A 57671-nucleotide genomic window follows, 5' to 3' on the forward strand; every position below is an offset into this window, starting at 1 on the left:
ATTGTTGCCGATGATGAGATCGGCTTGTTGGCCTCTGGCCGCCATATCGGTTGCTAGAGCCTCGTTGAAAAATTCAGTCAGTGTCGGAATACCTTTGCCGATCGCCACCTTTGCGACGTTGACCGCCGGTTCAATTCCCAGCATCGGGATGTTGCTGGTCAGGAAATGTTGCAGCAGGTAACCGTCGTTGCTGGCAAGCTCGACAACGAAACTGGATTCGCCAAGCGCGAAGCGCTCGATGACCATGTCGCAGTATCGCTTTGCGTGAGCGACCCAACTGTCCGAGAACGAGGAGAAATACGCGTACTCCGTGAAAATATTCTCGGGCGCCACATATTCCTGAAGCTGGACGAGGAAGCATTCGTCGCAAACGAATGCGTGGAGCGGATAAAACGGCTCGACGTCGTTGGCTGCGTCAGCTGCGACGAAGCTTTCGCAGGGCGGAGACATTCCAAGATCGACGAAGGTATGCACCAATGGCGAGCTGCAAAGACGGCAAAGCCCGACGTGATGCGTCGAGCTCAGTCTTGCAGAAAAAACTGCCTCATTATTCATCTGACGCCCCCTGATTTCATCGCATTGTCTTCGAGTGAATTTCAGAAAATTCTTTTATTAACTGGAAAAAATACTATGGATCGGGGTGGGTGACGATACTGCATTCGGCTCGAAAACGTCATCCATAAGCCGTAGGGTTATATTGGAATCCGCTAAAATTCGCTTCCGGCGGCTGGTTTCCGCAACCGAAAGGGTGACTTATTTGCCAGCCCGCCTTCAAGGTATGGTGCTGCCTATGGGTGTATTCCGGAGCCGCTGAAATGGCGGAGAATTCTTCTTGAATACGGGATTGCATCAGGAGCGCCGAATGCTGTTTGAGAAGACGAAAATCGAGGGGCTCTGGGTCGTCAATACGGTGCCTGTGCGGGACAGTCGCGGCTCTTTTGCCAGGACGTTCTGCAAACGCGAATTTGAGAGCAACGCGCTGGTATCGGACTTCAGTCAGCACAGCCTTTCTCTATCGAAGCTGAAACACACGGTACGAGGGCTGCATTTCCAGCGACCGCCGCATCAGGAGACAAAGCTGGTTTCCTGCGTCAAAGGATCGATCTGGGATGTCGCCGTCGATCTGCGCCGCGGCTCGCCCACCTATCTGCAATGGGTTGGCACGGTGTTGTCGGCCGACAATGGCGCGCAGTTCTACATTCCCGAGGGTTTTGCACACGGCTTCCAGTCGCTCAGCGACGACGTTGCTGTGTCCTATTTGATTTCGGTGCCCTATGCCGAGGCAAGTGCGGCAGGGATCCGGTATGACGAGACCGCGATAGGTGTAGAATGGCCCGCGCCGCCCTCGGTCATATCGGAAAAGGACCTCGGTTGGCCCGCTTTGCAATGAAGGTCTAGCGCGTCAGGAAACCGAGGTTCGAGACAAGACCCGCCTCGAGCAGTCTGCCGGCAGCGCTCGCAATATCGACAAACGGCATTTTAGACCTTTCGGCGATATCCAGTAGTGAGTTGGTTCCATCGGCGAGGTTGAGTATCCATAGATAGGCCATGGTGCGGTCGTCATTCGTCTTATGGCCGCCTATCGCAGGAAAAAGCCCGTATTTTCCCAGCTGTGGCTCACCCTTGGGCCGAAGGTTCAACGGCGTCCAGTTGTCTTCGAGAGCATCGATCATGTCCATGATCATCCAAAAGGATGAGTCGAGATGTTCGGGCCGGATGAAGTCGAGATTATCGGCCGAGGTGTGATATTCGGGAAAGGTTCCGAAAGCGCTTCTTTGCAATAGTCCGACCGGCAGGTTGAAGCCCGGCGAACAGAACTGGCGCTCGTCATAGCCGTAGGGAATGAAGTCGGCGATTGCCAGATGTTTGCGATCCTCTCCGCAGCGGGTGCAGGCGGCGATCCGGTCGATCAGTGCATCTCCCCTGCGGCTGCGCTTGTAGTTCGGCCCGCCCCCGTCACCTATGCACGAAACCACAAGACCATGCGCAATGTTCGATATCCCGTCTTCGTTTTGCGCAAGCCATGACAGGGAGCCGATCGTTCCGGGTGCGAAGACGAACCTGTAGCTGTAATATGTGGACCTGCTTTTCAGGCCTGCAGCAAGACACGTCAGCAATGCCAGGCCGGAACAATTGTCGTTTGCGAGCGACGGGTGACAGATATGCGCGAAGAGAAGCACCTCTTCGGTACTTTGTCCGATATGCAGATATTCGCCGTAATACAGATTGCCTGACGCCTTTTCGGTGTCGATGACGACCTCATAGTCGCCTTCCTCTAGCTTGAGGAATTCATGATGCGACATGCAAAAGCCCCAGGCATCCGTGTAGTAGGCTGTTTTGTAAGGAATGAGATCGGGTTGTGCCGGCAAGGTGTAGATGTGCGCTTGCAGTTCGGCCAGCGGCATCACACGACGTTGAGGGATGCTGTAGCTCATGAGATGCAGGTTCAACATTTGGAAATCGATCACCTTGCGTCCCGCCGCGTTCTTCACATAGGCGTCCCGGACGTTCCATTCCTGGGGCACCGTCCAGTCGAAAACCCGCGTCCCGCTTGGGACGGCGCGCTGCTCGATATCGATATAGTCTTTAAGGATATTGATCGTATCGCGCACGCCTTTGCCGGTGATGCTGCGACAGATCGGAAAGAGGCGGGAAGCCAGATCATGGATAGTCTGGCCGATACCTGCCTCTCTCCATGCATCGCCTGTCAGCTTTGCACCGGGCTCCATCTTGCCCATCCGGGCCTCCTGTTTAAACCGATGCCGCAATATCGGCGTTCTGGCGCGGCGCGGCCATGGGGCGGCGCAGGTTGATGTCGATATCCTTGTCGCCGATCAGCTTCTGGAGCTGGCCGATCCGCTGATAGTGCGGTCCCTCGAATTCGGCCATTGTCAGGCCGGCGCTCTTGTAGGCCCGGTAGAGTTGCTCGGCACCCGCGGCCGCCGTCCATGTCGGTTTGAACGCCGGAAGCGCACGGGCGATCTTGCCAAAATCGACGCGGTAGGAACGGGTATCGGGGCTGGCATCGCTCGCATATTGCAGCCGGCATCCAGGTACCGTGAGAGCGACGATTTCGGCGATCTCCCGGATCTGATAGTTGTGCGCATCCTGTCCGACGTTGAAAGCCTGATTGTGTATTGCATCGGTCGGCGCTTCGAGCGCAGCCAGAAAGGCGCGCGAAATATCCTCGATGTGAACGATTGGGCGCCATGGCGATCCGTCGGATTTCAGGAGGATCAGTCCTTCCGTCACCGCCCAAGCGGTCAGGTTGTTGAGGACGATATCGAAACGCAGCATGGGCGAAAGGCCATACGCTGTTGCCGGACGCATATAGACCGGCGAGAAGCCGGGGCTCGCGAGGCTTGCAATCTCCCGCTCCGCCAGGACCTTCGACGTGCCGTAGGCCGATACCGGTTTCAGCTCTGCCGTCTCGTTGACCAGTCCTTCGCCAGCGGCGCCATAGTTGCTGCACGACGAGGCGAAGATGAAACGCTTGACGCCAGCCTGCTTTGCGGCTCGCGCTGCCCGAACGCTGCCGCGGTAATTGATCTCATAGGTAATTTCCGGATTGAGATTGCTCAGCGGATCGTTGGAAAGCGCTGCAAGATGAATGACAGCGTCGAAACCTTCCATATCCGAAGGCTGGATATCGCGGATGTCCTTGCATACGCCGGGGACCTGCGGCAAAGGTCCGCCTGGAACATAAGCGCAGCGATGGTAGAATTCAGTGTCATAGCCGTGTACTTCGTGACCCGCCTTGCGCAGGATGGGTACCATGACGGAGCCGATATATCCGCGATGCCCGGTGACCAGAACGTGCATGAAATTTCCCCTCAAAATCTATTTTCGATTGCAACGAGCGTATCTTTTCAGGTGAGATCGATGCACCGCGCAAAGCGGCTGTATCGATAATGCGAACGGTCTAGGTGCCTCGGCCGGTTAAGGCTTTCGGATGCTTTCCGATAATTCGGGCATGTCGGCCATGACCAAGCCATGGCTGGCGTGATGCTGCGCGTTGCCGTTGAAACGCCGGAAGACAACCTCGGATGGGCGTCCCGTCAGGAATTTGTCGACGCCGTATTCCAGCGCTTTACGGTAGACGACGAGCGCTCCATCGATGGCGTCAAGCGTTTTGGCTATATCCTCGTCCTCATGCGTGTAGCTTACAACGAGAGACGGTGCGAGAAGGCCGCGACGGATGGTTTCCTGCAGAAACAGCGAGCGAAAAGCCTGAGACGGCTTTCCGGTCTGGTCCAGCGTGAAGTAGCTGAGGCAGGCGGAGTGGCCCTGAATGCCGAAGTAGGAATCCAGTCCGTGCGCAATTGCGATCTGGCTGATGGCGGCGCGCAGCGAATTTCCCTGTCGGACCAGATGTGGGACCACGGGTTCCTGCGTGTAAACTTTCATGGTCGCGATGGCCGCCGCCATCGCATGCGTTTCCGCGCCATGCGTCGTCGAAAGCAGGAAGACGCGGGGGGCATCGGTTTGATCGATACCGCCTCGTTCCATGAACTCCCGCTTGCCGGCAAGTGCGGAAATCGAAAAGCCGTTCCCCAGCGCCTTGCCGAAACAGGATAGATCGGGGACGATATCGTATGTCTTCTGCGCGCCACCCGCATCCCAGCGGAAGCCGGTGATCATTTCGTCGAGAATAAAAAGCGCGCCGTTTTCGTGACAAAGCTTCTGGAGTTTGTGAAGAAACTGGTCCCGAGGCGGATCACCGCGTGACGGCTCCAAAATAAAGGCGGCGATACGACCTGGAAAGCGGTCAAACAGACTGCGCGCACTTGCCAGATCATTATAGCTGAAGCCAAGGACCAGATCCTGGATCGCCTGAGGAATGCCCGCATTCATCTCCGTTGTTCCGATGAACCAGTCGTCAGTGGAGAAAAAGGGGTGGTCGCTGCAGCGCGCGATCAGGTCACGGCCGGTAACAGCCCGTGCAAGTCTTATCGCGGCGGATGTTGCGTCGGAACCGTTCTTGCAGAATTTGACCATTTCGGCCGTCTGGATCGTATCGAGAAAGGTCGAGGCGCAATCCACCTCGATCTTTGACGGGCGCGTGAAATTGCAGCCGCGGTATAGTTCCGCACGCGCGGCCTCTACGACGTCTGCATAGGCATGGCCAAGGCCGACAGCCCGATTGCCCATGCCGTACTCGATGTATTCATTTCCATCGACATCCCAGACATGACAGCCATATCCCCGTTCAATAAAGCCGGGAGACAGGACAGGGTACTGGTCGTCACCCTTTGCATAGGTATGTGCACCGCCCGGTATGATGTTGCGGGAGCGCTGGCGCAGTCGATCCGAGTTTTCGAAATTTTCGACGAAAGTTTGCATGGCGCAATCCCGGGTCCATATGTCCAATGACCAGAGATTACCGTATCCGGCTCGGTGGCCGTTACCCCGTCTTTATGTTGGGAATGCTAGCCGAAAGGCTTAGAGGAGATGTACAGCCTTCCCGTCATAATCGCTCCGATGCGTCCGCATCATGCGGGGCCCGACACCCGCAGGCAATTATGGTTCCGCAATAGGTCCACTGCACGACACTTGATTTTAGTTTTTGAAGAGATCGGATATTTTGAAGATCACTTCCGTTCTGTTTTTGGCGCCTACTTTCTTCATGATATTGCGAATATGTACCTTTACGGTGCTTTCACGAAGATTGAGCTCATAGGCGATGATCTTGTTTGGCTTGCCTTGCGTCAAGGCGTTGATGACGTCGACCTCACGTTGGGTGAACATGGCCGTGCGCTGACGTTCCTTGTCTTCCGCAACTACGAGCAACTGCCTGAGATCGCTCAGATTTTCAGCCGATACGAACGCGCCGCCCGCCAATGCAAGCGAGATAGCGCCCACGCACACCGCCAGTCCTATCGACGAGGAGATGTATCCCCGAACGCCCGCGTCGAACGCCCTCATGACCTGACGCAGATCGCGGTTTTCAGCGAGAATGACGACCGGCAGATAAGGGAAGTCGGCAATGAATTCCCGTAACTCATGGAGGGATACGTCATCACAAAAATCGCTGCGACCGACGTTGACCAGGATGCCGCTATGCTGGCCGTTTGGAGCATGTCTCCAGTCGTCGAGTGATGAAAACAACTCGACTTCCATATCAAGGCCGTATGCGATCAGGCTCTGAGCCAGACACTCACGGTCGAGCGCGCGGTCATCGATGATCGCCAGCTTTCTGACTGAAGTTTCCATAGGTTTCGAGTGCGCAACCACATGGAAATTTGATGAGAATTGGCTATGTCCGTTGTTGGGAACTGATGTCAGCATGGTATGTCCTATCCGCGCTAAAGAGTGCTTTGCGGATCTGTCTGGCTTGGCAGAGACGCAACCGAAGATTTTCTTTCTAAGATTCGGCACCACGGAAGTTTGAAGTAATTCAACCCGGAACGCCGTCATCAATCAGAACTTCGGAAGCTACTCTGTTGCGGTCTGGATTTTTCGGAATTTAAAAATCGGCCAGAAATCAACAGACGTGGCACTACCCGAATTTCGACTCCGGCATCCTACAATGGAGTATCGCAACTGGAAAAGGTTCGGAAATTACTCACTTTTGATTGAGATTTCGAGCGGGCGTTCAATCTGGCATGATGTGGGTAGACAACCAGACACGCCATAACTGTTGAAATATAATTCTTTCAGGCCATCATCATGTTTTGCGCGACACCACTAACTATAATGGATGAATTATAATCGCGGCCGGATTGATTTATCATCCTCCATTCGTGCGTTTGTTCGCGATGTCAGCAACTTATACGTGTTAATCGCATTTTGAAATTGCACCTCACGACAATCGGACGCGCTGCGCCCCGCATGTGACGGGGCATGGTGACTATGTATCCCTGACGAATGATCTCAAGGCCTTGATGGCTGCTTTCAAGACTTGCTGACCCACAACGCCTGACGCTTCGCAAGGGTCGATCTCTATTTGGAATGCGCGTCAATTTTAACGAGAGTGAATATGGCGGAACGCGGCGAGGATAGTAACAAGGTTCCTTCTACTTTCGAGGTAGACACCGGTCCGATGTCCGGATCACAGGAAGCACGTCCTGTTAGGATGTTCCCGATTGTCGGCGTCGGTGCTTCATCGGGTGGACTGAATGCGTTCAGAGCCCTGCTCAAAGCGTTGCCTGAAAAAACCGGCTGTGCGTTTCTTCTCGTTCAGCATCTTGACCGGTCGCATGAAAGCATGCTCGCAGAACTTCTGGCGAGCGAAACGACTATGGTCGTAACGGAGGCTGTCAACCTTGCCTTGATAGAGCCCGAGCACGTCTATGTCATTCCACCAAAATTCCTGATGTCGGTTGACGGAGGAAGGATATATCTGTCGCCCCGGCGGGAACTGCATGAGGCACCTCTGCCGTTTGATTTTCTCCTGGGTTCTATGGCCAAGGAATTCGGGCCGTGGGCGATAGCAGCTGTCCTGTCCGGCACGGGGTCAGATGGCTCATCCGGCGTCCAGCAGATCAGGGATTTCAAGGGACTTGTTCTGGTCCAGGAGCCTCAAGAGGCACAGTTTGGCGGCATGCCCGAAAGTGTTATTTCGCTGGGCATTGGCGCTACGGTTTTACCGGTCGAAGAGATGCCTGCGGCCATCGCCACACATATTGCGCTGTTGTCGCGGCTTCGAGCCGATCACTCGATGGAGCGCCGAATGCCCCAACTGGACCGGATCATCGAGATATTGTGGGTTTCCACAGCGAATGATTTTTCGGCTTATAAACATGGAACGATGCAGCGCCGGGTCGAAAAACGCATGGCGGTTCTCGGTATCGAGATTGAGAAGATAGACCGGTATCTTGAGATTCTCGAAAGCAGCGAAGACGAGCGGCAAAATCTCGTCAGAGATCTCCTGATCAACGTCACCAGCTTCTTCCGCGACGGGAAGGTGTTCGACTTTCTACGAGATACCATTATTCCGGATATTCTCCACGCAAAAGCGGCTCACGGAGCAGTGCGGGTCTGGGTCGCTGGATGCAGCACGGGGGAAGAAGCATATTCTCTGGCTATTCTCTTCCTCGAGCTCATTCAGTCCATGGGCCTTCGTCTCCAGTTTCAGATGTTTGCCTCGGACGCTGATAGCGAGGCGGTGGCAATTGCCAGAGATGGACATTATTCACATGAGGCGACCAAGTCGCTGCCGACGGACTTTCTGGAAAAATATTTCGTAAGGGATGACAACGGATATACCGTGACGGCGCAACTGCGTGGGGCGGTGGTATTCACCGTGCAGAATGTCCTCAGCGACCCACCGTTCTCACGGATCGATCTAATTTCATGCCGCAACTTGTTGATTTACCTCGAAGCGGAAGCCCAAGCCAAGGTCTTGTCGCTTTTCAGGTTCGCCCTGCGGGAGAACGGCATTTTACTGGTCGGAAAATCCGAAACCGTTTGCGGAATGGATGACCGTTTCAAGCTGATTTCGGAATCCGAAAGGGTATATCGGCGTATCGGGCCGCCGGTTTTCGGTGATCTTAATTTCGGTGCGGTTGCGGGCGGAAATGTCAGAATTCCCTCTTCGCTAGGAAAGGTGACTTCAGCGTCGAGGCACAGTGTGCTCGCCGAGGCGGTTTCCCAGGTTCTGCTGGGTAGCTACGTGCCCGCCGCAATCCTCGTCAATCGGAAGTATGAGTATCTCTACTCCATCGGCCCGACAGCAAGGTTCCTGCGGATCGCTTCAGGCCCGGCATCGCATGACCTGTTCGCCATCACACCGACGGCGCTCCATAATAAGATCAGGTCTGCGATCCACCACGCGAGCCGGGATCAAAAGCCGTTCGTAGCCAAGAATGCAAAACTCGACAGCAACGGCGCACACATCGAGTTCAACATTCATGTCGAGCCGCTCTTCAGTCAGGGTGAAGAGCTGTTCCTCATATGTTTTGTGGAGGATGCTGCGCAGGCCAACGGTGTTGTCCGATCGCAGAAATCATCAACGACAGATGCGTCGCCCATTACCGAGCTTGAATTCGAACTGGAGGAGACACGGGCGGAATTGCAGGGCGCCATACGCAATCTGGAAATTGCCAGCGAAGAACAGAAGCAGATCACCGCCGAAGCGCTGTCTCTGAATGAGGAGTATCAGTCGACGAATGAGGAACTCTTTACTTCGAAAGAGGAACTGCAATCCCTTAATGAAGAGCTGACAGCCCTCAACAATCAATTGCAACAAGCGTTGGAGCGTCAGCGGGCAGTTTCCAACGATCTGCAAAATGTCCTGTACAGCACGGATGTCCCAACGCTTTTTCTGGATTCCAGCCTTCGTATACGGTTCTTCACACCCGCCACCCGTTCAGTATTCAACATCATATCCTCCGATGTCGATCGACCCCTGTCGGACCTCAGCGGCTTTGACGGCGACATTACGCTTCAAGTCGATGCAACGGCGACGCTGCTCCAAGGCAACACAATCGACCGAGAGATAGGAGGACCCGATGGCCGCTGGTATGTCCGCCGCGTCAAACCCTATCGCGGCGCGAGCGAGGCAATTGACGGAGTGGTCATCACCTTCATCGATGTAAGTGCCCAGAAACAGGTTGCCGAAAGCAGGGAAGCTGCCAAGAAATTCGCCGAGCGGGCGACCGAGGCCAAGTCGCAATTCCTGTCTGCGGCAAGCCACGATCTTCGTCAGCCGCTGCAAACCTTGAAGCTGTTGCACGGGCTTTTGGAAAGGAACGTGGCTGAAGGGCAAGCACGCACTTTCGTCCAGAGGATGGGGGAGACGCTGTCCTCGATGCTGGGTATACTCAACTCTGTTCTTGACATCAACCAGATCGAAGCGGGGATGGTGGAACCGCAGATCGTGAGCTTTGCGATTGGCGATCTTCTGGGAAGGCTCTTCAAGGAATTTTATTATCCCGCTCGGGCGGCGGGGCTGCAACTCCGTGTCGTACCGTCCAGCCTTGCCGTTCGCACCGATCCCCGCCTGTTCGAGCAGATCGTTCGCAACCTTTTATCCAATGCACTGAAATACACGCCGAGCGGCAAAATTCTGGTCGGTTGTCGCCGGGTCGATGCAAAGGTTCGGTTCGAAGTGTGGGACACCGGTATAGGCATTCCCGAAAACCATATCGAGGAAGTCTTCCAGGAATACCATCAACTCGACGCATCTGCTGGCGCGGAAGACCGGGGTTTGGGGCTGGGATTGTCAATCGTCAAGCGGCTGAGCGAACTTCTGGGACTGAAGATAGCGGTGCGGTCGCGATTGCATGAAGGTTCTGCATTCATGATCGAGATCGATCGGGCGCCGGCAGGGGAGCCGCTTGCGCCATTGCGTGCGCCAGTCGATGACAATTCGCGTCAAGCGATCGCCCTGTCGTCCGCGTCGATTTTGATCATCGAAGACGAAAATGGGATGCGCGATCTGCTCAAGATCGGTCTCGAGCAGACTGGATACGTGGTCGCTGCGACCTCAACTGCTGCCGAAGCGATCGCGATTGTTCGAGGGCTGAAGTTCATGCCCGACGTTGTTCTCGCAGACTACAATCTTCCTACAGGCGGGAATGGCATAGCTGCGATTGAAGATATTCGGCAAGCACTCCGCCAAAATGTTCCGGCACTCATTCTCACTGGCGATATTTCAAGCAAGGCGCTGAGGGATTTTGCTCAGCACGAAATTCCTTATCTGCACAAGCCGGCGAAACTCAAGGACGTCATGCAGATGGTGGAGACACTGGTCGTTCGCCAAAACGGCGAGAGAGCAGGTCACATAAGCGAACCTGAATATATGGAGCCGATGACGGGCAGGCTCATCGAAGTCATCGACGACCAGCAGGACATAAGGGACAATTTGCGCGCTCTGTTCGAAGGAGAAGGCTGGGCGGTCGCAACCTATGTTTCGGCAGAAGAGTATCTTGCAAACTACAAGCCCGACAGATCAGGTTGTCTGCTTGTCGATGCGTATCTCCCCGGCATGGTCGGCATGGAGTTGTTACGTTTGCTGAAAGAAAGGCATCATCGGTTTCCGGTGATTGTGATCACGGGTCGCAGCGATGTCCGTATGGCAATCAATTCGATGCGATATGGAGCGGCCGATTTCATCGAGAAGCCTTTTTCTTACCAGGAAATATATCGGAGCGTGCAGTCGGCCCTCGAGCGATCGCGTGATGCGAACGAGCGCGAAGAGCGGCGTGAAACAGCTCGAGCCACGCTGGCGACGCTTACTCGCAAGCAACGTCAGATCCTTGATAGAATTGTTCAGGGGCAGGCCAACAAGGTCATTGCAGCCGATTTGAAGCTTAGTCAGCGCACTGTCGAGAATCATCGCGCCTCAATCATGCGCCGAACGAAATCCACTTCGTTGCCGGCGCTCTTGCGGCTTGTACTGAATGCAGAAGAATAGGCCTTCATCATCGAAAATTTGGCCGGTCGATCACTATCGGCGGGCGATCGCTGCGCGAATTCGATGCAACGCATCAGGTCGGCGCACAAGATAACTTACCGGCGGCAGAAACGCTGAAGCGGGTCTCAGGCGGAAAGCCTGTGCGAGAAGGGCACCTGCGCCGGGCCGGCGCCGGACCAGATTGGAAAGCGCACACCAATAGGCGCGGTCGCTCAGGCTCGCGCGACCGCGCCGGAGCAGGGTTTGGGCATCGGCAAGCAAAGCCCCTTCATTGCCAAAGAAGCTTTCGAGCGCGGCTTCGATTTCGGTATTCCAGGCAAGGACGTTATCAAGGATAGCCGACTGGTTGGCACCGTGGATACGGGTGAAATTCTGCACGGCGTCAAGTTCGACGATATCGCCCAGAACTGCTAGCCGCATCCACATCTCGACATCGTCAGTATGGCTCAGTGCTGGCCGATAGTGACCGGCATGTTGTTGAATGTGTGTTCTGGTGACAGCGAGTGGGCCTGGCACCGGGCTGCGTCCCGTCGCGCAAATTTTGGCGATGAAGTCCATGCCCCGATGAAGCTGCATGCCATTGGCGTCGCTGCGAAGGCCCGATTCTATTTCGGCGTCGTCACGGAAGAAGGCGGTGCGCCCGAACGCCATGTGCGCGCCGGGGTGATTGTCGAGCGCCTCCATCGCGCGCGCGAGTGCTCCACGCGACAGGACATCGTCGGCGCAGATGATGGCGAAATAGTCCGCCCGGGCCCAATCAATGCCTTCGTTGAAAGACGCGTGACCGCCAAGATTCTTTGGCCGCAGGCACGTTTCGATACGGGGATTTGTTGTTGCGAGAGACCGGGCGATCGCGACACTGTCGTCTGTGGAGGCGTTGTCGATGATGAGGATACGCATGTCCGGGATGTTCTGGCCAAGGACGCTTGCTACGCATCCCTCCAGAAAGCGACCGTAATTGTAGTTGGGGATGACGATATCGATGCTGCTCATGGTTCCACCGCTGCGGGAACGACGGTGTCGGGAATGGAAGCCGGTGCAGGAGGTTTTCCGATCCTGCGCGGACGCCCGGCAAAAGCATCGAGCGTCGAACGTATTTCGCTGACGAGTGGGTGACGCAGAAGAAAGAGGCAAGCGGCCCAGCCTGTCACCGAAAGGAGGACGGCGCCGCCAGCCTGGGCGAAGGAGTAATCGAAGCGGAATCCCATCCAGGCGGATATGGCGAGCGGCCCCGCAATCGCGGCAAGGGTCACAGCGGAACTCGGCCCGATGGCAGCGAACAGTTCGGGTAGTTTAAAGTGCGCATGGCGTCTTACCAGATAGAAGGCGACGAGCATCTGGAAGGGCAGCGTGACGAACTGGCTCAACGCTACCGCAGTGAGACCGAAGAAGCTGGCAGAGCAAAGCACAATTGCCGAGACGCTGCGGCAGACGAAATTGCCCAGGAAAGCCTCCCGGTTGGCGTTGAGAGCGATCAGCAGCGGCGTTGTCAAAACCATGGGAAACCAGAAGATCGACGCAAGCGCGAGAATCCGGGTGATCGGTACGGCGGCAAGCCACTGGTCTCCAAGTGCAAGGCGCACGATGGGGTCGGCGAGAATGGCGACCATGATAAGCGACGGCCAATACAGCACAGTGATGTAACTGAGGGCACGCAGGTAGGATCTGCGGACATCTCCACCCTCGCGAACCTCGGCGGCGAGCGCCGGGAAGGCGAAGGAAAAGATCGCCGAGAGGAAAATGCGATCGGGAATGGAGCAAACGGTATTGGCGCGATTGTAGATCGCGACCGCTGTCGGTGTCATGGCAAAGCCGAGCACCAGTTGCGGCAGGGACTCGTATAATTTGTCGACGATGGTTGCAGCGCCCCTGTAACGGCCGAATTCGGCCATACGGCGCCACGACTTTAGAGAAAGGCGTGCGGTACGCTGGGCCGGATCGGCATAGGCGGCAAGGGCGCTGGCAACGCTGTTGCCGACGAGCAGGCCGAGCGCGAAACTGACAAAGCCCCATCCATTGCTGGCAGCGAAGATCGTCACGCCAGCCATAACGACGAGGCCGGTGGTTCGGACGCGTGCGATGGTGCCGAAGGCTAGCCGGCGACGCAGCATGGAAAACGCTGGCATACCCAGGCTTTCGGCCATGACCGCGGCAATCGCCAGGATAAGATAGTGCTGGAGACTGGGCTGGTGGTAGAAAATCGCCAGAAAGGGTCCGCATAGATAGAGAACGATCCCGAGAATGCCGCTGACCAGGAGCAAGAGCGTAAGCGACGTGTTGATGTCATCGCGTTCAACAACATCGAGCTGAATAAGGAAATCGGAAGAAACGAATTCGCGAAAGGCGAAGATCACCGCTGTCACTCCGTAGCCGATAACGGCAAAACCAACTTCCGCAGGCGAGAGCAGTCTCGATACGATCGCGATCAGAGCGAAATTGATCGCAATTCCGAGGTGCTGTTCCAGCATGGCCATGAAAAAGGCGCGGCGGACTTTGTGCATCGAGGGCTCCGACAGCGTCGCCGATAATCGACGGTAGCGTCAAATCTAGAGTGGGGACTTGGACCTTGGAAATCTGACCGTTGGGATGGCAGCCGGATCCGTAGGTGTAGGCCGTTTGGAGAATGTTTGTTGAGGGGCATGCAACAGCGTGCGGTCTACTCCCGTCGAGTATTGAAGAGCCTCGGTATTACGCCGAAAGCATTAGGTTGCAGGACTGCGTGTCTAAGGCGTCACGCTCTGCGGCGTTGCGACGACATCAATTGAGAGAAATTCACGGCCGAGCAGCGCTTCCTGCTCGGACAGCTGGCGCTTGAAGCGATCATTGGCGTGGGCAATCCTCTCCCTCACCGCACCGGCTCCAGCGAGTATCTCCTTGACCAGCTCAATGACTTCCTCGACTTCGAACGTGTCGATATGCCGGGCGAATTTCTCCTGGTCGAAATCGTTCATCAAATCACCGAACTTTCTGGCGTAACCAATTGATATCGTTGGAATTCCAAGTTTTAGAGAGCAGACAACTCCATGATATCTCGACACCACGGCAAGATCGATTGCTGCCATCTGCTGCATGATATCGCGCAGCGTTGCGGCAGAGCTGATGTCGATCCGCGACAGCTTGTCCTCGGATAGCATTTCCGTCAGCAGGAACATCAAATCCGCGCAGGCGACCCTGTCGGTAACGTCCCCCATCAAAAGGGTGATGCGATGGCCTTCACCGATCAACCAGCTCACGAGACGTGAGAGCTTGTGGATGTAGGTCTTGTAAATCCTGGCGGCCTCCGGATCGTTGTGACGCCAGCCGCGATAGTCCATGACGCCGACGCCTATTCTCATTGAGCCGCCGGCGGCGCTCTGCCGGTGGGGCACAGGAACAGGAAGATCAAAGGCGATATCGGGGTAACGGTGGTCGCGCGACACGTCGACACCGATCATTTTCATGTAGTTGAGCGAGAAATCGTCCCGGTAGGATCGATAGGAGGCCATCTGTGCGGCCGAGCGCAGGAACCACCGGCTGAGCCGGCTTTTCATCGGACCGGCACCGATGCTGACGAAAGCGATCCGCGTGTTGCGAAGGCGTGCGACGAGGCACCAGCAAAACACGACAAAGGGCCAGCCGAACCACTTTTCCTGAAAATCATCAAGGATGCCGGTCCCCGGTATGATCATCAGGTCAGCCTTGTCGAAACTAAACAGGGAACTGACCAATAGCATGAGCCGTGAAGGCACCTTGCCGAGTAGCTTGTCCAGTTGCCTCATCCAAACATTTGTCAGGGGAGGCCCCCCAACACCCATCGCACGAACATTGAACTTCGCACTTACGACTGTCGGACTTGCACAGATACACAACAGATCGGCATCGGGCCTCATCCTGCGCAGATAAAGGAGCATGGCTTCCAGCGATCCGTCATTGCCCGAATTGCCAGAGCCAAATTGTCCAAGGAGAGTGATCCTCATTTATTTTCCAATCGCAGCCCGGCGCCGACACGCTCGATATGGTATTGATATCCGCTGGATCAGCACGACCCCACACCGACCTTCGGGTTGCGTCTTACGCCAAACGAATAGTCTGGCCGACGCAAACCTCTCAAAGGAAGATACAGCTAAGCCTAAGATGCAACTGACTGTCATCCCGTGGCTTTTTAGTATGTCGCCTTAGCAGCCACTCGAACCGTCCGCCGTCGATCCGTTGCGGCATGGTTGTGGATGCAGGAGCGAGAGTGTCCCATGAAGCTTGCCTATTTTGTCCTTCCTCATATTGGCGGCACCTATTCCGTCTTCAAACATCTTCGCAAAGGCCTCGCAGCCTATGGCATAGACGTGCGATGGCTCGGCGTGTGCAAGGAAACATACGGACTGCCTCTCGATCTGCAGGGTGAAAAGGCATTCGGGCAACTGCTGCGCATGCCCATCAATCTCAGCGAACGTGAATGTGCATCGCGAATGGCGGCCGCCATCGAAGAAGGCGGGTTTGACGGGGTGATCGTCAATGTTCTTGGCGATCAGTTGCAGACGAATATCGCGCGCTATCTCCCCGAAGGTATCCTGCGTATTCTCGTCGTTCATAATATCTCACCCGGAACATACGCGGCCGCACGCTCGGTCCGGGACTATGCCCATGTCACGATTGGCGTATCGGAGCGGTGCCGCGCCGATCTGGTCGCGCGCAACGGCTTTTCGAAGGATCGCACCTACGCAATCCCGAATGCGGTGGACAGCGATGCGTTCCGGAGCCAGGCGGTTCGGCGCGTCAACCGCGGGCCGGAACTCAAAGCTCTCTTCGTCGGCCGCATTGAAGATGCTTCGAAAGGCGTGATGTGGCTGCGGGAAATACTGGATGCCTCGCCTGAGGCAGTGCGCCTGACGATCGTCGGAGATGGGCCGGATATGGGCAAGCTCAGGCGAAGGCTAGACGGCCATGGCGATCGCGTCAGTTACGCAGGATCCGTGCAGCTTTCAGACATACCGGTCATCATGTCCAGTCACGATGTTCTCATCATGCCGTCCCGCTTCGAGGGGCTTGGCATGACGATGATAGAGGCAATGGCCGGCGGCTGCGTCCCGGTCGTGTCTCATATCCGGGGTGTGACGGACACGATTGTCGAGCCGGGCCGAAACGGCTTCCTGTTCCCGATCGGCAATTATACGGCAGCTGCGAATGCGATCGCGCGCTTGCATGCCGATCGCGACCTTCTCGAGCGGATGTCGATCGCGGGAAAGGAAATGGTCCTGAACCGCTTCAGCATCGAACGGATGGCCGCACGCTATAACGAAGTCATTACTATGACACTGAACGACCGTCCCGGCCTGTCAACAGTGCTCAGGATGGAGGACTGGTCTATTCCCGCCGGTTTGAGGCCGGGCCTTCGAACCTATCTGCCGTTGCCCTTGAAAAATTGGCTTCGCGTCGTTCGTGAACGGCTCTGAAGCGATGTTCGGCGATCAGCGGCGACTTGGACATCTGTGCGGCGTCTTCTTTTTTTGGCTATGCATGTTTTCGACCTGCAACGCACAGGATCCCGTTTTTCCGCTGCAGACGTCGCAGGACGGGCGCTATCTTGAAGACAGCAAGGGTCTGCCGTTCTTGATTGTCGGCGACAGTGCGTGGTCGCTCATTGGCGATACCTCCATTCCCGATGCGGAATTTTATCTGGAAACCCGAAAGCGGCAGGGCTTCAACACCGTGCTTGTATCGTTGATCGAGCATCAGTTCTCCCGCAAGGCGCCGGCGAACTTCTACGACGAGAAACCTTTCGCAGGCGATGCCTTTGAGCAACCGAACCAGACCTATTTCGACAGGGCAGAAGCAGTCATAAAGGCAGCCGCCAGTCGCAATTTGCTGGTGCTTCTCTGTCCGGCCTATAGCGGCGCACGCGGTGGCCCCGAGGGATGGTATCAGGAAATGGTCGCGGCCGGGCCAGAAAAGCTGCGGGCTTATGGACGCTATGTCGGGCAGCGTTTTGCGAAGTACCCCAACATCATCTGGGTGCAGGGCGGAGATTACGATCCGCCAGATCGCAATCTGGTCATGGCTGTTGCAATGGGGATCGCTGAAACTGATCCTTCGGCATTGCAGACCGTGCATGGCAATCCCGATACCGTGACGAGCGATTTTTGGCGGGACGCTTCCTGGCTCGATATCGATTCAGTTTATACTTACAGCAATGTTGCGGTGGCGGTGCTGGATCGTTACCGATCTGGACCAAGACGCCCTTTCTTCCTCATCGAAGGCGCATATGAAGGCGAGAATGATGTGAAGGAGCGTCAGGTTCGTCTTATTGCCTATGGTGCGCTGCTTTCAGGAGCGAGCGGTCAGCTCTTCGGCAACAATCCGGTCTGGCATTTTTCCGCCGCCGGGCTTTATGAAGCGAAGGACAGCTGGCAGGGTTCGCTGAACAGCCGTGGTGCTCAAAGCATTACCCATCTGGCCTCGCTTTTCAGACAATTGGCATGGTGGAAGCTCGTACCCGATCAGGGCAGCTTGCTGAAAAGCGATGCGGGTGCATTCGCGGCGCGCGACAGGGATGGGTCTTTCGCCGTGATCTATCTCGACACTCCTTCCGTTGCGATTGATCTCGACAGTTTGGCGGCAGGCGAGAAAACCCTTCGCTGGTACGATCCCTCGAATGGAATTTACATCGAACCGATTGAGCGTCTTGGCCGCAGCGGCCTTCGCAACGTGACGGTGCCGGCATTGGCGAATGCTTTCGGCTTTCAGGACTGGATTGCCGTTCTCTCCACACAGGAATGATCACTCATAAGATGCCGCTGTCTGCCGAGTCGTTCATTTGTGGTCGCTTGCCGTCAAGGTCCCAAACCTAGCTCTTTCGATGGTCGATCCGGTTCGGGGGTAGGCAGGGTAGACGTTAATTTCGACACCCTCTCCCTTTGGTGGATTTCACACGCCTTTTGCCCGCATACCCCTCAGGGCCGGTGTTTTTTAGGATCGTCAGGAGGCGAGTTTCGTCGCAAATGCGCCGCCAAGGTTCAGCGTGGGGATCAGACATGTCGGGGATACTCTTCAATACCATCGCTACTTTCATTCTGTGCGTATCCCTCATCGTCGTTCTCAGGCGCCTGACCATTGTGTTTCAGCTGGTGGATCGCCCCGATTCAATCCGCAAACGCCACACGGGAGCCGTTCCGCTTTGCGGTGGCATCGCAATCTTTGCCGCTTTCGCCGTTTCCGCCTTCGTTGGTGGGTGGAGCGAGGCTCTCGGCATGAACTTCTGGCTCGGACTGGCGGTCATCCTGCTAATGGGCGTCGTCGATGATCGCCGGCCGCTGCCCGCAGCAGGACGACTTCTCATGCAACTGGCAATGGCGATCGCTCTCGTAGGCGGCGCCGATATCGGCTCTCTCTCCATCGGCGTGCTGTTCACGCAGCATTCGAATCTGTTCCTGCCGCTGTTTTTCGTCATCGGAGTTCTCTTCGTGACCGGGCTGGTGAATTCGTGGAACATGCTCGATGGTGTCGACGGGCTTGCTGGCGGCACTGCGGGTGTCGCTTTGATCTGGCTGATGATCGTAGCGATCTTCGCAGGTATCGGCGAAGTCATCCCGCCGCTTCAGGCACTCTGCGTATGCCTCTGCGCTTTTCTGGTCTTCAACATGCGCGGTCCATGGCGCGCACGGGCGAGCATATTCCTCGGCGATGCGGGCAGTACCGCACTGGGTGCGACGATTGCCTACGTTATCGTCCTGCTGGCGACCACAAGCGCTGCCGTATCCTTTCCGGCATTGCTCTGGATCGTGATCCTGCCGATCACAGATACGCTCAGCCTGATTGTCCGTCGTATCATGAACGGTCGCAGTCCAATGTCGGCCGATCGCTGGCATTTTCATCATCTGCTGCTGGACTATGGTTTCACGCCGGCGGCGGCAACGAACACGTTGGTCGTCATTTCCTTCATTTGCGGCGGCGTCGGTTTTGCCGGGATAAAAGCCGGTATCCTGCCGGAAATGATGGCGGCCGGACTTCTCGTACCGATTGCCCTCCACACGGCCTTCGTTCTAACCGCGACGGGCTATCTCTCGAAAACCTGGCTTCACAGGGGTAATTTTGATCTCTACCGCGAGGTGGCACGTCTGCCTGTCTCCGCCAACGCAGCACCGGAGCCAAGAGCCATGCAATCGGCGAGTGATGAGTAATCGCATCATGAAAGCGCCGTGGCCCGGAACGCGAATTCCCTCGACACCGGTTTCGAAAGGACGGCTTTCGCGTTTGCGCATTTCCCAGAACATCAGAAATGCTCCGCCATTGAAACGGTACGCGTTTTTACTGGGCTTGATGATGCTGAGTGCAGTCGGGCTCTACGGACTTGCCCTCGTTTCAGCGGGGTCGCTCCTTGTCGTGGAGGACCCACCTGCGCAAGCCGACGTCATCGTTGTTCTGGGCGGTGACGGTCCACCTCGAGCTGCCCAGGCCGCAAAACTATGGCACGAGGGAAGGGCGCCGCTCGTTCTGGTGACTGGTTATGGGGATTGCGACTTCATCCGCGACATGCTGGTGCAATTGGGGGTGGATTCCGCAGCCGTCTCAACGGAATGTCTTTCGCTCAGCACCTGGGAAAACGCGACATTCTCGCAGCCGATACTGACTGGAATGGGAGCAAAAAGCGCCATTCTGGTCACGAGCTGGTTTCATTCACGGCGCGCAGTAAAGCGCTTCCGGTTTGTGATGCCTCAAATTCAGTGGATTTCCCTTCCTGCGCAACGAACCGTTTCGCTGTGGCGGCTTGCCATCAACGGTGACGGTGTGCAGGTGTTCAAGGAATACGCCAAAGCGCTCCTCTACGACGTCAGAAGCAGTTTCGTGCGGGATTTTCCTCCGGTTCAGGCGAGGCTCGCCTCATGAACACGCTTCTGGTTTTTTGCCTCTTTGGTGGTGTTATCCTGCTCATCTGTTGGGGAATGATGCGTCGGGAGCGAATTTACGAGTTCCCGTTTCTGACGGGCGTCATCACGTTCAGTTTCATCTTGCCCCAGGTTCCCGGACTGGCGTCTGAACGATTCTTGCCGGAAGGCGCGTTTGCAAGAACCGCAATCTTTATGATGCTGTGCCTGTTCATGTGCTGGTGGGGGTGGAGCAGAACGGCAAAACCCTTTGCATTCTTTCGTATCGATTTCGATGAAACACGTCTGCTGATCGTCGCAGCCGTTCTCTCGGTCGCCGGCGCCTACTTCTATTTCAAGCTTAGCCGTTTGCCGGGAGAGTTGACCATTGCGGTGCAGATGACCGGAGTTCCGGTCATGTACATCTTCTTTTCGCGGTTGTTGAGCTATGGTCTGGCCATTGCGGTGCTTTGCCTTGCACGGCGATTTTCCTGGCTGGCGCTGGCCGTCCTTGCGTTCGATCTCGTCTTTTACCTGGATCGCATCGTGATAACGGGAAAGCGCGCCGAAGCGGTGGAACTCATCATGATGTTCGCGCTGGCATGGTGGTTTTACAAGGGATGGGCGATCCCGCGCATCTTCGTGATCGTGGCACTTTTCCTCGGCACACTGTCGATGAACAGCATGGGCGACTACCGCGCCATTACCAAGGCCAACGACGCTCCCGTGTGGGATGACATCAAGAAGATAGATTTCATCGGCAATCTTGAGAGAGTGTTCCGGGACGGCGGCGACGAGATGCGCAACGCGATCATGCGGATCGACAACACCGCAAACACCTTGCAATTCGACTACGGCAAGTTCCACTGGAACAGGCTGGTGTTCAACTTCGTACCCGCGCAACTCGTGGGCGTGGAAGTCAAGCAATCCTTCATGCTGCCGGTGCCGGTCCAATCGCGCGACTACAATCCTGTTCTCGGCACGACCGAGACCGGAATGGCGGATGCGTTCGGATCCTTCTGGTATCTGGGAGCGTTCAAATTTTTCCTGCTCGCCTATCTGGTGCGCCGGATCTGGGTGACCGCAAACACGGGCGAGTTCGCTGCGCAATTCACCTATCTGCTGTCGATCATACCGTCCATGCACGCCATCTCGCATCAAACCGACTGGGTTCTCATGGTCTGGGTGCATATGCTGATGTTTGCTGCTCCGGCGCTGGCATTTGCCGTCATACCCGCGCGCGTGCAGCAGCGTCGATACGCGATACGATCCTTGACGTCTCAAGCCGGAGGATAGGCCATGCGCTCACGATACGACGATCCTGCCTTCCAGCATGCAACGACGCCCCTGCCGCGCTTCGGAGGTCCGACCTTTGCGCTGCATTTGCGGTTGAAACGGCTGGTCTGGATGATCGTCTGGCGGCTTCTTGCCTCCTGGACGCCGCCGCCGATGCGGCGCTGGCGCAATTTTCTCCTGCGTAGTTTCGGCGCGCGCCTGCATGCCACGGCGATGGTGCATTCCAAGGCGATCGTTTGGTGGCCGGGGCACCTCGTCATGGAGCGTCATTCATCTCTCGGACCTGGGGTGATCTGCTACAACGTCGACATGATCACCATCGGCCAATATGCCTCTGTCTCGCAACGTGCCCATCTGTGCACCGGGTCGCATGACGTTCAGGATAGCGCGTTTCCCCTCGTGACGCGGCCGGTGGTGATCGAGGAGGACGCGTGGGTGGCGGCGGAAGCCTTCGTCGGTCCCGGTGTCGTCGTCGGCAAGGGGGCTGTTCTCGGCGCGCGAGCCGTCACCGCGAAGTCATTGGAGCCCTGGACGATCTATGTCGGCAATCCGGCAAGGTCAGTCGGCTCGCGTCGTCAGGAAGCGGCCGCGTCCAACGCGCTCAGCCGATAACCTTCAAGCGTGGCATGGGCGATTGCCGGCCAGGTGAATTTCTCCAGCACGAGTCGGCGGCCGTTTTCGCCCATCGTCCTCGCCTTGGCGGGATTGCTGAGCACGCTTGCCAAGCCCTTGGCAACTTCTGCCGCGTCAACCGAGACGATAACCCCGGCATCGGCAGCTCCGACTTCGGGAAAGTGACACTGGTCGGTGATCACCACAGGCGTGCCGCAGGCAAGCGCTTCGGTGATCGCCATGCTGAAACCCTCCTGTCGGCTTGGCAGGCAGAAGCAGTCGGCATCGACCATGGCTTCGAGCTTCGCTTCGCCGTAGATCGCTCCGACCATAAAGACGCGGTGCCGGATGTTAAGTTTTTTCACCAGGTGCATAAAGTGGCCCTCTGCTCCACCGGGCGGGCCTGCGACGACGAGATCAACGTCGACGTAGGTGTCACAGATAGCCGAAAAGGCCGAGGCAAGGATGTCGATACCCTTTTTGATGTGCAGGCGTGACAGGAACAGAATGTATCGCCTGCCGTGCGCCAGGGCGATTTTCTGCTTGAAATGTCCTCGGGCGGGCAGGGGATCGAATTCCTCGGCAAAAACACCGTTCGGAATGATCAGATTTCGTGCCTGGAAATTCAGCGGCTCGACAGCTGCCATTTCATCGACATTTAACAGGTGCAGGAACGCAGCCTCGTTCAGCATCTTGCGGTAGCACAGCATCAGGGCGATCTTCTTTTTCCACGATCGCTGGCCGAGACTCCAATGGTCCAGCATGCCGGCCGGGCAAATGCAGTAGGGCACGCCAGCGGCGCGGGCGAGCTTGGAAGCATAGAGCAGAAATGGCTCCCACACGCCGTGAATATGCATGAAGGATGCATCTTTCAGCACGGCTTTCAGCATGCGCCGGCCCCTGAAGCAGAACAATGTCTCCAGCCTCCCGGCCGGCAGCAGGAGATGCCAGTGGATATTCTCGAAATGCGGTATGGTGCGGCCAATTTCCTTGACCTGCGCTTCAATGGCGGCGTCGCCATAGCTGACGATATTCACATCTACGCCGAGGCCGGCCTGTGCAGCGGCTAGGCGCATGGCAACGGCCTGCAAGCCGCCGTATTTGGGATCAATCGAAGCGATGACGTGGATGATCTTCATTTCTCTTTGTTCCCCAGGTATCGCGTGTCATCGGCCATGCAAAGACCCGCCGACCCTGACAGATTCGGCCCGGACAAGGCGGCAAGAAGCCGCTCGCCATATGACTCCACGGTATGTTCAGCTGCGCGCAGGAGTGCATTGGTGGACATGCTTCGCCTGAGCTCAGGATTGTCGGCAAGCGCACGCACCGCAGTTGCGATAGCTTCCGGATCGCAGACGGGAACGATGAAACCTTCGACACCATCGCGAACGACGCTGCCGGTGTTTTCGGTCGTTATAACAGGCAGCCCGGCTGCCAGCGCTTCATAGACGGCGGTCGCGGAGCCTTCGCAGAGCGATGGCAGCAGGAAGACATCCGCCCACCGAAACTCCTCGACGATCTGCGAGCGCGGAACGATCCCTCTCAGCTCGACCCATTGCGAAATCTCCTGCTTGACGTCATCGGGCACACGAACGCGGCCCGCCATCCGGAAGCGGGCGGCGCCCTCCATCAATCTGGCGGCTTCCACAACATAGGGCGATCCCTTGCGCAGCCCGACTTCGCCTACGGTCAGGACCCTGATTGGCCCCGGCATGCGCGCCGGTCTGTCGATGGCAGCGCTGGCATTGACCCCATAGGGAACGACGACACACCGGTCTTCCGGCCCACCACATGCGACGACGTGCTTGCGGACAAATTCCGACGGGCAGACGATGACATCTGCAAGGCGCCACTCCGCTTTCTCCCGATCGGCGAATAGACGCGCATGCGGATTATCCCGCACAGGGCCGGCCCATTTGGGAAACCGCATCATTTCCTGGTCCAGAAGCGTTTCGACGACATCGCGTGGCGCGATCATTTGCTCGACTGCGGTCCAAAGGCCCTGCTGTTTTGCCGCCCGCATCTGTTCGAGTGCGTCGCCACTGAAGGCGTAGAGCCCATCTGCGCCATGGAAGCCGCGCCGGGCCACCATTTCGGAGAAAACCGACCCGGCCCAGATCGCGTGAGAGGTTTCCTCTACAACGTCTTTCGTTCGCATGTGGCGCAGCACGGAACGGAGGCCAAAGCTGGAAAACACCGTCGTCAGCGCTGTCGGCACGCCTTTGGGCAGCCGGCCGGCCAGCCGTTTGACAGGTGCGGGATAAAGGGTCGCCGGAAACGAATTGACGATCCGGGGCCAACCTTTCGTGGCGCATATATCAGTGTAAAAATGCGCAAGGCGGCCAGCGGATGCAAATATTCTCGGTACGGCATAATGCATGCGGGCGCCGAGCTGACTGACGACGACTTTGTCTTTCATGACGAGATACCTTGAGCGATAGGTGGCCTGGAAGGCTCGACAGTCTGCAGCCCGGCGATCAGCACTGCCCAGGCATCTGCCGCCTTTTCTCGGGAATAGTCGGCACACAGCAGCCGCCGTGCCGCATCCCCCATGGCTGTCGTGGTATCCGGGTCGTCGCAGAGCTTTTCGATTGTGCCGGAGAGCTTTTCGGTCTCTCCGATTTCGACGTTGCTGCCGCATCCCTTGGCTCTGAGAACGCGCGGCACCTCTCCATCCGGGTCGCCGACGAAGATCGTCGGCCTCCCGGCCGCGAGGATTCCATAGAATTTGCTTGGAATGATGCAGTGTTCCAGTTCCGGCAGCAGCGAGACCAGATGCACATCTGCAACGCTCAGGCTTTCAGCAAGTTTCTCCACGGGCTGCAGCGGCTTGAAGATGACGTTCTGAAGACCGAGATCCTGAACGACAGTCTTCACAGCCGCGTGCTGGTGTCCGCCACCAATGAGAAGGAACCGGATATCCTGCCGGTGCTCCAGACGTTTCGCCGCTGCTAGCATAGTGCCGAACTCATGCGCCCGCCCGAAGTTTCCTGAATAGCCGACGACAAACACACCCTGCAGTCCCCACGCCTTCCGCAGGCTGTTATCCTTGGGCAAGACAGGATAGATTTCCTCCCCATCCGACCAGTGATGCAGGACGCTGACGCGATCCTTTGCAAGGCCTTGAGTGAAGAGGAATTCCGCCATCTTGTCAGTGGGGCAGACAACCATGCCGGGGGATCGCAAAGACCAGTTGCGCGCCTGCGTCAGCCATGGCGCAAGCCACCGTGCACGTTTCCTGAAAAATCCAAGCTCGATTGCGGTCTCCGGAAAAAGATCCATGATCCAGTTCACCATGAATGCGCCCTTGAGGCGGATCGCGATACTGCTCATGACGGAGAGGAGCGGAGGATCGGTGCAGACAACGACCGTGTCCGTCGCCCGAACGTTGCGCAGAAGCCAGGCGAATGCCAGCACCTGAAAAAGAAGATAATCAACGCTACGGCGCATGAGGCTGTGCCGGCCGAAGCGGCCGCTTGCGAGCCGTCGGATCTGTACACCCCGAACCGTTTCGGTTGCGGGCAACACGCTTCCGGGATGATTGTGTATTTCGCGACTTGCAACGACAGTCACATTCATTCCGCGCTGCGCCATTGAGATGGCCAGCGACGATATCATCCGGCTTGTTGCCGACTGGTCGGGGAAACCGTATCTGTTCAGGAAGATCATCCTCACGCTTTTTTCTCCCGCCAAATGTCCGGTCTGAAGAAGCATTCTTGGCGACGTGAAAACAGGCGGCAAGCTGGTCGTAAGGACTAGTGGGCTCATGATACGGAGTGGCTATTACTCCGAAGTTGGCGCCGCACTATCCTTTTGGTAGCTGAAACGCAGATGACGCCCTTATGGGTTATGAAATCCATGATGCCCCGGCCAATCAATGGCAGGGACGGCCGATGTGGATCGCTGGTTGACTGCGCGCCGTTCCGAGGCGCAGCCGCACGCGACGCTCTGTGGCCTCGAACCGAAGTCCTGTCTTAGATATGGATGTAACACCGAGTTCGACCGAGCTCTCCGCCGATGCCCAGGAGAGCGGCGCCTCAATGGCGGTTCCAGGTTGTGCCCAGGCTCCGGCAGAAATCCTCCTTCCCGGGCCGAATATCGGCGTGGCTGGAGGCGTTTGATCGCGCGGTATCCGAGCCATATTTAATACCAGTGCGAAAGCAAATTTCGTTCGCTTCGCCTCTTGATTTTGAAAACACGAAAAACCAAATCGTCAGCCGCCAGTCGCTGATGACAGGACTGGCCGTGCTGGAAGCGCCGCTTTTGGCGCTTTGGTACCCATGTTGCTTCAAGGAGGATATGGTTATGGCAACATCTTACGACTATGCACCGTTGTACCGATCGAGCATCGGATTCGACCGGGTCTTCAATCTTCTCGAAAACGCCCAGCGCACCCGCTCGATCAGTGACTGGCCGCCCTATGACATTATCAGGACGGCCGAAGACAGCTATCAGATTTCTATTGCGGTGGCTGGTTTTACACGGGACGAGATCGACATCACTTTCCAGTCCAATCTCCTGACCGTGACAGGCAAGAGACAGGAGACACCCGCGGAGGGCTACCTGCACCGCGGCATTGCGGCCCGTCCGTTCGAGCATCGGTTCGAGCTCGCCGATCATGTCAGAGTGAGCGGCGCCGAACTGAAAAACGGTCTCCTTTCGATCGATCTCGTCCGCGAAATCCCGGAGGCCCTGAAGCCCCGGAAAATCGACATCCAGACCGATGCGGCTCTGGTGCCGACAGTTGCCCCGGGCCAGATCGAAGCACAGAAGGCGGCTTGATTTACATTGTTGGATGAACAGGGGCGCCGTCGCGATGGCGCCCACGAATATCCGGGATGGGAAGGAGAAAGCAATGAAACCCGATATGTTCAGACAGCCTGTTTTCATTCTTGTCGGTCTCGGCTTTCCAGCGGAGGTTCGAAACGTGCTGGAGGCATACCGACATCTTTCCGAGTGGCCCGCAACAAACCGAGATAGCGCACATTCCATTGCGCTTAAGGCATGTGCTGCCGCGTTGCGCGGCGAGATTGAAGCGGAGACCGCCCGCGGTTTGTTCGTGGCCTTTGCCGAAAGACACGATCTACTTGCACCGGAAGATGGTGTCATCGCCGCGTCTCGTCTTTCGCGCGACAGAGATCCGCATGTGAATTGAGATAGGCCGGATGATGAATGTGTAGCGGGAAGTTGTCCGTTATGCGGGGGCGGTATCGTGCACGGGCTCTAGAATGCCGAGCGAGCTGATTTGCCGCCCCTGCGAAGCGATTACCGCGAAGACTGTCACGGTCTGGGTAAGGAGGACAGGTGTGCTGCCTCGAGGTTGACGAGGGCGTAACATGGCATCTTCTCGTCACCAGCGTGGCACACGTCTTTCATAGGTTGGGTCGAAGAGCTTCATATAGGCTGTATCATCGCGTTCTTTCATCGAGGTCTGTTCGTAAAGTGCCGCAAGTTCGGTGAGTTTTTGCCGATCGAGCGTCACGCCAAGTCCCGGCCCATTGGGGACATCGAGGCGACCGCCACGGAACGTGAACGGCGTGCCCTCGATCACGTCGACACCGGTCCATGGGTAATGCGTGTCGCAATCGAAGCTCAGGTTCGGCGTTGCGGCGGCAGTATGGACCATTGCCGCCAGTGTGATGCCGAGATGCGAGTTGGAATGCATGGAGACGCCAAGACCCAGTGTCTCGCAAATCTTCCCGAGATGGGTCGAGGCGCGCAATCCACCCCAATAATGGTGATCTGACAGCACAATCTGCACCGCATTTTTGCGGAAGGCCGCGGCGATCTGGTCGAATTCAAGGACGATCATGTTCGTGGCGAGCGGGATCGACGTAGCGGCTGCGACTTGTGCCATCTGATCCATACCGATGACCGGATCCTCGAGATATTCAAGGATATTCTCAAGCTTGCGTGCGATGTAGATGGCCGTGTCCACAGTCCAGCCGCCATTGGGGTCGATCCGCAGCGGATGCTTGGGAAAAGCTTCCCGAAGCTTCAGCATCGTCTCGATCTCGAGATCCGGATGCAGCACGCCACCCTTGAGCTTCAGCGACCGGAAACCGTATGTGTCGACCATCCTGCGGGCTTCGCCAACCATCTGATCAGGCGTAAGTACCTCTCCCCATTCATCCTCGGCTTCACCTATATGGGCTGCGAATTTGAAAAACAGGTAGGCGCTAAACGGAACGCTGGTACGAATGGCGCCACCAAGCAGGTCCGAGACCGGCCGCCCGAGAAGCTTGCCCTGAATGTCGAGGCAGGGGACTTCAAAGGCTGAGGCAACCACGTCCGTCAACTTGTGATCGGCCACCGCCGATTTGGCATTGATGCCGCCACTGCCGGGCAATGCGGTGATGACGCGAGATTTCAGCTCGTGAAGATGAAACGGGTCGAGCCCGATCAGGGCAGGGGCCGCCCGTCGCAACCCATCCAGCGCCTTGATACTTCCGTAACTTTCACCAAGGCCGACCGTACCGTCGTCACATATGACCTCGATGACGGTGCGCAAAGCATGCGGCTGATGCACGCCTTTACAGTTCAGTAGCGGTCTGTCGGGAATGGCGACCGGTGTGAGGTGAATTTCGGCTATGCGCATTAAAAAGCTCCTTGTCGCCACCAGCTGCGCGCAGCCCTTAGCGCATCGTCCAGCGGGGACAGTTCGGGATGCCAGTGGCGTTCCCATTCCAGACTGAGAGGGATATGTCGTTCATCCGACTGAAGAAGCGAAAGCAGTTCCGCCATGGGGAAATCGCCATGGCCGGGCAATACGTAGCGTCGTCGGCCATCGCTGTCCGTGGTGCTGTCCTTGACGTGCAGATGGACGACATTTTGTGCGATGTGTTGCCAAAGGATTTTGAGATCGCTGCCTTTGGCCCAGGTGTGGTGAGTGTCCCACAAGAGCTTCGATGCTGGCACGCACGCGATGAAGGCGAGAAGCTGCTCGAAGTCCGCCAGCGCGTCGTGTGTTTCGATCATGAGGTCGACATTTAGACCGCGTGATAGTCGCAGCGATTGCCAGTTGTCCAACAGGCCCGCTGCCTGTGTCATCTCATCCTGTCCCAACTGTTTGCCACCGTCGAAGATGCGCAGATAGGAAATGTTCGCGGCTTCCGCCCAGTCTATAAAGGGCTCGATGGCGGAAAGATCGGTGCTGCCGAACAGCCGAATGGATGTGTTTAGGGCGGCAACCTCGAGATCACTTCCGGCCAGAAAGGCTGCAAATCTGGAAGGAGTAGCAAATTCGGCAGTGAGTGCCGGGATGAGGTCGACCGTACCGGAGAGCGTGCGCAACTCCACATGCCCGATGCCATGCCTCTGTGCCAGATCGGCCGCTTCGTGCAGGCTAAGTTCGGAGCAGCCAAGCGTTGAAAAACAATAATCGAAAGCGCTCATGCCATACGCTCCATATCCTGTTTATGGACCGGGTGAAGCGCGGCTTGCCCCGCGACGAAACGTTCGATCTCGGTAATGGCGAGATCGGAAAGCGCCCGCAATTCATTTCCCAGCGCCCCGGCAATGTGGGGGGTGAGCACGACATTGGGCAAATCGTAGAATGGGCTATCCGTCGGCAAGGGTTCCGGCTCCGGTGTATCGATCAGGATACGCAGCCGCCCGGAAAGTGCCTCGGCCAGCAATGCGTCGTGATCGACCAGCCAGCCCCGTGCCGTGTTGATGAAGATCGCATGATCCGCCAGCAGCGCCAGTTCGCGGGCACCAATCATGTGGCGGGTTTCAGGCAGGATCGGCGCGTGCAGGGAGACCACATCGCACCAGGCGAGAAGCTCGTCGAGCTCCATTTTCGTAGCACCAATTGCGGCCGCGTCTTCCACCGAAAGAAAAGGGTCGTAGGCGGCGATCTCGAATTTTCCGCGCGTGAGCATCTCCATGACAAGCCGACCAATCCGTGACGCGCCGACGATGCCGACTTTGCGGGAATGATTGCCGAGATAGGGCAGGCTCATGCCACGTCTGCTGCCAAAACCGCCGGTGCCGCGCTCTACCCGATGCTCGTCTCTCAGACGAAACACATCCTTGCCGCACATGATGATTGACGCATAGGTAAACTCGGCAACCGGCACGGCCATGGCCGATGCCGCCGTGGTGATAAGAATATCGGATGTTTCCCAGAATTCGGCGGGGGCAACAGCGCGCACCGAGGACGCGGCATAAGCGACCATCCTGAGCTTTGGCGCACGGGCGAGGCGCTCGCGTGTCAGGGATGGCGTGCCCCAGGCGGCGAGGAGAATGTCCGCCTCGGCCAACGCTTCTGCTCCCGCTTCCGTGTCGAAATCCGTGTAGGGGAAACCCGGTATGATGTCGGTTACGGCATTCATACGTGCCCATTCGCGCGAACCAAAGAAACCTTCGGGAAGCTCGTTCCGCATGGCGATCAACAGCCGTGGTTTGTCTTGAGATGGTCTCATCGGCGTACCGGACTTGAAACAGGTCGAACCTCGATGCGGTTGACGTCGATTTCGATCGGTTGAGAACCGGGCCGCAGGATCACATCGAGAAAAACTTCGGGAGGGGCTTCACCTGGCCTGAGTTTCAGGGGAGGAGTTCTGAGCGCCCCTGTCCATTGGGTGGCAGGGAAAGGAAAAAATGTGCCGTCTTCGGCAGGGAAAGGCGCAAGTGCTACCGCCTGCTGTCCTTCGGCTGCAGCATCTTTCAGACGCAGCGATACTCCGAGTACGTCGCTATGCGCCGGCACATCAACATCGCATATGGCCTCCACCCATAAGCCTGTGCCCGGATGGACAAGCCGCCCGCCGAGACGGTGGCTTTGTTCACCTGTTTCCGTGACTGTCAGGGCTGAAAAATCAGAGGCCAGATTGCCAGCTGGATTGTTTACCGGGTCAAAACGATCGTCTGTCGCCAGAATACGGGCCGGCGCTCGCGGCACGATCGCCTCCAGATAGGTGGCAAGCAGCTTTCCTACGGCAAAAGCGCCTGTCACCGCAAAATGGGTGCCGTCGTCGGAATAGCCGGGATGAGGCTCGCCGAATTCACTTTCGGGATCGACCCATGCCGAATTCCAGTCGAAGACATGGCAATTGGCATGATCTGCGGCAAATTCGATGCTCTGCCGGTTGATCCAGTGCGCTTTTGCCCGCTCTGCACCGCCTGCCGGCCATTTCTCGGTGCCACGGGCGAGGATCGGGAGCAGGATGACGGTTTTGCCTGCGTCGAGCAGAGCCGAAACGATCCGCGCCCGTGTATCGGCAATCGTCTGGCGTGTTTCCACCATCATGTCGTTAGTGCCGGCATCGACGATGACCAGATCGAAATCCGATTGCAGCAGTCGCGGTAGCCGCCGTTCGATCTCGATTGCCTTCTGGCCGGAAACTCCGAAATTGAGGCCGGAAAAGAACCGGCTGACACCCGGTCGATTGCTCGGTTCCCAGCCTGTTGGTGCTGATGGATCATGGTGGACAGGGCAGCAAAGCCTGCCATGCGACAATACCTCGGCCCAACTCATCCAGCCGCGGGCCGATGTGGCCAGCGAGGACGCGTCGCCAATATGGTTCTGTTGGACGAGCGAAGTGCCGAGAACGGCAATCCGGCTCGCCCTTGGTAACGATACGGTCATGGTTTTTACCGGATATCAGGAGAACAGGACGCCGCCATTAATGTCGTAGCAGGCGCCGGTGATATAAGCGGCATCGTCGGACGCAAGAAACGCCACCAGACCGGCAACGTCTTCGCTTGAGCCTTCGCGCTTCAGCGATGTGGCGCCCGCCACCCTTTCACGCACTTCGGGTTTGGTGAAGGTGTCGTGGAAGGTGGTGGAGATCATGCCGGGGCAGACGGCGTTGACGCGAATATTCGGGCCAACTTCCTTGGCAAGTCCTCGGGTAAAAGTCATCACGGCACCCTTGGAAGTGGCATAGGCGAGCGCGCCCGGCCCACCGCCGTCACGGCCCGCCTGCGACGAGAAGGTTACGATCGCGCCGCCCTTTGCCATTTTGGGCAGTGCGGCCTTGGCTGTCAGGAACAGCGACGTCAGGTTGACGTCGAGGACCTGATGCCAGAAGGCTTCGTCCATGTCAGCGATTGTCTTGCGGGCGATAAGCCCACCCGCAACATGGACGAGGCCATGGATCTCGCCGAATTTGTCTGCGGCAGCAGAAATGGCAGCCTCTACTTCGCTTGCGCTTGTCAGGTCTGCCTTGATCGCCAGAGCCGAACGGCCAAGCTTTTCGATTTCGGCAACAGCCGTGGCCGCACCTTCAGCGGCTCCATTATAGGTGAGGACGACATTGGCGCCTTCCTGCGCAAAACGAATGGCGCATGCCCGGCCGATATCCCGGCCGGCGCCGGCTACAACAACGGTCATGTTGGTAAAACGCTGCATTTGAAGAACCTCGTATGGTTAGAATTGCTTGGGAAGGGAGAGCTTGAAACGCTCGTCGTCGACGTCGCTGAAATAGATGTCGGTCGAAAAACCCTGATCGTCTATGAAGCTGAAGATGCGCTTCGGCTCCTTTAAACTGTATGGCACCAGAAGGGTGACCAGCCGATGCCGAGTTGCTGCTGGAACCGTGGCGCAGACGTGATGGTGGATATCAAGACCCTCGAACTCCTTGGGATCAATGTCGGGAAAACCTTCGACGGCAGCGATCTGCGGGGTGCCCGCTGACGAGAAGACAAACTGGCCGTAAAAGCCCGCCTTTTGGCCATTGTAGCGAAAGCTCGACTTGCCGGTCTGCGGTGCTCCTGTGGTATGGCAAAGCCATTGCAGTTCCTGGGGCTCGGAGCACTCCACCTCATCGACAATCACGAAATAGCTGTCGTTGACGAAGTGCATTTCGCGCTGCGCTTTCATAACCAGCGGGTTCGCGACCTGATAGGCAGACGTCGCATCTCCGAGGATCCGGATATGTCCCGGATTTTCCTCAACCGATACGATACGGCCGGCGGCACGACGCGCGAGTGCCTTGTCCTTTTCCGCATATTGTCCCTTGCCGCCGATCAGGACGGCGTTCTTCGACCGTGTCTGACGGCGCCAGTTCAGATGCATCTGCGAGTTGAACGCCACGTAATAGCCGGACTGGATCGCCAGATCCTCGCCGTAGGCATAGAGGACGAACGCATTCTGGTCGCCATGGCTGTGGCTTAGCGAACCGTAGGGACTGGATTTGAAAACGAATTGCAGATGCCGTTCCGGGTCTTCCATATGTTGCTGGATGGTCGCCCAACCGATATCATCGAAAACAGCGAGTGCCGGCAAGTCTGCAGGCGAGACTGCTTCCACCTGCTGATAGTCGTGACGATAGACGAGATCGTCGAAGTTCAGGTCCCACCAGCCGTAATTGTAGAAGGCCATTTCTGTGCCCGTCGCATCGGCCTTGATGTGATCGAAATACCATTGGTAATGGCCGTTGCCGGTAACGCCGGCAAATTGCCGAACATTGTAACCCAGTTTCAGGCCGGGAAGATCGCCAAGCGTGGAGTCGTCGCCAAAATTGGCGCGACGGGTTCCCGGCGCCTTGGTATAAAGCGGGAAGCGCCCGGTGTTCTGGAAAAATGGCCGCCGATAAAGATCGTAACCGATATAGGAGCGGACCAGATTGGCGGCCTCTATGAGATAAGCCATGCCGGTCATCCAGTAATGTGGCCCTTCCGCCCAGCCACCGTCAGTTCCAGCCCAGGGAGAATAGAGGGTGGCGAGGAATTCAACGGTATAATCGAGCCATTCGCCCGCCTCATCGCTTTCGCCCTGAAGCGCGATACAGGCCGGCGTCAGTACTGCCGAAAGCGAACGTACGGCATGGCTGTCATAGGGAAACACGTGGATGCGGGCATGGGCAATAACATGGTCGGCGACCTCCCGCGTTCGTTCAAGAAGAACCGAGCGTACGGTCTCGCGCTCGTCTTCGCTCAGATAATCGTATAGCCAGTCATAGCCCCAGGCGAGTGCCACGACGACGCGGAACCCCGCCTCGTCATTATAGGCCCGGGAGGTCGCGCCTTTCGGATCCCAGCCAGCGACTGCCAGCAGCCACTTGCGCGACGCATCGAGTAGTTCGTCGCGTCCGAGAACCCGACCGGCAATGGCCAGGTGCCGGATCGCATAGATCACTTCCTGGCAATCAATATACATCTGTCGCCAGAGTCCTGCGACGCGCATATTGTTCGGATAAGGCTGAGGTTCCGGTATGACCGGCCGCTCAAGCCAGGGTTTTACTGATTTCTCGTAGAACTCGGACCAGCTGCAATGATTGGGGTCCTTTGCCACCGCCTCCGAGAAGCAGCGCAACTTTTCCGGATTGAGCCAGAGCCGTGGATGGCTGGCATGCGCGGCAGCATGACGCGCCTTCCTGCCGGGTAGCGGCGTTTTCGGCAACGAAGCGCCGATCTCGAAGCTGCGCACGGTACTCCAGTTGGAATCCGGCGTCGCGGACGTCTGGCCCCACAACGCATAACACCAGTGATAGCGGCCTTCCGGAAGGGCTTCGTCCGGCGTAAAGAAATTCCACGCGAGATCTTCAAAGACGAGCGTCTTTTTGTCTGCAAAACCGGGATCGGACGAAATCCGCAATACGTAGCGCGCACCGTCGTCGATGTCGGGCAGCCATGAAAAGCGCGGAGGGTTCTCCGTCGGCGGTACTTCTTCGCTTGGCTCGTAGCCAATGGTCAATGAACCCGGCCGGGGTTCATCGAGAAGTGTCTGTCGGGAGATGGCCGGGGCAGAGGGACACATTGCGCTCTAACTCCTATGAAAACAGAAGGGAAAGGATGGCGGCGACAAAGCCGCCATCACGGTCGAAGGTTTATTGCGCGGCCTTGTACTGGCGGTCATAGGCCGATTGCATCATCTTGATGACCTCGTCGTAACCGAGGGCCGTGAGGCGCTTCTTGTAGGCATCCCAGCCGGCATCGACGTCCTGGGCACCCAGTATCCAGGTCTGCTGCATCTCGGTCATGTAGGTGAGGATGCTCGGCCAGTAGCGGTCGAATGTCGCCTTTTCCTCTGCGTTCAGGGAAACGCCCATGAACTCATCCTTGAGGCAGTTGCACTTGTCGTACATATCGATGCCTTCAAGCGCGATCTTGTTTGTCCACTGGCGCTCATATTCGTAGTCCATCCAGTATCCGCGCGGGATCGCCGCACCGACCGCCCACAACTGGGCATTCACCGGGTCCTTGTTGTCGAGGATTTCCTTCTTGAATTGCGGCTTGCCATCGACCATCTCGTAGGTCAGGCCCTCGACGCCGAAATTCGACAGGATGCGCCCCTGTTGAGAGAACCAGAAATCGAAATACTTGATTGTTTCGACCGGGTGTTCGTTGGTCGCCGAAATAGCCCAGCCGACGGGCTGGACACGCAGCCGACGGGAATCCTCAAACCGTTGGCCCGAGACCGTCTTTGGCGGCAGCATCGGCTTTAGCGCAAAACCGTTGATCTTTGGCGACAGGGCGTCGTTGTAGGTCGAGGTGCTGGCGAACCAGTCATGCGTCATGCCGCCGAGATTGTTGCCCAGCAGATATTCACGCGAGCGAGCACCGCGGGTGAAAATCTCCTTGTCGATCAGGCCTTCCTTGTACCATTTGGCCACGTTGGAAATCCCGGTCTTGTAGTTTTCCTCCGCCCAGGGATGACGAAGTTGTCCGTCATAAACGGCAAAGTCGCCATAACGCTCGGATCCGGACACGCGCGCATCCCACAGATTGATAAGGCGGACCGCATCGATTTCCTCACGGGCAAAGTAGGGAACTTCATCCTTGAGACCGTTGCCGTTCGGGTCCTTGTCACGGAAGGCTTTCAGAACTTCGTAGACCTCTTCCGGTGTTTCCGGCTGCTTCAGCCCAAGCTTGTCGAGCCAATCCTGGCGGATGAACCAGCCGCGCGAGAACTTGCCATCAGGGACGTAAGGGATGAAATAGAGCTTGCCGTCCGGTCCGGAGATGGCGTTGCGGATTTCCTTGTGGCTGTCGAAAAATGCCTTGAGGTTGGGGGCGTTTTCCTCGATCAGATCATCGAGTGGAATGAATGCGCCCTCCAACCCGTAGCGAATGAAGTCTTCCTTCAGCCCGCCCGTGGCGTCGCCGCCGACGATGTCGGGAAGGTTGCCCGAGGCGATCAGAAGGTTGAATGCATCGCGGCTGCTGGTGGTCGCCAGCGACGCCACGTTGCGGACATGAATGTTGGTGATCTCGGCGGCCTTTTGCTCCACCGGCCATTTTTCCGAGTAGACGTATTTGTCACGGAAGTGGAAGTGGATCGTAAGCTCCAGCGGATCCTTGGAAATTTTCCCTGAATCCTGAGCCGATGCCGGCAAGGCCAGGGTTGCGGCTGTCATCAACGCCAGTAGGGGCGCGCCTTTTCGTAGTGCTCTCACAGGTTCTCCTCCCTTGTGCTGCTACTCTTTGACTCCGCCCAGCAGAATTCCTTTGGTGAAATACTTCTGCGCGTAGGGGTAAATGATGAGGACGGGAATGATGGAAGCGATCATGATCGCGGATGTTACCGTCTCGAACGAATAGTGGGCGGTGAGCAGACTCGATGCGAATTCGTCATTCGAGTTAAGATCGACGATCACGCGCTTCAGATAGACCTGAAGCGGGATCTTCTCCTCGCCGCGCAGCAAGACCATCGCCCAGAAGTAACCGTTCCACCGCGAAACGACGCAGAACAGCGCAACGGTGACGATTGCGGGCTTGGAAAGCGGAATGAACACCTTCCACAGCAGCTGCAACTCGCTTGCGCCGTCCATTTTGGCGGCTTCTTCGAAGGACTTTGGCACCGCCTCGAAGAAGTTGCGCAGCAGAATGACGTTGAAGGCGTTTGCCGCAAATCCGAGGATGATGCCGAAGCGGCTGTCGAGAAGTCCAAGATCGCGCATGTTCAGAAAGAAGGGGATCATGCCGGCGTTGAACCACAGCGTAAAAGCGATGGCGATGTTGAAAAAAGTGCGGCCGCGCAGGCGTTTGCGCGAAAGGGCGTAGGCTCCGGGGATCATGATCAGCAGGCTCATCAGCGTGCCGCCGAAGGTGTAGATGAACGTGTTGCCATAGGCGACCCAGAACATCCTGTCCGACAATACCCTGTCGTAAGCGGCAAGGGTCACATCAACCGGCCATAACGTGACACGGCCAGCCGTGACGGCGGCCCCAGAAGATAGCGAGACCGACAGCACATAGATGAAGGGATAAAGCGTCGACAGAACGAACAGACCCAGAAGAATGGCATTTGCCCAGCCAAAAATCCTGTCGCCGCGGGAATATAGATTGAAGTTTGCCATCTTTCAGCTCCTCACCAAAGCGATGTCGACGAGACTTTTCGGCTGATGCGATTTGCCGAATAGACGAGGACGAAAGCGATAACCGCATTGAACAGTCCGGCGGCCGTCGCGAGATCGTATTGGGTACCCTGCAAGCCGGTGCGGTAAATGAAGGTGGAAACGACATCTGCCGTTTCATAGGTGGATGGCCGATAGAGCAGAATGATATATTCGAACCCGACCTCGACCAGATTGCCGATGCGGATGATCAGCATGATCACGATTGTCGGCAGGATGCAGGGCAGGGTGATCCGCCACATCATCTGCCAGCGCGATGCCCCGTCCACCCGGGCGGATTCATAAAGCGTCGGGCTCACGCCAGCGATGGCGGCGAGATAGACGATGGATTCGAAGCCCGCTTCCTTCCAGACCGACGAGCCGATATAAATCGGACGAAACCATTCCGGCTGGGTCAGGAAGTATATCGGCTCGAATCCAAGGCCTTTCAGCAGAAGATTGACGATGCCTATCGAAGGCGACAGGAAGTTGATGACGATGCCGGCCACGATCACCACCGAAATGAAATGCGGCAGGTAAACGATCGTCTGGGCCCAGCTTCGGGCAACGGTGTTTTGAACCTCGTTGAACATCAAGGCCAGGATGATCGGTACTGGAAACGCGAAGATCAGGCCGAGAGCGCTGATTTTTAGGGTGTTCCAGAAGGCGCGGATGAACATGTCATTGTGAAAGAGCTCCGCGAAGTTTTCAAAACCGACCCACGGGCTCTTTGCAATGCCGCGAAAAATCGAGAAGTCCTGAAACGCGATGACCAGCCCGTACATGGGCTTATAGAGAAAGACGGCGAACCAGATAATCATCGGAGCGAGAAGTAGGTAGAGCTGCCAGTCGCGGCGAACATCTTCCTGGAGATCGTGAAGGCGTTCCTGAAAACCCTTTTTCATGGTTGCGCCCCGCTTGGGGTTTTCAGCGACCTTCCGGTTGCCGCATCGAAGACATGGATGCGTGTGGTATCGATGCCAAGTCGGGTGACGCCGTTGAGAGTATGATCGCCGTAAAGTGTTTCCGCCTTGGCGATAAATGGCTGGCCATCAGCCCTGCCGTGGAGCAGAGCCTCCGCGCCCAAGGGCTCCACGAGGTCGATGCTGCAATTGAGGTTTTCACGACTGTCTTCGGTCTCTACCGACATGATTTCGGGTCGCAGGCCGAGTTTGACCTGCTGTCCTTCCGTCGCATTTTTCGCAAATGCTTCCGGGACGCTGAAGCGTTGTCCGGCACTACCCGTGATTTTGACCTTTACGGTGCCATCCTGCTTTTCAATCGTCCCGTCCAGAAGGTTCATGGGCGGTGAGCCCATAAAACTTGCGACGAACGTGTTGGCCGGTTCGAGGAAAACCTCCATCGGCGAACCGACCTGCTCGATATGGCCGCCATTCATGATGACGATGCGGTCCGCAAGTGTCATTGCCTCGACCTGATCGTGCGTCACGTAGATGCTGGTGGCGTTCATCCGCTTGTGCAGCAGTTTAATCTCGGCCCGCATGTGGGTGCGCAGCTTGGCGTCGAGGTTCGAGAGAGGTTCGTCGAACAGGAAGATTTTCGGCCTGCGCACGATGGCACGACCCATGGCGACACGTTGGCGCTGGCCACCGGAAAGATCTGCCGGCTTGCGGCCAAGATATTCGGTGAGCCCGAGGATCTGTGCAGCTTCTGCCACCGCCTTGTCGATAACCGCTCGCTTTTCTCCTCTGACTCGCAGGCCAAAAGCGATGTTATCGGCCACGCTCAGGTGCGGATAAAGCGCGTAGTTCTGAAACACCATCGCGACATCGCGGTCTTTGGGCGCGATCTTGTTGACCACTCGGCCGTCCATTGAAACGGTGCCGTCCGAAATGTCTTCCAGCCCGGCGAGCATGCGCAGCGTGGTGGATTTTCCGCATCCCGAAGGACCTACGAGGACAACGAATTCCTGCGGCTGTATGGAAAGATTGATACCGTGGACGACTTCAAGGGCACCATAGCGCTTGACGACGTCGTTGATTTGAACTGCGGACATGAAAGGCCCCTCCTCAAAAGCCTTGAATGTTCAGTCAGGCGTCTTCTGCCCCCGTGAAGCGCGCTTCCTCGTGACGCGCGTGTTGACCTGCTCGATGAAGGTCCAGATCTTCGGGTTCTTGGAGAGTTCTGCGATTTTTGTTTCGAGTGATCCGAGGTGGCGCTGTACGGCCTCTCTTGCCGCTTCGACATCGCCGGATTCGATTGAGTTCACGATTGCTTCGTGCTCTTCGATAACCTTCTCGGTGCGACGGACTGCAAAAACGCGCTTCAGGTGTCGCATTCGGTCCATTTCGCCTTTCGCCTGATTTACCACGCTCCAGGCTCCAGGAAGGCGAGCTGCCGAAAAGATCGTGCGGTGGAATTCCTCGTCGAGCAGGAAAAAGTTGGTGAATTCCTCATCCGCGGCAGCAGTGCGCTGCTGCGACAAACAGGTTTTCAGCCGTGCGATGTCTTCCAGCGAATGCCGCTTGGTGGCCTCGATCACAGCGCCTTCTTCCAGCTTGAACCGGATGAAACAGGCCTCCATGTACCGCTGAACGTCGATCGGCGAGATGTAGGTGCCACCTTGCGGCACGACAGTCACGAAACCTTCTTCGGAAAGGCGAATGATCGCCTCGCGGACGGGCGTTTTGCTGACATGCAGCAGTGTCGCGATCTCCTTTTCCGACAGCGCCCGCCCTGGGAGCAGCTTCACCTCGACAATCAGTTTGCGAAGTAAGGCATGGATCCTGTTGGTCATGTTTCCGTCAGCCGGCAGGTCTTGGGGGGTGACGAGTTCGGACAGCGGTAACGATGGGAATTCAAGGGTAACAGACATATCAAATGCCTAACTGATATATTAGAATTGAAAGTGACATATCTTTTGATTTTCCGCGAGTCAAGCCCTGGGCAGTCTCGTGTTGGCGGTTGAATAATCGGGTCCGACCTCAATGCGTCCGGCAGTGGCCGGTGTTGTCTGGCTATCTACCGATCCATGCTTGCCGCTCGTCGCACGGCAAAAAAATCACTATATGAAAAAAGAACGCTGTGACGGTCGTAATATGAGATCGCGATTGACGATTTGCTGTAAAATCTGGCACGCATAGAAAATCAGCAGTGCTCATCTGTAATCCATGTCGAGACATCTTTTCCCGGAACTGCGCTGTTCCCGGATTACCTTCGTGTGCCTTGAGGAGAACGAATTTGGGAAAATTTTCACCTTTTGACCAAACCTTGTGGTTTGCAACCGCAGCGCCCGCACCGAAAACCGCGAGGCTCGAAGGCCGTGTCGATGTGGACGTCTGTGTCGTGGGCGCGGGATATACCGGATTGACCACGGTGCTGGAGCTTGCGCGCAGGGGCGTCAAGGTTGCTTTGGTCGAAGCGCAAGAGGCAGGTTTTGGCGGTTCGGGCCGCAATGCCGGCCACTGCACCCCGACCTTCAGCTATTACAGCCTGCCGTCGCTCGGGAAAATTCTGGGCGAGCCCTGGGCGGAGCGTCTTATTCACCGCCAGACGCGGGCCAATGATCGCGTCGTCGAGATGATCTCGACCTACGGAATCGACTGCGAATGGGTCCAGAATGGTTATGTTATGGGCGCATTGCGTCCCGGCGCCATGTCCACGCTGCAGATGAAGTCTGATGCATATGCCGGCGCTGGCGCGCGCTGCCGCGTCATTGGCAGGGACGAGGTCGAAGCGTTGACAGGCAGCCCTCGTTTTTATGGCGCCTGGTATCACGAGGAGGGCGGTCATTTGAACCCGCTTTCATACGCACGTGGCCTTGCGCGCGCCGTTATCGCAGAGGGCGGGCAGGTGTTTACCGCGTCCCCGGTCGAGGATGTCCAGCCAGAGGCCGGGAAATGGTCCGTGCGAACGCCCCGGGGCGCTGTGCTTGCTGAAAAGGTGATCTTCGCGACCGGCGCCTACACCGTCGGTGGCTGGAAAAACCTCGATAAAAGCTTTCGCATCAAGAAAGTGTTTCTCGCAGCCACCCAGCCGCTCGATCCGGAAACGCGCGCAAAAGTCCTGCCCCACAATACGACCATGCATGATGGGCGCGGCGATATCTATGTCTACAAATACAACCGTGAAGGTCGCATTGTTGCCTCCATGTTCCCCATGGGCCAGCGTGGCGCCGACCCGGACTATACCCGGCAGGTTCTCACAGACCGGCTGAAATTCCTTCATCCGCACATCAGCGAGGAAATCCGTTGGGAATATTTCTGGTTCGGCGAACTGGACATGCAGATGCGCACTGTCCCGAGGCTCTATGATCTGGCGCCCGGCATCGTTGCCTGTACGGGACTTTCTGGCCGCGGCGTGCCAACCGGCTCCATGCTTGGCGGCGTCTTGTCAGAATGGGCGCTGGGCGTGCCGGACAAGGATCTCTCCCTGAAAATCGAACCGCTGCACAAGGCGCCGTTGCTGATGTCCTTCGCGCCCGGTCTGCGCCTTCGTTATTTTCGCATGCAGGAAAACCGTGCAACCCGCAAGGAAGGCGCCACCCTTCTTCCCCATGCCTGAGAAAGGAAAACCTATATGACCGACAGGAAAACCGTCCTCATTTCCGGAGGCAATCGCGGTATCGGTGCTGCCACCGGCAGGGCCTTTATGGAGGCCGGCTGGAAGGTCTCGCTTGGAATGCGCACGCCGCTACTGCCGGAATGGGCAGATCCAGCGTTAGTCCACGTGCAGGCCTATGACGCGCTCGCCCCGCAATCGCCTGTCGACTGGGCGGCTGCCGTTCTGGCACGGTTCGGCCGCATCGATGCTGTTGTTGCCAACGCCGGCGTCATGGTGCGCAAGACCGTGGTGGAAGCGACTGACGAGGAGTTCGCCTCATTGATGGACGTCAACGTCAATGGCCCGCGGCGCCTTGTGCAGGCCTGCTGGGACCCGCTAATCGCGTCCGGAGCTGGTCGCGTGGCGATTGTCGCCTCGCTATCGGGGAAAAGGGTCAAATCGGCCGTGTCTGGCGCCTACTCGGTCTCGAAATTCGCAGCCCTTGGCCTGTCGCATGCAATCCGTCATGCCGGTTTCGACAAGGGTGTAAGGGCGACCGCCATATGTCCGGGTTTCGTTGCGACTGATATGGGGCTGCCTCTGGCAGGCGCGACGCCGTCGGACACCCTGACCCAACCTGAAGATATTGCCAGCTCCATCCTGCATGTCGTCAGTTTGCCGAACCGCGCGAGTGTTTCGGAATTCTGGGTCAACTGCCTGCTCGATGACAGCTATTGATCGACGATCGCCGAGATTTCGTCCTTTAGCAGCATCGCATATTGCTCCAGTGTGCCGGGCTCCAGCTTGGCACTTAAAAGTGTGAAGCCCAGGGAAGCGTTTGGCGTTGTACCATCCGAAAAAATCGGCACGGAAACGCCGGCAATCCCGGGGATAAGCTCGCCGACGTCGATTGCATAACCGCGTTCGCGTGTTTCAGCGATCAGTCGGCGCACTTTGTCGGCGGTGAGATCGCGGTAGGCGGCATAGCGCTCGATATTGGCGCGGATGATGAATTCCTGTTCGTCCTCTTCGAGGAAGGCGAGCATGGCAATTGAGCCTGGACCGACGCCAAGCGGGACCGAACCACCGATCGAGCCGGTCAGTGTCGGCACCACGCATTCTCCGTCGCGTCTGTCGAGGCAAACGGAATCGTGGTTCAGCCGGGCCATCAGGTGGATGGTATCGCCGGTTCGGCGCCGAATGCGGGTCAGCGCCATTTCGCAGCGGCTGATGATGCCAGGTCCACGTGCGGCGCGCGCACCGTAAATCGCCATACGCGCGCCTAGCCGGTAACAGCGCTTCCTGTCGTCACGGGCGAGGAGCTTGTGGCCGACCAGCGTGTTGAGGATGCGGTGGCAGGTAGCCGTGTTGAGTCCGGATCTGTTCGTCAGTTCCTTGAGCGTAACGCCTTGTACGCCGCCGTCTGCAACAAGATCGAGAAGAGCTACCGCTCGATCCAGAAGCTGCGCGCCACCGGAGGAGGATTGGGTGGATTTGGCCATACTCTCTCACATTATGAAAATAAAATCTCAATAACTTGTATAATGAGAAAACTGCGTATTCAATGACCAAAATTGAGCAGATTAAATAAGTGAATATTTTGTAGGCAGCTTGATTTTGAAGACGACCTGCGGGTTTCGAGAACGCCAGACCCGCTTGAACAAACAGGGGAACAAAATGAAGAAAAAAGCAGCAAACATTCTCTCAACTACCGCCCTGGCGGCCTTGGGCATGCTGGCGGCCAGTGCCGCGCTCGCCGGTACGCTTGATGACGTCAAGGCACGCGACAAGCTGATCGTCGGCGTCAAGAACGATTATCCACCTTATGGGTATCTCAACGACAAGGGTGAGATCATCGGCTTCGAAGTCGAACTGGCAAAATACGTCGCCAAGGAACTTCTGGGGTCTTCCGACAAGATCGAATTTGTGCCGGTCGTTGCCGCCAATCGTATCGAGTTCCTGACCGCTGGTCGTATCGATGCGATTTTCGCGACGCTTGGCGTCACGCCGGAGCGCGACAAGGTCATCGATTTCACCACCGCTTATGTATCGTCGCCAGGCCCGGCGGTCATGATGGCTAAAGAAGCGACCACCAGCAAATGGGAGGAACTGAAGGGTAAGCCGGTCTGCGGCATTCAGGGATCCTATTATAACAAGAAGATGACCGAGGAATTCGGAATCCAGCTCGTTGCCTTCAAGACTCAACCGGAGGCCATGCGCGCTTTGCGCGACAATCGTTGCGTAGGTTTTGTCTTCGACCAGATGACCCTTGACCTCAAGGTTCAGGAAGCGGACTGGAAGGGCTACAAGGTCGCCGTCCCCACCTATGAGTATCTGCCGATGGCAGGTGGTATCCGCGAAGGCGACAAGGCGTTCCAGGAGGCCGTGGACAAGGCCATTACCAAGGCGGAAGCCGAAGGCAAGATGATCGCCTGGGAAACCGAGTTCAATATTCCCCACGCCGATTACATTGCCGAGCGCGCCAAGGCTGCCAAAGCAAAACTGAACTGATAGGGTCTGGAGCAGCTATTGTTCGGTCTTGATTATTCCTGGCTCACGGATCCAGCCTATCAGCAATGGCTGCTCACCGGGGTCCTCAACACACTCAAGCTTGCGGCACTGTCATCCAGTGCCGCGATCATCATCGGCCTTCTCGGTGCGCTTGCGCTGACTTTGCGGATTTTCTGGCTGGATGCCTTCATCGAGCTGTTCGTGGAGGTGTTCCGCAACACGCCGCCACTGCTGCAGATGCTTTTTGCCTATTTCACGCTGTCGACGCTGGGGTTGAAAGTCACCGATCCCTCCACCGGTCTGCAGATGCCGCTACTGAGTGCATTCGCCTGCGCCTCGATTTCGCTCAGCCTGTTCGGCGGAGCGCTGGCGATCGAGGCTTTCAGGTCCGGCATCGAAACCATGCCGCGGTCGATCATAGAAGCGGCCCGGTCGCTCGGATACAGCCGGTGGTCGCGTTTCTGGAAAGTTGAGGCGCCGATCGCTGTGCGCATCAGCCTGCCGGCGATTACCAACATTCTCACCAACCTGTTCAAAACAACCTCTCAGGCTTCGGTCATTACGGTGCCGGAACTGATGTACTACGCCGGCCAGATCTACAACGACACGTTTCGCACACTCGAGGTCATGATCCTCGTGCTCGTCATCTATGTGGGGCTCGTATCCATCCTGACATTTGCAATGTCCAGGCTCGAAGCCTGGATGGCTTTCCCCGGTTATGGAAAGGGACACTGACCATGGTCTCCACCATGACTTACGAAAACAAGAAACGAGCCGTCCTGCTTTTCATCGCGCTTGCGGTGGCAATCTGGATTGCGATCGATGCACTCGCCGGCGGCGCGCAACACTGGAACCGCGTCGCCGTGCGCCTGCCACTGCTCCTGACAGGCTCCGGCTCCGGCTGGCCGATTAGCGGCGGCTTCATCCTCAACATCCTGCTGTCGATTGCCTCCATGGCGGTGGCGACTACCCTTGGCACAGTGATGGGGCTTGCGACGCTCGCAAAATCACCCTTCATTCGCCTGCCGGCATTTTTCGTCATGAATTTCCTGCGAAACTCTCCTTGGCTCGTCCTGCTTTTCGCGATGCTTTACATTCTTCCTTTCGAGATGAAGATATTCAGCTTCGTCGTTCCTTTCCCGCCTTTCGTAAAGGCGGTCATCGGGCTGGCGTTACCGACGGCGGCGAACTTCTCCGAAGTCATTCGCGGCGCAGTGCAGTCGATCCATAGCGGTCAATGGGAGGCGTCCCGTTCGCTCGGTTACACCCAGCTGCAGATCTATCGTTACGTCATCCTTCCCCAGGCCTTGCGCCGGATGATACCTGGCTGGATGAACCTATATGCCCTGCTGATGATTGCAACCGCGCTTGCCACGGTCACGGGTATTCAGGACGTTTTGACCATCCTCAACACCTCACTGGCGATGGAGAGCGAACGGGCGCTCGTCTATTTTTATCTGACAATCCTCTTCCTGTTTTTTGCCTATTGCTACCCGATCGCGATCTTCGCGCGGCGCCTGGAGCATGCGGTTAAAGGAGACAATCTATGAACCGCTCCAACGCCCTGATCGAGATCGATGGCATCCGGAAATCTTTCGGCACGTTCGAGGTCCTGAAAGGAATTTCCCTCAGCGTCGGCAAGGGGGAGGCTGTCTGCATCATCGGACCGTCCGGTTCCGGAAAGTCGACCATTTTGCGCTGCATCAACGGCCTGATTCCGGTCAATGAGGGTTTTATCCGGGTGGGAAATCACAAGGTGCACGAGATGCGCACCGAGAAGGCAATGCGGCCATTGCGCCACCAGGTGGCGATGGTGTTCCAGCAGTACAATCTCTTTCCGCATCGCACCGCCCTGGAAAACATCATGATGGCGCCGATCCAAGTGCTCGGCCATGACAAGGCAGAGGTCGCGGATCGCGCCCGGAAGCTTCTCGCCAAGGTGCGCCTGTCGGAAAAGGCCGACAGCTATCCTGGGCAGCTTTCCGGCGGCCAGCAGCAGCGTGTGGCGATTGCCCGCGCGCTTGCCATGCAGCCCGAGGTCATTCTTTTCGATGAGGTGACTGCCGCCCTCGACCCTGAAACGGTCAAGGAGGTGCTGGTTACGATCCGCGAGCTGGTTGAGGAGGGGCTGACCTGCGTCCTCGTCACCCACGAAATGAAATTCGCGCGTGAGGTTTCAAACCGCGTCTGCTTCACCGACCGCGGGTTGATTGTTGAAAGTGCCCCACCCGTCGAGCTGTTCGACCATCCAAAAGATCCGCGCACACGCGAATTTCTTGGCCAGGTTCTGTGATTGCCCAAAACTCCTGAAAGGCGGGCCTTAGCGGCCCGGTATGCAATGCGTAAGTTTGACGATATCTACGCCGCCGATTTCAAGGAAGCGCCCTATTGGTGGGAGGAGGCCGAGCCGGAGACGAATCTCGATCCCGTTCCCGAGTATGCCGACGTCGTGGTGGTCGGCTCCGGCTATGCCGGTCTTGCTGCCGCAACCCACCTTGCGCGTGCCGGACGCTCCGTTGTCGTGCTGGACAGTGACCGGCTCGGTTCCGGTTGCTCGACGAGGTCCGGCGGAATGGTGTCCAGCGGCCAAAAGCTCGTCGTTGGAGGCGCGATCAAGGGAATTGACCCGGAGTTGATCAACCGGCTTATCGGCGAAAGTAACGAAAGCTTCGAATATCTGAAAATGTTAATCGACACGGAGAAGCTCGATGCCGGGCTGAAGCTGACTGGTCGCTTCTTTGGCGCCCACACCGCCACAGACTACGTGACGCTGAAGCGCCACGGCGCTCTGCTTGCCGAAAAGACTGGCGTGAAGGTCAGCTTCCTTGATCGAGACCAGCAGCGCGCGGCCATCGGTTCGGATTATTATCACGGGGGTATGCTGATAGATGACTATGGCGGCCTGCATCCGGGACTTTACCACAAGGCGCTGCGCGGGCGGGCCAAGGCTGCCGGTGTCATGCTGCGTTCCCACGCCCGTGCTGGCGTCGTTGAGGACGGGCCAAACCGCGATAAGATTGTGCCAACGGCGCGTGGGACGATCCGCACGAAGGATGTGATCGTCGCGACCAATGGCTATACGGCGGATGATGCGACGCCGGAATTGGCGCGCCGGCTCGTGCCCGTAAAGAGCTATCAGATCGCTACCGAGCCGTTGCCGGCCGATCTGATGGCTGAGCTTATCCCGCGGGGCCGCATGATTTCGGACACCCGCCGGGATCTCATCTTCAGCCGACCGTCGACGGACGGGACGCGGCTGCTGTTCGGTTCGCGCCCGGGAGTGTTCGAAATGTCGGAAAGGCGCGCCGCAAAACACATCTATGCCAGGATGCTGGCTGTTTGGCCCCAGCTCGCTGGCGTCAAGATCACCCATTCCTGGGTCGGAAGTGTCGCCATGACGGTTGACAAGCTCGCTCATATCGGTGAGCGCGATGGTGCGAATTTTGCGGTGGGATGCAATGGCAACGGTGTCGCGCTGATGACCTATCTCGGTTATCAGACGGCGCGAAAGATCCTGGGCGAGCAAAACGCCAAATCGGCGTTCGACCGGCAAAAATTCACCGCCGTTCCTTTCTATTCCGGCAAGCCATGGTTCCTGCCTGCCTTTACCGGATGGTATCGTCTGCGCGATTTCCTCGACCGGCCGGGGCGTTGAGATGGATGAAGGGCAAGCGGAAATGCGCCTGGAAGAAGATGCGCTCGGAACAAGGCTGATGCCGGCCGCCCTGGCCTATGGCATCCAGACGGCGCGCGCGGTCGAGAATTTCTCGATTTCCGGCCGGACGATCGCCGATATCGAAGGCTTCATCCCGGCGATTATTGCCATAAAGCAGGCTGCCGCACGGGCCAATTGCAGGGCCGGCGACCTTGATCCGCAGATCGCCGGGGCAATCGAAATGGCTGCGAGCGAACACGCCGTAATGCCAGGCAGGCAGGATTTTCCTGTCGATATCTATCATGGCGGCGGCGGCACTGCGGCCAATATGAATGTCAACGAAGTCCTGGCCAACAGGGCAAGTGAAATTCTGACCGGCAGGAAGGGACAGGATCCCGTTCATGCCAATACCCATGTCAACATGGCGCAATCCACTAACGATGTCATTCCCTCGGCAATGAAAATGGCGGTCGGGGGTGAACTGGCTGGCCTCCGCGCAGGTCTGGGCTCTCTCGTCGATGCTCTTCGGGTCAAGGAGAATGCCTTTCGCGACGTGGTCAAGCTTGGCCGAACCTGCTTGCAGGATGCGCTGCCTGTCACTTTCGGTCAGCAGTTTTCAGGTTATTCAGCCGCCTTTGAGCGACAGATGGCGGGGATGTCTGGTCTGGAAGACGTTTGTCTGCGGCTGCCGCTTGGCGCCACTGCCGTCGGCACTGCCTTTGGCGCCTCGCAAGCCTATCGCCGCTTCGTCTTCGAAGAATTGCAGGCACTGACCGGCAAATCTTATCAGCCGGAGGAGAATTTTTTCGACGCGCTGCAAAATGCCGACGATTGGGTGAGGATTTCAGCCGCATTGAAAGCAATCGCCCTGACCCTGTCGAAATTTGCGGCCGATCTGCGCCTGATGTCATCAGGACCGCGGGCGGGGCTTGCCGAGGTCACCCTTCCGGCGGTGCAGCCGGGTTCGTCGATCATGCCGGGCAAAGTCAATCCGGTTATCCCTGAAATGATGATGCAGGTCTCCTTCCGTGTGATCGGCAATGATGCCACAGTCACCCGCGCCGCCGAGGGCGAACTTGACCTCAATGTATGGGAATCGATCATTCTCGAAGCCATCAGCGAAAGCATTCGTTTGATGCGACGCGCGATCCCGCTTTTTGTCTCCCATTGTATCTCGGGGATAAACGTTAATACGGAGCGCGGCCTCAGCGATGCATCCGGATCGCTTGCCCTTTCGACAGCACTCGTGGCGATTTACGGCTATCCGGCGGCATCTGCCGTCGCCAAGCATGCGGCCACCAACGGTCTGTCCGTCCAGGAGGCATCCGTGGCTTGCGGACTGATGACGCGAGCGGAGGCCGACCTGCTTTTTTCCGATGTTGCAGCATTCGCAGACCCGGACCGGACCGAGCAACGGATCGCCAGCTTCCGCAACCGCACGTCCACGATCAACAGGCGCTAAAAAATGTCCAGAATAATTCCTGATGCCGTCTTGCCGTCGAAGACCCTGCCTGCGCACGTGGATGTCGTGGTTATCGGTGGCGGCATCATCGGCGTATCGACAGCGTTGTCGCTGGTCGAGCGTGGCATTAGCGTTGCCGTCTGTGAAAAGGGGCTGATCGCTGGTGAGCAATCGTCCCGGAACTGGGGCTGGGTGCGCCAGATGGGGCGTGATCCGGCCGAGTTGCCGCTTTCCATGGAAAGCTTGAGGCTCTGGAGAGGCATGAACGAGCGGGTCGGCGCCGAAACCGGGTTGCGCCAGTGCGGCATTGCCTATCTGTGCGAGACGGACGCTGACGTCGCTTTTTACGAGGAGTGGCTCCAACATGCCGCCGCAGTGGGTCTCGACTCGCGCATTGTGCGCGGTGAGGCAATGCACGCGCTGGTGCCGGGCATGGGCAGGCAGTTCAAGGCCGTGATGCACACTCCGAGCGATTGCAAGGCCGAACCGTTCATGGCGGTTCCCGCAATGGCACGCGGTGCTGCCGCAAAGGGTGCCCATATCCTCACGGGCTGTGCGGTCCGGTCAATCGAACGCTCCGCCGGGAAGGTAAGCAGTGTGGTGACGGAACATGGCGAAATCCGCTGCTCTTCCGTCGTGCTGGCGGGTGGCGCCTGGTCCAGACTTTTTGCAGGCAATATGGGAATTGATATTCCGATCCTCAAAATCCTCGGCAGCGTCGCGCGTCTGTCGGGCGTTGATGGCATGACGGATATGCCGGTGGGCGGTAACGATTTCGCCTTCCGTCGCCGTCATGATGGCGGCTTTACGGTAGCGCAGCGCAACGCGGATATTGCGCCCGTCACTCCGGATAGCTTCCGTCTGTTCGCCGACTACCTGCCGTCGCTCGTTAAAAACTGGCGGGCATTACGCTTTCGGACAGGCGGGCAGTTCCTGCGGGAAATGGCGATGCCCCGCCAATGGAAAAGTGACGCTGTGACGCCGTTCGAGCAGATCCGCGTTCTCGATCCCGTTCCGTCATCGAAGCTCATTTCCCAAGGTATCGACAAGTTGTCCAAGTCCTTCCCGGCATTTGCAAATGCCCGCATCACGGCTACCTGGGGCGGCCTCATGGATGTCACGCCGGATGCCGTTCCGGTGATCTCTGCTGCAAGTGCCATTCCCGGCCTTTATCTGGCCGTCGGATTTTCCGGCCATGGGTTCGGTATCGGCCCCGGTGCCGGAGCGCTGACGGCTGATCTGGTGACAGGCTCCAAGCCATGCGTCGATCCGGCGCCGTTCCGCCTGGAGCGTTTCGGGCGACTGCACCGCTCGCTGGAGAATTTGCGGTAAGATTTTTAAAGATCAAGAGATAGCGTCCGGTGCGCGGCCCGCTTCTGCGAGACACGCTACAGGCGAGTTGATACTTGCCGCGCCGGTCATCCCGCAGACATCTTACGGCTCGGAAAACGGCGAGGTTTCCCGTCAGGTCGTCCAGGCTGATACGGACGCCCAGGGCCAGATCAGGCCCACTCCTCATTCCACACCTGAACCATGTGGCTGGGTGTAACTTCGCGATATTCGCGGTTTGGCGGCGTGAAAGTTTTCGGCCGGATTGGGCTGCGCAACTCTGTATCAGCGAATTTGCGCCGCATATGTCTGCGTGAGGGATCTGGTAGCGGCACGGCCGATAGCAAGCGCCGGGTATAGGGATGTTGCGGATTGGAGAAAACAGCTTCGCGCGGTCCGGTCTCAACGATTTCGCCGAGATACATTACAGCTATGCGATGGCTCATGCGCTCGACAACTGCCATGTCGTGGGAAATGAACAGCAGGCCGAGTTTCAGTCGTTCCTGAAGGTCCAGTAACAAGTTTACCACCTGAGCCTTGACTGAAACGTCGAGTGCCGAAACCGCCTCATCGGCAATGATGAGTTCGGGTTGGAGCGCCAGCGCTCTTGCGATGCAAATGCGCTGGCGTTGCCCGCCGGAAAACTCATGCGGATAACGGCTCGCCATCGCCCCAGCCAGACCGACTTCGCCAAGCAGATCACGCGCAAGCTTTCGGGCATTTCGGGGCGTTTCCAACCCATGGATCAAAAGAGGCTCCGCGATGGCGTTTTCAACCGTTAGGCGGGGATTGAGGCTGGCGAATGGGTCCTGAAAAATCATCTGAACTTGACGGGATAGGTCCGATCTGGTGAAGGAGCCGACATCCGCGCCGTGGATATGGATTGAGCCGGAATGCGGCCGGTTAAGCCCGGCCAGCAAGCGGCCAGTGGTTGATTTTCCGCAGCCCGATTCACCTACCAGCGCAAGTGTTTCACCCCGCGACAGCGAAAAGCTGACATTCTCGACCGCATGCACGCGCGAGTGCACCATCCGGGTGAAGGCGGATCGCATCTCGAACCGCGCCGACAGGTTCCTGACCTCGAGAAGCTTGCCACTCGCCGCGTCGATGGTATCGGGCCGCTTCTTCTGTGGCAGTGCCTGTCCTGTTTCCATGTCGATAATCGGGAAAGGACTGGGGCCATCTTCGCCGGCCGAACCGAGTTGCGGCACGGCGGAAAGCAGTGCGCGCGTATAGGGCTTTTGCGGGCTGGCAAAGACTTCTGATGTCGTGCCGGTCTCAATCTGGTCGCCACGATACATCACCAGCGTACGGTCGGCGATTTCAGCGACGACACCCATATCATGGGTGATGAAAAGCACAGCGGTGCCTTCCTCTTCCTGCAGGGTTTTGATGAGGTCGAGGATCTGCGCCTGAATGGTTACGTCAAGCGCCGTGGTCGGTTCGTCGGCAATCAGAAGGGCGGGGCGACAGGCAAGTGCTATCGCAATCATCACGCGCTGGCGCATGCCTCCGGAAAACTGGTGCGGGTAATCGTCGATACGTTTGGCAGAGGAGGGAATCCGCACTTTCTCCATCAGTTTCAAAGTTTCCGTCCGTGCCACGCTTTTCGAAATACCGTTATGGGCAATCAGGGCTTCCGCGATCTGTTCCCCGACGGTCAGTACCGGATTGAGGCTCGTCATCGGTTCCTGGAAGATCATCGCCACCCGGTTGCCACGGATTTCACGCATGCGAGCAGGGGAAGCGCCGATCAGCTCTTCGTTGTCGAGCTTGATCGAGCCTTCGATGCGGCTCGTCTTTTCCGGCAGAAGCTGCATCACGGACAGTGCCGTAACACTCTTGCCGGAACCGCTTTCTCCAACAATCGCAAGTGTTTCCCCGGCACGGATGTCTAGGTTCAGCTCGCGAACCACCGGGTTGAACGTGCCGTCGCGCAGGAATGAGACCTTGAGATTGCGGATGGAGAGGACAGGATGAGGCGTGGTTTCGGTCATTGTCACTTTTTCCTGTTTCATACGCCGCTCTTGCCGCCGCCCGCAAGGATGGCTCCTGCCGCCGAACGCGGATCGAGCCAGTCGCGCAGCAGATCGCAGACCCCGTTGAGCACGAGGATCATCACGACCAGCGCCAGACAGGGCCAGACAAGCAGCATGGGCTGATGAGCGATGGCCGCCCGGCCGGTTCCGATCATCAGCCCGAGTGAGGGAGAGGGAGGAACGACGCCGAGACCAAGGAAGGACAGGCCCGATTCAAGCACAACCGCCGCCGCCGTGACGAAGCTGGCCTGAACCAGGAGAGGTCCCATGATGTTGGGTAAAATGGTTTTCAACATGATGCGGATGTTACTGGCACCCATGGCCTGTACCGCCTCGACATAATCCTGCGAGCGAACGGTAAGCACGCTGGCATAGGCGATGCGGGTGAAGCCGGGAACGAACACTGCGGCAAGCACGGGGATCAGTGTCATCGGGCCTGGCCCATAAAGGGTTACGGCGAGCATGGCGAGGAGAAGCGGGGGGAAACAGAGCACGACATCCATGGCCCTGAGCGTCAGGATTTCCGGAAAACCTCGCATGTAACCGCCGATAATGCCGAATGCGGTACCGATGACGCCAGAAAGGATGGAGGTCGAGAGGGCGATAAACAGCGAGATACGGATGCCGAAGACCAGCCGGGAGAGAATGTCGCGGCCCATTTCATCCTGCCCGAGCGGGAAAGCTGGAGATGGCCCGGCGAACCGCTGACCCATGGTCATCTTCAGAGGATCTGACAGGGGCAGTACTGGAGCAAGCAGGCATATCAGTGCGATGAGAGCGAGCAGCAGCGGCCAGACGAGACGAAGCGAGCGCGTCATTTGCGAATCCTCGGATCGGTGACACCGTAGACAATATCGACGATGAGGTTGAGCGTGATGAACAGGGCCGAAATGACCAGGATGACCGCAGTAACTGTGGGGTAGTCACGGGAATTGACGGCGCTGACCAGCATGCCGGACAAGCCTGGCCAGTTGAAGACATATTCCACCAGCACCGTGCCTCCGAACAGGCCGCCAAGATTGAGCGCGAAGACCGTGATGACCGGCATCAGCGCGTTGCGCAGCACGTGGCGGGCAATGATGCGCCGTTGCGGCAGACCCTTGGCGCGTGCGGTTCGGACATAATCCAGCGGCAGAACATCGAGCACTGAGGCACGCGCTATGCGCACGACGATCGCCGCAAGACCGAGCGCTATGGCGAAGGCGGGCATCGCCAGCAGGATCAGATGCTTGCCGGGGTCGTCTGAAATATTGACGTATCCACCGGCTGGCACCAGCTTCCACATCTGGGCAAAGACCAGAATTATCAACGTACCGGCGACGAAAACGGGGATGCCCTGGGCAAAACCGGCAAGAAAATTCGAGACGCGATCGAAACTGCCGCCCTGTCGCAAGGCTGCGACAACGCCGACTGGTAAGCCGATGATCAAACTGAGGATCGCGGCGGCTGCGATCAGCTCAAGTGTACGCGGCAGGCGTTTGGCAATTTCGGGTGCGACCGGTGAACCGTCGATCATCGAGTTGCCGAGATCAAAGCGAATGAGGCCGGACATTCGATCGACATATTGCGTCAGTATCGGCCGGTCGAGGCCCAGATCGTTGCGCAACTGCGCAACCGAAGCCGCGTCAGGCGTCGAACCTTCTCCTGAAAGCAGCAGTTCAGCCGGATCGCCTGGCACCATATAAATGGAAAGAAAGACGAGGCTGGTAACGACCCAGAGCAGCGCCAGAGAAATGGCAATTCGCTGCAGGAACCAGAACATGAAGACCCTCCGGCAGTCAGCCGTGCAACGTCAGCCTGAAAATACTTGCCTTTCAGGCCTCTTCCGCACGGAAGATGAGAAACGGGTGCCCGGACAGGCGAGTGCCGACCGGGCTAATTCCAGATGTTACGACAGCGAAAGCTCGTCGAAAAGGCGACCGGAGAAGGGAGAAATCTGGTCCGGAAGCATATGGAAATTGTTGACGCGCTTCAGGTGGGCAAAGCCGGTGGCGCGGTAGGAAAGACCGCAAAAAGGCGTGTATTCGATGACGAGCTTGTCGACTTCGGCATATATCGCCTTGCGCTTTTCCAGGTCGAACTCCGCACGGCCCTTGGCGAGCAGCTCGGTCAGGCCTGGAACCTCGAAATTGCGTGAGCGGAAGAAGGTCGGCGACAGCGTCGGGTCAATAAGGGCGCTTGTCGCATCCGGATCGAAGGTGTCGAGGCCGAGACCCTGAATGGCGAAATCGCCCTGGCCACGGTTACCCATGGTAACGCGGGTGGACCAGTCGGGCATCGTCAGTGTCACGTTGATGCCGACTTCAGCCAGATGGCCCTGGACGATGACGGCGGTATCGCGGTGCATGCCGTACTGCGCGGTCGAGAGCAAATTGACGGTCACACCTTCTGCACCGGCCTCCTTAATCAGCGCCTTGGCGCGGTCGGGGTCGTAGCTCTGCCCCTTGGCGAGTTCGGCGTTGTAGAACGGCGTCGCGGACGAGCGCGGCACGCCTTCGAGCACTGCGCCACGACCGAAGAAAACGCCCTTGACGATCTCTTCGCGGCGAATGGCGAGGGAAACGGCGCGCCGCAGGCGCTGGTCCTTGAACGCACCAGCTCCGTTGAACGACAGGAACATGAAAGCGCCTGTGGCAGCTGTCTCAAGCGCAACACTGGCGTCCTTGTCGAGCTGGTCCATTGCGCTCCACGGAACGTAATCGATCACATCGACATCGCCCGCAGTGATCGCTGCAACACGTAGGTTTTCGTCGGCGTAGGCGGTGACACGAACCTTCTTGAAATGCGGCAAGCCGTCCTTGAAATAATGCGGGGAGGCTTCGAAATCGAGGCCTACGCCCTTTTCTGCATTGGCCAGCGTGAACGGGCCCGCGCCTATGCCATGGTCCTGTTTGTCGGTCGAACCCTTGGCGATAATCTGCAGGAAGGGGTTGGCGAAGAGCGCCGGCAGCGCCGCGTTCGGTGATTTCGTCAGGAGCTTGAAGGTGCGGTCATCGACAATCTCGACCTTTTCGACTTCGAGCATCGCATCACGGGTATAGGCACCAGAGCCCTCCGCCTTGATCTTCTCGATATTCCATTCGATGTCGGCCGAGGTGACGGGCTGGCCGTCGGAGAATTTAACATCCTTCAGCTTGATCACCCAGGCGCGGTCGCCGTCTCGGTCGAAGCTTTCGGCCAGTTCACCCACAAGTTTGCCTTCTGGCGTGTAGGCCATGAGGAAACGGTTGATCAGCGAAGAAACGAGTTGGCCGGCATAGCCGACATTCACCCACGGTTTCAGATGAGCGGGATAGGTGGAAAGGCCGATGCGCAATGTGTCGGAAGAGGCCTGCGCAAAGGATCTGGACGCTCCGATGGCAAATGCCGCACCTGAAGCGGCGGTCAATTTCAGAAGGGTACGGCGATCGAGTATCATGGTTAGTTCCCCATTATGTGTTGATACATGCTTGCCAGCCGGCGTGGACGATTTCGGCGCGCCACCTTTCCGGAAAAGTGTCGGTCCCGGTGGGCGTGATCTGGTCCCGTCGATATCGAAAACAATAAAGAGAGCCTTTTCCGGGTGTCAAGCGAAATTCCATTAATTAATTCATTGGGAAATCCTTGTGTCAAATAACGGAATAAGATCACAAATTTCTCAATCTCCGGCGTGATTTTGGCTTATAATCGAATTATAGGAATAGCAGAAATAATCTGGTCGTAATAATGGAATTGAGATTGACAAGGGAATGAAGCCGATCATAGGGTCTGAACAACTGGCCCGGATTGCCCGGCAGCTGTTTCTCCGGGGCCGAAGGCTTGGCTTTCGCTGCGGGCGGCGCATGCAATCAAGACAGTGTCGCACGACCTCCAGATGAGGCGTTGCCTTATGACATCCAGAAGAAGGAGCGAGCCATGGCATGGCGGATTGGCGTGGATTCCGGTGGTACTTTTACCGACGTTTGTCTGTTTGAGGATGAGACGGGCGAGGTGGTGATCTGGAAGGTTTCATCGACACCGGATGACCCTTCGCGCGGGATCACGCAGGGTGTGGCCGATGGCATCGAGCGCGTGGGCATCAAGGCCGAGGACGTTTCTTATGTCGGTCACGGTACAACGGTTGCCACAAACGCGCTCATTCAGGGTCGTGGCGCAAAAACAGGGCTTCTGACGACCGGTGGTTTCCGCGATCTGCTGGAAATCGGCCGTCAGAAACGCCCGGACCTCTATGATCTCCAGGCAGATAAGCCTGAACTTCTGGTCGAGCGTCACCTGCGGTTCGGTATTGAAGAGCGTGTTTTGGCCACTGGCACTGTTGAAACACCACTGGACGAGACCGCATTGCGCGAAGCGGTGCGGGCTCTGAAGGCCGATGGCGTAAAGGCGGTCGCAGTCAATTTCCTGTATTCTTTTATGCACGCCGAGCATGAGAAGATCGCGGCCCGCATTCTGGAAGATGAGTTTCCTGAAGCCTTCCATTCGCTGTCACACCGTATCGCGCCGGAATTCCGTGAGTTCGAGCGATTGTCGACCACGGTCGTCAATGCCTATCTTGGCCCCGTCATGCAGGGTTATGTGAAAGCGCTGTCCGGCAAGCTCACCGATCTCGGCATCACGGTTGCGCCGCAGCTCACCCAGTCGAATGGCGGCGTTATCGGCTTTGATGCTGCTGCCGAAATGCCGGTACGCACGGTTCTGTCCGGTCCCTCGACCGGTGTTGTCGCTGCCCAGGCGGTTGGTCGCATGACCGGCATCGACAACCTCATCACGTTTGACATGGGCGGTACCAGCTCTGACGTTGCACTGCT

At 57.5% G+C, this 57671-nt stretch carries 48 protein-coding genes and 1 pseudogene (2 of these 49 running past the window's edge); 21 read left to right on the forward strand and 28 right to left on the reverse strand.

Annotated elements, in window-relative coordinates; genetic code table 11:
* Positions 1-555, reverse strand: partial view of a class I SAM-dependent methyltransferase gene (locus T18_RS18675; protein WP_038493607.1) — the start only. Its footprint begins 738 nt before the window's first position; 555 of the gene's 1293 nt are visible here — the first part of the coding sequence; it begins with the start codon at positions 553-555; the stop codon falls past the left edge of the window.
* A gap of 307 nt (positions 556-862) precedes the next feature.
* On the opposite strand from T18_RS18675, the gene rfbC reads away from it, so the two are divergent.
* A complete protein-coding gene (gene rfbC, locus T18_RS18680; RefSeq protein ID WP_038493604.1) occupies positions 863-1390 on the forward strand; it encodes a dTDP-4-dehydrorhamnose 3,5-epimerase in 528 nt (175 codons plus the stop codon).
* A gap of 4 nt (positions 1391-1394) precedes the next feature.
* Here the strand turns inward: rfbC and T18_RS18685 are convergent, their stop codons facing one another.
* The 4 genes from T18_RS18685 to T18_RS18700 all read right to left on the reverse strand — a co-directional run bounded on the left by T18_RS18685 (position 1395) and on the right by T18_RS18700 (position 6288).
* Positions 1395-2738: a DUF4910 domain-containing protein gene (locus tag T18_RS18685; RefSeq protein ID WP_038493601.1), complete on the reverse strand. Its 1344-nt coding sequence runs from the start codon at positions 2736-2738 to the stop codon at positions 1395-1397.
* Positions 2739-2751: 13 nt separating this feature from the next.
* A complete protein-coding gene (locus T18_RS18690) occupies positions 2752-3822 on the reverse strand; it encodes an NAD-dependent epimerase/dehydratase family protein (protein WP_003517624.1) in 1071 nt (356 codons plus the stop codon).
* Between the two features lie 117 nt (positions 3823-3939).
* Positions 3940-5343: a glutamate-1-semialdehyde 2,1-aminomutase gene (locus T18_RS18695; RefSeq protein ID WP_038493598.1), complete on the reverse strand. Its 1404-nt coding sequence runs from the start codon at positions 5341-5343 to the stop codon at positions 3940-3942.
* Between the two features lie 216 nt (positions 5344-5559).
* Positions 5560-6288 carry a LuxR C-terminal-related transcriptional regulator gene (locus tag T18_RS18700; protein WP_038493595.1) on the reverse strand — a complete coding sequence of 243 codons (729 nt, stop codon included), beginning with the start codon at positions 6286-6288 and terminating at the stop codon, positions 5560-5562.
* A gap of 691 nt (positions 6289-6979) precedes the next feature.
* Here T18_RS18700 and T18_RS18705 point away from each other — a divergent pair.
* Positions 6980-11359 carry a CheR family methyltransferase gene (locus T18_RS18705; protein ID WP_233284955.1) on the forward strand — a complete coding sequence of 1460 codons (4380 nt, stop codon included), beginning with the start codon at positions 6980-6982 and terminating at the stop codon, positions 11357-11359.
* A 33-nt stretch (positions 11360-11392) separates the two neighbouring features.
* Here the strand turns inward: T18_RS18705 and T18_RS18710 are convergent, their stop codons facing one another.
* The 3 genes from T18_RS18710 to T18_RS18720 all read right to left on the reverse strand — a co-directional run bounded on the left by T18_RS18710 (position 11393) and on the right by T18_RS18720 (position 15315).
* Entirely contained in the window at positions 11393-12352 is a 960-nt protein-coding gene (locus T18_RS18710; protein WP_038493589.1) for a glycosyltransferase family A protein, read from the reverse strand.
* On the reverse strand, positions 12349-13860 hold the full coding sequence (locus T18_RS18715; RefSeq protein ID WP_038493587.1) for an oligosaccharide flippase family protein: 1512 nt from the start codon (positions 13858-13860) through the stop codon (positions 12349-12351). Before T18_RS18715 ends, T18_RS18710 begins: the two co-directional genes overlap by 4 nt.
* Before the next feature lie 222 nt (positions 13861-14082).
* Positions 14083-15315, reverse strand: a complete 1233-nt coding sequence (locus T18_RS18720; RefSeq protein ID WP_038493584.1) for a polysaccharide pyruvyl transferase family protein — start codon at positions 15313-15315, stop codon at positions 14083-14085.
* Positions 15316-15585: 270 nt separating this feature from the next.
* On the opposite strand from T18_RS18720, the gene T18_RS18725 reads away from it, so the two are divergent.
* From T18_RS18725 to T18_RS18750, 6 genes are all read left to right on the forward strand, one after another.
* On the forward strand, positions 15586-16785 hold the full coding sequence (locus T18_RS18725) for a glycosyltransferase family 4 protein (protein WP_038493581.1): 1200 nt from the start codon (positions 15586-15588) through the stop codon (positions 16783-16785).
* A 64-nt stretch (positions 16786-16849) separates the two neighbouring features.
* Positions 16850-18109 (forward strand): DUF4038 domain-containing protein, encoded by a 1260-nt coding sequence (locus T18_RS18730; protein ID WP_233284954.1) that lies wholly within the window; start codon positions 16850-16852, stop codon positions 18107-18109.
* A 254-nt stretch (positions 18110-18363) separates the two neighbouring features.
* Positions 18364-19509: an MraY family glycosyltransferase gene (locus T18_RS18735; RefSeq protein WP_038493575.1), complete on the forward strand. Its 1146-nt coding sequence runs from the start codon at positions 18364-18366 to the stop codon at positions 19507-19509.
* A gap of 142 nt (positions 19510-19651) precedes the next feature.
* Positions 19652-20215 (forward strand): YdcF family protein, encoded by a 564-nt coding sequence (locus T18_RS18740; RefSeq protein ID WP_046205638.1) that lies wholly within the window; start codon positions 19652-19654, stop codon positions 20213-20215.
* On the forward strand, positions 20212-21489 hold the full coding sequence (locus tag T18_RS18745; RefSeq protein WP_038493569.1) for a hypothetical protein: 1278 nt from the start codon (positions 20212-20214) through the stop codon (positions 21487-21489). Before T18_RS18740 ends, T18_RS18745 begins: the two co-directional genes overlap by 4 nt.
* A 3-nt stretch (positions 21490-21492) precedes the next feature.
* Positions 21493-22101, forward strand: a complete 609-nt coding sequence (locus T18_RS18750; RefSeq protein ID WP_038493566.1) for an acetyltransferase — start codon at positions 21493-21495, stop codon at positions 22099-22101.
* Here the strand turns inward: T18_RS18750 and T18_RS18755 are convergent.
* From T18_RS18755 to T18_RS18765, 3 genes are read right to left on the reverse strand one after another with little or no spacing between them, the layout of a single operon-like run.
* A complete protein-coding gene (locus tag T18_RS18755; RefSeq protein WP_038493563.1) occupies positions 22065-23240 on the reverse strand; it encodes a glycosyltransferase in 1176 nt (391 codons plus the stop codon). The genes T18_RS18750 and T18_RS18755 overlap by 37 nt on opposite strands.
* Positions 23237-24520 (reverse strand): glycosyltransferase family 4 protein, encoded by a 1284-nt coding sequence (locus tag T18_RS18760; protein WP_038493560.1) that lies wholly within the window; start codon positions 24518-24520, stop codon positions 23237-23239. The genes T18_RS18755 and T18_RS18760 overlap by 4 nt, the downstream gene beginning before the upstream one ends.
* Positions 24517-25770 (reverse strand): glycosyltransferase family 4 protein, encoded by a 1254-nt coding sequence (locus T18_RS18765; RefSeq protein WP_038493557.1) that lies wholly within the window; start codon positions 25768-25770, stop codon positions 24517-24519. The genes T18_RS18760 and T18_RS18765 overlap by 4 nt, the downstream gene beginning before the upstream one ends.
* Before the next feature lie 636 nt (positions 25771-26406).
* Here T18_RS18765 and T18_RS18770 point away from each other — a divergent pair.
* Both T18_RS18770 and T18_RS18775 read left to right on the forward strand, forming a co-directional pair.
* Positions 26407-26883: an Hsp20 family protein gene (locus tag T18_RS18770; protein WP_038495735.1), complete on the forward strand. Its 477-nt coding sequence runs from the start codon at positions 26407-26409 to the stop codon at positions 26881-26883.
* Between the two features lie 73 nt (positions 26884-26956).
* On the forward strand, positions 26957-27256 hold the full coding sequence (locus T18_RS18775; RefSeq protein ID WP_035199246.1) for a DUF982 domain-containing protein: 300 nt from the start codon (positions 26957-26959) through the stop codon (positions 27254-27256).
* 195 nt (positions 27257-27451) lie between these two features.
* Here the strand turns inward: T18_RS18775 and T18_RS18780 are convergent, their stop codons facing one another.
* The 11 genes from T18_RS18780 to T18_RS18830 form a co-directional block, all read right to left on the reverse strand.
* Positions 27452-28699 carry a glucarate dehydratase family protein gene (locus tag T18_RS18780; RefSeq protein ID WP_038493554.1) on the reverse strand — a complete coding sequence of 416 codons (1248 nt, stop codon included), beginning with the start codon at positions 28697-28699 and terminating at the stop codon, positions 27452-27454.
* Positions 28699-29496 carry a sugar phosphate isomerase/epimerase family protein gene (locus T18_RS18785; RefSeq protein WP_038493551.1) on the reverse strand — a complete coding sequence of 266 codons (798 nt, stop codon included), beginning with the start codon at positions 29494-29496 and terminating at the stop codon, positions 28699-28701. Before T18_RS18785 ends, T18_RS18780 begins: the two co-directional genes overlap by 1 nt.
* Complete coding sequence (locus T18_RS18790) at positions 29493-30527, reverse strand: hydroxyacid dehydrogenase (RefSeq protein WP_038493548.1); 1035 nt, start codon at positions 30525-30527, stop codon at positions 29493-29495. The genes T18_RS18785 and T18_RS18790 overlap by 4 nt, the downstream gene beginning before the upstream one ends.
* Complete coding sequence (locus T18_RS18795) at positions 30524-31693, reverse strand: SGNH/GDSL hydrolase family protein (protein ID WP_038493545.1); 1170 nt, start codon at positions 31691-31693, stop codon at positions 30524-30526. Before T18_RS18795 ends, T18_RS18790 begins: the two co-directional genes overlap by 4 nt.
* A gap of 15 nt (positions 31694-31708) precedes the next feature.
* On the reverse strand, positions 31709-32458 hold the full coding sequence (locus tag T18_RS18800) for an SDR family NAD(P)-dependent oxidoreductase (RefSeq protein WP_038493542.1): 750 nt from the start codon (positions 32456-32458) through the stop codon (positions 31709-31711).
* Positions 32459-32476: 18 nt separating this feature from the next.
* Positions 32477-34807 carry an alginate lyase gene (locus T18_RS18805; protein WP_038493539.1) on the reverse strand — a complete coding sequence of 777 codons (2331 nt, stop codon included), beginning with the start codon at positions 34805-34807 and terminating at the stop codon, positions 32477-32479.
* Positions 34808-34877: 70 nt separating this feature from the next.
* Entirely contained in the window at positions 34878-36407 is a 1530-nt protein-coding gene (locus T18_RS18810; protein WP_003517573.1) for an extracellular solute-binding protein, read from the reverse strand.
* Between the two features lie 60 nt (positions 36408-36467).
* A complete protein-coding gene (locus tag T18_RS18815; RefSeq protein ID WP_013761268.1) occupies positions 36468-37349 on the reverse strand; it encodes a carbohydrate ABC transporter permease in 882 nt (293 codons plus the stop codon).
* An 11-nt stretch (positions 37350-37360) separates the two neighbouring features.
* Positions 37361-38290, reverse strand: a complete 930-nt coding sequence (locus T18_RS18820) for an ABC transporter permease (protein WP_038493536.1) — start codon at positions 38288-38290, stop codon at positions 37361-37363.
* Positions 38287-39402, reverse strand: a complete 1116-nt coding sequence (locus T18_RS18825; RefSeq protein WP_038493532.1) for an ABC transporter ATP-binding protein — start codon at positions 39400-39402, stop codon at positions 38287-38289. Before T18_RS18825 ends, T18_RS18820 begins: the two co-directional genes overlap by 4 nt.
* A gap of 30 nt (positions 39403-39432) precedes the next feature.
* Positions 39433-40221 (reverse strand): GntR family transcriptional regulator, encoded by a 789-nt coding sequence (locus T18_RS18830; RefSeq protein WP_003517566.1) that lies wholly within the window; start codon positions 40219-40221, stop codon positions 39433-39435.
* Positions 40222-40586: 365 nt separating this feature from the next.
* On the opposite strand from T18_RS18830, the gene T18_RS18835 reads away from it, so the two are divergent.
* The gene (locus T18_RS18835) at positions 40587-41909 is read left to right on the forward strand and encodes an NAD(P)/FAD-dependent oxidoreductase (RefSeq protein WP_038493530.1); all 1323 of its coding nucleotides are present in this window, start codon (positions 40587-40589) and stop codon (positions 41907-41909) included.
* Between the two features lie 15 nt (positions 41910-41924).
* Positions 41925-42626 carry an SDR family NAD(P)-dependent oxidoreductase gene (locus T18_RS18840; RefSeq protein WP_019566339.1) on the forward strand — a complete coding sequence of 234 codons (702 nt, stop codon included), beginning with the start codon at positions 41925-41927 and terminating at the stop codon, positions 42624-42626.
* On the opposite strand, the gene T18_RS18845 is transcribed toward T18_RS18840, so the two are convergent.
* The gene (locus T18_RS18845; RefSeq protein ID WP_019566338.1) at positions 42620-43390 is read right to left on the reverse strand and encodes an IclR family transcriptional regulator; all 771 of its coding nucleotides are present in this window, start codon (positions 43388-43390) and stop codon (positions 42620-42622) included. The genes T18_RS18840 and T18_RS18845 overlap by 7 nt on opposite strands.
* Before the next feature lie 175 nt (positions 43391-43565).
* Here T18_RS18845 and T18_RS18850 point away from each other — a divergent pair, with 175 nt between their 5' ends.
* The 7 genes from T18_RS18850 to T18_RS18880 are packed head-to-tail and all read left to right on the forward strand — an operon-like array spanning position 43566 to position 50848.
* A complete protein-coding gene (locus tag T18_RS18850; protein ID WP_038493527.1) occupies positions 43566-44399 on the forward strand; it encodes a transporter substrate-binding domain-containing protein in 834 nt (277 codons plus the stop codon).
* An 18-nt stretch (positions 44400-44417) separates the two neighbouring features.
* Positions 44418-45134: an amino acid ABC transporter permease gene (locus T18_RS18855; protein ID WP_038493524.1), complete on the forward strand. Its 717-nt coding sequence runs from the start codon at positions 44418-44420 to the stop codon at positions 45132-45134.
* A 2-nt stretch (positions 45135-45136) separates the two neighbouring features.
* Complete coding sequence (locus T18_RS18860; protein ID WP_038493521.1) at positions 45137-45949, forward strand: amino acid ABC transporter permease; 813 nt, start codon at positions 45137-45139, stop codon at positions 45947-45949.
* Positions 45946-46692 (forward strand): amino acid ABC transporter ATP-binding protein, encoded by a 747-nt coding sequence (locus T18_RS18865; RefSeq protein ID WP_038493518.1) that lies wholly within the window; start codon positions 45946-45948, stop codon positions 46690-46692. The genes T18_RS18860 and T18_RS18865 overlap by 4 nt, the downstream gene beginning before the upstream one ends.
* A gap of 45 nt (positions 46693-46737) precedes the next feature.
* Positions 46738-48054: an NAD(P)/FAD-dependent oxidoreductase gene (locus T18_RS18870; protein WP_038493516.1), complete on the forward strand. Its 1317-nt coding sequence runs from the start codon at positions 46738-46740 to the stop codon at positions 48052-48054.
* A 1-nt stretch (position 48055) separates the two neighbouring features.
* A complete protein-coding gene (locus T18_RS18875; RefSeq protein WP_038493513.1) occupies positions 48056-49516 on the forward strand; it encodes an aspartate ammonia-lyase in 1461 nt (486 codons plus the stop codon).
* Positions 49517-49519: 3 nt separating this feature from the next.
* Positions 49520-50848, forward strand: a complete 1329-nt coding sequence (locus tag T18_RS18880; protein WP_038493510.1) for an NAD(P)/FAD-dependent oxidoreductase — start codon at positions 49520-49522, stop codon at positions 50846-50848.
* Positions 50849-51018: 170 nt separating this feature from the next.
* Here T18_RS18880 and T18_RS28240 read toward each other — a convergent pair whose 3' ends face one another.
* A complete protein-coding gene (locus T18_RS28240) occupies positions 51019-51999 on the reverse strand; it encodes an ABC transporter ATP-binding protein (RefSeq protein ID WP_414896157.1) in 981 nt (326 codons plus the stop codon).
* On the opposite strand from T18_RS28240, the gene T18_RS28245 reads away from it, so the two are divergent.
* Entirely contained in the window at positions 51953-52081 is a 129-nt protein-coding gene (locus T18_RS28245; RefSeq protein ID WP_410118145.1) for a hypothetical protein, read from the forward strand. The two genes, T18_RS28240 and T18_RS28245, sit on opposite strands and share 47 nt — an antisense overlap.
* Here T18_RS28245 and T18_RS28250 read toward each other — a convergent pair.
* The 4 genes and pseudogenes from T18_RS28250 to T18_RS18900 all read right to left on the reverse strand — a co-directional run.
* Positions 52048-52863 (reverse strand): annotated as a pseudogene (locus T18_RS28250) (ATP-binding cassette domain-containing protein); the annotation flags it as partial. The gene T18_RS28245 and the pseudogene T18_RS28250 overlap by 34 nt on opposite strands.
* On the reverse strand, positions 52860-53702 hold the full coding sequence (locus T18_RS18890) for an ABC transporter permease (RefSeq protein WP_038493508.1): 843 nt from the start codon (positions 53700-53702) through the stop codon (positions 52860-52862). The gene T18_RS18890 and the pseudogene T18_RS28250, both read right to left, overlap by 4 nt.
* On the reverse strand, positions 53699-54646 hold the full coding sequence (locus tag T18_RS18895) for an ABC transporter permease (RefSeq protein WP_013761253.1): 948 nt from the start codon (positions 54644-54646) through the stop codon (positions 53699-53701). The genes T18_RS18890 and T18_RS18895 overlap by 4 nt, the downstream gene beginning before the upstream one ends.
* A gap of 126 nt (positions 54647-54772) precedes the next feature.
* Entirely contained in the window at positions 54773-56302 is a 1530-nt protein-coding gene (locus tag T18_RS18900) for an ABC transporter substrate-binding protein (protein WP_038493503.1), read from the reverse strand.
* A gap of 476 nt (positions 56303-56778) precedes the next feature.
* On the opposite strand from T18_RS18900, the gene T18_RS18905 reads away from it, so the two are divergent.
* Positions 56779-57671, forward strand: partial view of a hydantoinase/oxoprolinase family protein gene (locus T18_RS18905; protein ID WP_038493500.1) — the 5' portion only. It continues 1159 nt past the right edge of the window; the window shows 893 of its 2052 coding nt (coding positions 1-893); it begins with the start codon at positions 56779-56781; its stop codon lies off the right edge, out of view.

Source organism: Rhizobium sp. TBD182 (assembly GCF_001950375.1).
Classification (GTDB): Bacteria; Pseudomonadota; Alphaproteobacteria; order Rhizobiales; family Rhizobiaceae; genus Agrobacterium; species Agrobacterium tumefaciens.

Bases quoted from the DNA above. Each gene is read 5' to 3' on its own strand.
- rfbC (WP_038493604.1), top strand. From the start codon at position 863: ATGCTGTTTGAGAAGACGAAAATCGAGGGGCTCTGGGTCGTCAATACG.
- T18_RS18685 (WP_038493601.1), bottom strand. From the start codon at position 2,738: ATGGGCAAGATGGAGCCCGGTGCAAAGCTGACAGGCGATGCATGGAGA.
- T18_RS18690 (WP_003517624.1), bottom strand. From the start codon at position 3,822: ATGCACGTTCTGGTCACCGGGCATCGCGGATATATCGGCTCCGTCATG.
- T18_RS18695 (WP_038493598.1), bottom strand. From the start codon at position 5,343: ATGCAAACTTTCGTCGAAAATTTCGAAAACTCGGATCGACTGCGCCAG.
- T18_RS18700 (WP_038493595.1), bottom strand. From the start codon at position 6,288: ATGCTGACATCAGTTCCCAACAACGGACATAGCCAATTCTCATCAAAT.
- T18_RS18705 (WP_233284955.1), top strand. From the start codon at position 6,980: ATGGCGGAACGCGGCGAGGATAGTAACAAGGTTCCTTCTACTTTCGAG.
- T18_RS18710 (WP_038493589.1), bottom strand. From the start codon at position 12,352: ATGAGCAGCATCGATATCGTCATCCCCAACTACAATTACGGTCGCTTT.
- T18_RS18715 (WP_038493587.1), bottom strand. From the start codon at position 13,860: ATGCACAAAGTCCGCCGCGCCTTTTTCATGGCCATGCTGGAACAGCAC.
- T18_RS18720 (WP_038493584.1), bottom strand. From the start codon at position 15,315: ATGAGGATCACTCTCCTTGGACAATTTGGCTCTGGCAATTCGGGCAAT.
- T18_RS18725 (WP_038493581.1), top strand. From the start codon at position 15,586: ATGAAGCTTGCCTATTTTGTCCTTCCTCATATTGGCGGCACCTATTCC.
- T18_RS18730 (WP_233284954.1), top strand. From the start codon at position 16,850: ATGTTTTCGACCTGCAACGCACAGGATCCCGTTTTTCCGCTGCAGACG.
- T18_RS18735 (WP_038493575.1), top strand. From the start codon at position 18,364: ATGTCGGGGATACTCTTCAATACCATCGCTACTTTCATTCTGTGCGTA.
- T18_RS18740 (WP_046205638.1), top strand. From the start codon at position 19,652: ATGCTGAGTGCAGTCGGGCTCTACGGACTTGCCCTCGTTTCAGCGGGG.
- T18_RS18745 (WP_038493569.1), top strand. From the start codon at position 20,212: ATGAACACGCTTCTGGTTTTTTGCCTCTTTGGTGGTGTTATCCTGCTC.
- T18_RS18750 (WP_038493566.1), top strand. From the start codon at position 21,493: ATGCGCTCACGATACGACGATCCTGCCTTCCAGCATGCAACGACGCCC.
- T18_RS18755 (WP_038493563.1), bottom strand. From the start codon at position 23,240: ATGAAGATCATCCACGTCATCGCTTCGATTGATCCCAAATACGGCGGC.
- T18_RS18760 (WP_038493560.1), bottom strand. From the start codon at position 24,520: ATGAAAGACAAAGTCGTCGTCAGTCAGCTCGGCGCCCGCATGCATTAT.
- T18_RS18765 (WP_038493557.1), bottom strand. From the start codon at position 25,770: ATGATCTTCCTGAACAGATACGGTTTCCCCGACCAGTCGGCAACAAGC.
- T18_RS18770 (WP_038495735.1), top strand. From the start codon at position 26,407: ATGGCAACATCTTACGACTATGCACCGTTGTACCGATCGAGCATCGGA.
- T18_RS18775 (WP_035199246.1), top strand. From the start codon at position 26,957: ATGAAACCCGATATGTTCAGACAGCCTGTTTTCATTCTTGTCGGTCTC.
- T18_RS18780 (WP_038493554.1), bottom strand. From the start codon at position 28,699: ATGCGCATAGCCGAAATTCACCTCACACCGGTCGCCATTCCCGACAGA.
- T18_RS18785 (WP_038493551.1), bottom strand. From the start codon at position 29,496: ATGAGCGCTTTCGATTATTGTTTTTCAACGCTTGGCTGCTCCGAACTT.
- T18_RS18790 (WP_038493548.1), bottom strand. From the start codon at position 30,527: ATGAGACCATCTCAAGACAAACCACGGCTGTTGATCGCCATGCGGAAC.
- T18_RS18795 (WP_038493545.1), bottom strand. From the start codon at position 31,693: ATGACCGTATCGTTACCAAGGGCGAGCCGGATTGCCGTTCTCGGCACT.
- T18_RS18800 (WP_038493542.1), bottom strand. From the start codon at position 32,458: ATGCAGCGTTTTACCAACATGACCGTTGTTGTAGCCGGCGCCGGCCGG.
- T18_RS18805 (WP_038493539.1), bottom strand. From the start codon at position 34,807: ATGTGTCCCTCTGCCCCGGCCATCTCCCGACAGACACTTCTCGATGAA.
- T18_RS18810 (WP_003517573.1), bottom strand. From the start codon at position 36,407: ATGACAGCCGCAACCCTGGCCTTGCCGGCATCGGCTCAGGATTCAGGG.
- T18_RS18815 (WP_013761268.1), bottom strand. From the start codon at position 37,349: ATGGCAAACTTCAATCTATATTCCCGCGGCGACAGGATTTTTGGCTGG.
- T18_RS18820 (WP_038493536.1), bottom strand. From the start codon at position 38,290: ATGAAAAAGGGTTTTCAGGAACGCCTTCACGATCTCCAGGAAGATGTT.
- T18_RS18825 (WP_038493532.1), bottom strand. From the start codon at position 39,402: ATGTCCGCAGTTCAAATCAACGACGTCGTCAAGCGCTATGGTGCCCTT.
- T18_RS18830 (WP_003517566.1), bottom strand. From the start codon at position 40,221: ATGTCTGTTACCCTTGAATTCCCATCGTTACCGCTGTCCGAACTCGTC.
- T18_RS18840 (WP_019566339.1), top strand. From the start codon at position 41,925: ATGACCGACAGGAAAACCGTCCTCATTTCCGGAGGCAATCGCGGTATC.
- T18_RS18845 (WP_019566338.1), bottom strand. From the start codon at position 43,390: ATGGCCAAATCCACCCAATCCTCCTCCGGTGGCGCGCAGCTTCTGGAT.
- T18_RS18850 (WP_038493527.1), top strand. From the start codon at position 43,566: ATGAAGAAAAAAGCAGCAAACATTCTCTCAACTACCGCCCTGGCGGCC.
- T18_RS18860 (WP_038493521.1), top strand. From the start codon at position 45,137: ATGGTCTCCACCATGACTTACGAAAACAAGAAACGAGCCGTCCTGCTT.
- T18_RS18865 (WP_038493518.1), top strand. From the start codon at position 45,946: ATGAACCGCTCCAACGCCCTGATCGAGATCGATGGCATCCGGAAATCT.
- T18_RS18870 (WP_038493516.1), top strand. From the start codon at position 46,738: ATGCGTAAGTTTGACGATATCTACGCCGCCGATTTCAAGGAAGCGCCC.
- T18_RS18875 (WP_038493513.1), top strand. From the start codon at position 48,056: ATGGATGAAGGGCAAGCGGAAATGCGCCTGGAAGAAGATGCGCTCGGA.
- T18_RS18880 (WP_038493510.1), top strand. From the start codon at position 49,520: ATGTCCAGAATAATTCCTGATGCCGTCTTGCCGTCGAAGACCCTGCCT.
- T18_RS28245 (WP_410118145.1), top strand. From the start codon at position 51,953: ATGGTATCGGGCCGCTTCTTCTGTGGCAGTGCCTGTCCTGTTTCCATG.
- T18_RS28240 (WP_414896157.1), bottom strand. From the start codon at position 51,999: ATGGAAACAGGACAGGCACTGCCACAGAAGAAGCGGCCCGATACCATC.
- T18_RS18890 (WP_038493508.1), bottom strand. From the start codon at position 53,702: ATGACGCGCTCGCTTCGTCTCGTCTGGCCGCTGCTGCTCGCTCTCATC.
- T18_RS18895 (WP_013761253.1), bottom strand. From the start codon at position 54,646: ATGTTCTGGTTCCTGCAGCGAATTGCCATTTCTCTGGCGCTGCTCTGG.
- T18_RS18900 (WP_038493503.1), bottom strand. From the start codon at position 56,302: ATGATACTCGATCGCCGTACCCTTCTGAAATTGACCGCCGCTTCAGGT.